A 51,795-nucleotide genomic window follows, 5' to 3' on the forward strand; every position below is an offset into this window, starting at 1 on the left:
TCTCTTACCCGGTGCAGGCCCAGTCGTGCTTCGTCGTCGGGCAGCGGCTCGGCAACCTTGTTCAACGCGATGGAAGGAACGTCGTCGCGTCCCTCCAGCAGCCCCGCGGAAATGTACTCCGCGGCCTGTACATCGGAGAGCAGAGCAAGTCGCTCCGGGAGGTACTCGGGGCGGGAAGTCACGCGCGGTTCTCCTGGTCGAGTCGTTCGATGTCACGGACAGTATCGGCCAGGGCCCTGGGGACCTCGGCACGGCGGGAGGCCGCGTACTGGATGCGCGGTTGCAGGTCCGCCCAACTCCCCTCACCCGTGCGTCGGATGTGGACGTCGCGAAGAGCGTCCTCCACCGATCGCCCGGGAACGATGTCCGGCAGCATTTCGCGGAGCACCTCGCCGCGCCAGTCCGGCGGGAGGAGCGGCGTCCCATCGTCCTCGATCTCCAGGTCGCCGATGGCGGTGTGAAAGACCGCGGTCCACACATCGGTGCCCATCTGGGCCAGCAGTATCTCTCGTACCACGCCCTCCACCTTCGAGCCTTGGCCGTCCAGTAGCGCCACGAGGCCCTCGAAATCCGAATTCAGGCGGACGACGGGCATCCGGCCCGCGGTGTCCAGGATCCAGGGGGCGTCCCGGAAGCTGCGCAACCACTCGGCGCTGCGGGCGAAACTGACCGCGGTCAGGTCGATCTGGCGATGCCGGAGCGGGGCGTCGGCCGTCATGTCGATCAGCCACTCCTTGTCCGTGGAGGCGATGACCCGCCCTTCGACCCCGCCCACGGCCGCCACCACATGCACGATGAGGGACGCACGGTCCAGGTGGTCGTCCCGGTCGAGTTCGATCTCCCCCGACCACTCCCTCCCGCCCACCACGTCGGGCGTCAACCGCGCGACCGTACGCGTGTTGGTGGCCCCCTCCGTCAGAACGGCGACGACCGTGACATCGGACCAGTGGCCCTTTGTCTCGATCTCACGCGCCGGTACGGTCGCGGTCAGGGTGAGCCGTGCGGTCTGCCAGTCGTCGCGCTCGGCCCTGCCGAGTGCCACCACCTGCTCGACGACCGAATATCCCCTGGTGTCCATCTGCTCCCGATGGTCGCCGGGGCCGCTCAGTCGGACGGCCGTGACGCGTGCCGTCACTGGACCGGTCGGCCGCTCGTAGGGATAGGCCCTCACGCGACATCTCCCTTGCTCTCCTGCAGTTCGACGACGAGCCCCGTCAGCGCTGCTCGCACCGGGTGCGTGGACACATCCGTGACGCCTCGAAAACTGGCACGGCGGACCCCCGGCGGGAAATACAGCATGCCGTCGGAGACCTCGCAGTTGCTCACGGCCACGAGTTCGGCCCACTTGACCACGGGACGGGTGCCGGAGCGCACGTCCAGCTTGGCAACGGGGCTCATACGCCAGAGATCTCCCCCCGGCGACACCTTCACCTCAGCGGTGACCTGCCAGGCGCCGGAGACGTCGACGACGGCCTTCAACTCGTCCAGCTTCGGCGGCGCCACCGTCCCCCTGACCTTGGCGGCGGGCCTGCCCGAGAGACTGAACCGCCTATTCGACCTGCTCGTGCCGCTCCGCTTCTTCTCCTGGGGAATCGCCACGAGTCCGCGCACGGCCTTGTTGGTCTCGGTGGTCAACGTCGCGATCCGCCGATGGGCCGAGGGCGAATAGCGCATCCGCAACTCCTCGTTCTGCGCCCACTTGTTGTGCTCCGGTGGCTCGGACGAGCGGAGGAACTCCTCGGCCTCGGCGGCGAACGGCGCGTCGTCCCCCGCCGCGAGTCCCACGAGCAGAACGGCCTGGAACGGGTTGGTCCCCACGGGGATATCGGGCACCGAACTGGTCTTGACCGTCATGCGATTGCCACGCATCGCGGTCACCTGGTTGATCCTGCCGTCCTGGTCGGTGGCCTCGGTGACAAGCAGTACCGCCCGGTGCTCGCCACCCGAACCGGCGAGCCTGTCCCTTTCGGGGACCTTCAATGGCACCTTGGCCACGGCCACTTGGCCCGCTTCCGTGAGACGGTCCACCGTGGTGCCGCTCAGGAAGGCGTGCAGAGCACGCGAGCGCGCGGGCTGATGTACGTGAGGATCGACCCGCTCCTCCGCGAGAACCTCCACACCGTTGCGCAGTGTCCGTACCGACGCCTCCAGCAGTGGCCTCCGGTCCCCGCCCGCTGTCATGGCGGCCCAGAAGTTCCGCCCGAGCGCGTGAACCAGCCTCCGGTGCATGCGCTCCAGGCTGTCGTCGTCGTCCATGTCCCCTTCCTGATCCCGTCCGTCCCCTGCGAGGCCGGCGACATCGTGGGCTCCGACGATCAGGAAGGACGTGCCGGGCTCATCGCTCTCGCGGGTGAGATACAGGTTCTCGACCGTGTCCTCGTCGGCCCACCAGGAGCGGACGACCTCCGCATTGTCGGACTCCGTGTCCGGCAGCCCCAGCCAAGCGGGACCGGCGAACCTCTTTCCTTCCACCTCGCGCCAGGGAAGGTCGAGGCGCCCGATCAACCGCCGGCGCGTGTGTCCCTCGTGCGGTTCGGAGAGCGTGGAATTCATGAGGACGAGCCCCAGACGGCTGGTCGACCAGAGCGTCGCCTTACCGAGCCCGTATGAACCGCCCGCCGCGGCATTCGACTTGTGACTGTCGAGTTGCCGCCGCACGACAGCCGCGAATCGACCGTCCTCATAATCGTCGCCGGTCAGCCCATTGGCGTTGTAATCGTCGACACGCAGAAGAACCAGTCGATCTCGCTCGGTCATCTCTCGCAGACCGGCACTGATGACGCGTCCGACCTTCTGGTCCTGGGCGGCGGCGGCCTCATAGTGGGGGCGCAACCCGTCCCAATGGATCGCGGCACGGAATCGGGCCAGTGCGTCACCGGACAGTTCATGCAGTGTGTAACAGACTTCGACCGGACGGTCACTCCTCCGGTCTCGCTCGTCCAGGCTGTTCTGAGTGGCCTCACGGGCGAGAACCTCCAAATCGGCCTCGAAGGCGAAGGCCGCCGCATTACCGAACTCCCGCCCGCCGTCGTCGTGTCCGGGACGGTGATACCAGACGGCCGGTGTCTCCACCGGCTCCCCTCGATCTTCCGGAACGACCTCGGATTCCGGCCCGGCTTCGCCCTCCAACCCGAAGACCTCCCACACCTGGGTCACATGGTCCGGGCTGGGAACGGAGCGGCCTTGGAGCCAGGTCTCGACAAGCCCTCGGGGCACTTCCAGACGCTGCGCCAGTTCACTTTCGTCCACCCCCTTTTCCCGCATGCGCTCGGCCAACCATCGATCGAACTCAGTGCCGTTCACGGCCACCGTTCCCTCTCTCCCCTCGCAAATGTTCTCCGCGCCTGGTGCGCCGGTGCGGCCGTACGGCGGCGACTCGCCCGCAGCCTCCCGCGCCATCCGTCGAGCGGCGTTCCGCCGACGGCGTTCCGTGTCCTCGTCGTCGGGCTCAAGCCCCATCTGGATCCTCAGATCCTGGAGCGCGCGCTTCTCGATCTGCCGGATGCGCTCCCGTGTGACCCCGATCCGCCTACCGATCTCGTCCAGCGTCCAAGGTGTCCCGTCGATGAATCCGAAGCGCAGCAGAAGAATTTCACGCGTTCTCTTCGTGAACACGCAGGCGTCGAAGGTCTGCATCATCTCCTGACGCTCGAACGCTGCCCGAAGCATTTGCTCCGGACCCGGCACCGGACGGAAGGTGTCGACGACCAGGTCCCCAAGGGTCACGTTCTCGCCGACGGGTCGTTCGAGCGACAAGACTGCACGGCGACTCAGCTCCAAATAGGTCTTCACCTTTTCGGCATTCAGTTTGCAAGCCAGAGCGAGATCATCCACATTGGGGACCCTGCCCTGATCGAGAAATGCCCTCTCCGCTTTCCGTACTTTTTCCACATGGTTCCAGATATGGACCGGAAGACGGATCGCCGCTTCTTCGTTGGCCACGGCCCGAGTGATTCTCTGCCGAACCCACCACGTGGCGTAGGTGGAGAACTTGCATCCCAGGGAAATATCGAACTTCTCCACAGCGCGGATGAGACCTATCCGGCCATGCTGCAGAAGATCCTCGTACATGGGGTTCTCCGGCCAACGCCCCAAACCGTGAAGGATCTTATAAACGAGAAGCTCATTGTGCATGACCATCGCCGTGAAAGCTCTGTAAGCCTCACCGTCTCGTGGAAGCGTCGCCAGATAACCCTCGGGCAAGGACTCCGACGGTCCTGTGCCCTCCCGGAACAGGAGGCAGAGCCCCACCTCCGCCTCAGCGCTCAGCAGGCGACGGTACGGCTTCGCTCTCCTTCGATCGACTTCGAGCACTTCCCGAGCGGCACGACGAGCCACCGCCAGGTCGTGGACGCGCACGGTCCCTCGGAACGATTCCGGGTCCGGCCCGTCTTCTTCCTCCTCCGGGGCATCCAGGTCGTCGAAGTCCTCGTCAAGATCAGCCGGATGGTCAACAGTCACGCTCTGCGACAAGTCCGGCTCGTCCTCGCCGGGTTCGTCCTCCACCTCTGCCGATATCACGGCTTCGTACAGGACAGAGGTCTCCTGCACGTCGAGGCGCGCGGCCTTCGTCACCTGTTCCAGAGACGTGCGACGGTCGACCCCCTCTGCCGTGAATCGACGTGTGAGACGGACGAGCAGGTCCCACCCGGCATCATCCATCGGTCTACCGGCCCCGTCCTCCCGCTCTCCGGTCATCACACCCTCGCCCCCCGGCACCACACGCCGTCCCCCTGTCCCCTAGTCCATCACTCATCGAGCCGTCGCCGCTGGCACTTCCCCACCAGGTTTCGTACCGCGAGATCCATCACCGGTATCTTAAAGAGCCGAGGGTGTGACCATGGGGAGAGTGGATGCGGATCATTCCGAGCGAGATCTCGAACAACGCCAGAAGCCAAGCCGAGCGAAGTGTGTTCGCGGCCCTCAAGGCGATTACGGACCACGAGAGTGTCGCACTGCACTCGGTCCATCTTCCCCGGCACCGCAGGAAACGCGTCGGCGAGATCGACTTCGTCCTCATCATGCCGGACATCCTGCTCTTCATCGAGGTCAAGGGCGGCCAGGTCCAACAGCGCGACGGGAAGTGGTACTACGGCCCGCCCGGCCGCGAAGACGGCCCCAAAGAGAGCCCTTTCGCCCAGGCCAACGGCGGGATGCACGAGTTCGACCGCGAGATCGGTGCGTTGGTCGGTGACCTGAGGGACCACGGTGTCCCCAGTGGCTACTTGGTGATCACCCCGGATGTCGATATCCCGCGCACGACGGAGTTCGAGCCCGAGCAGTATCTGAGCTCCACTGCCTACGACGGCGGACGCGGTCTGGCACAGGGCATCGAGCGAGCGACCCGGTTCTGGTCGACCACGAACCGTTGGGCCAGGACCCCCGTCTCCGCTCCCCTGCGCAAGAAGATGCTCGAAGCCGTCCGCCCGGATTTCGACCTCGTACCCAATCTGCACTCCCGCCTGACGCACCTTGAAGTGACCTTCGAACGCCTCACCAACGAACAACTCGCCAGACTGGACGATCTGGAGACCCATCCTCGTCTGACCTGGACCGGCGGTGCCGGGACTGGAAAAACGTTCCTTGCCGCCGAGGCCGCTCGCCGAAAAGCCGCAGTCGGCAGTGTCCTGTTCACCTGCGCGAGCAGCACACTCGCCACCCACCTGCGCCGAGTCCTCTCCGACCGCGCCATCACAGTCCTGCCCTTCGAGCGGCTGGACGAGGTCGCGCACCGAACCTTCGATCACCTGATCGTCGACGAGGCGCAGGATCTGATGACCCTCGACCATCTCGGCGTCCTGGAGAATCTGGTCTCGGGCGGCCTCGACACAGGCCGATGGATCTTCATGCTCGACCAGAACAACCAGGTCCTGATGCCCGACGCCTACGACCCCGAGGCATGGGATTACCTGATTAAGCTCGGCACGCCCTTCGGCCCCCTGAGCCGCAACTGTCGGAACACGGTGCAGATCGTCAAACAGGTTCGTCGCTACACGGGGGCGGATCCGGGTGTCGCCTCCGCAGGTGAGGGGGAACCGGTCCGCTTCGCCGACGTGCAAGACCCCCGGGAGGAGGCCGCCGCCCTCGACGCCTGTGTGGACAAGTTGGTGCAGGAGGGTGTTTCACTGCGGGACATCACGGTGCTCTCCGCCTCCGGGAAGTGGGAGACGAGTTCGGCCCGTCTCTCCCAGCGGGCCGGCAAGATCGAGCGATTCGTCGACGTGGTCGGGACGGAGCGGACGAAGCATCGGCTCACCTGGGCTTCTGTCGCCGATTTCAAGGGCCATGAGAACCGCGTCGTCTGCCTGATCGACCTGGAACCCGACCATCTCAAGGGCCGCCTCGACACCCTCTACGTCGCCTGGACCAGGGCCCGCGCGCAGCTCTGGGTCGCTTGCGGCCCCGACACCCGCCGCATGCTGAAGGATCTCGGCATTGCCGCCCTGACGCGGGAGGAGGGGCTCCGGTGAACGAATCGGAATCACGACTCTCCGAACACCGGGCCGACTTCGTGGCCTACCTGCGTCGGCAGTTGGTCGGTCCCCCCGTCGACGAGGACGAGACCCTCACCGACCCTCCGGACCGTCGCTACCTGATGGGGACCTTGTATCCGCGTGGCGCCTCGCTGCTGGAGCACTCACAGCAGGACGGCGAACAGGCCTTCGACGAATCGGCGCCAGGGAACGGCGAGGAGGACAGCTTCGCCGACGACCCCGTGGCCGAGGCGAACGCATGGCTCCCGTCGTCGCTCGGCTTCTCCTTCTTCACCAACGCGTCCCACCTTGACGTGACCTGCGGGGCCTCCCGCTATGTGACAATCCGCGAGGGCGGGCGTCGCCGTTGGCAGAGACAGCCACGGCTCTCCACCACGAGAACGGTCACGGCGGACGACACGACCCCGATCCCCGTTCTGGAGGGCCACGGCCGCCTCCATGTGCGATGGCGCACCTTCGGCGGCGGACGTCTCGTCACGTGTGTCCTCGCCAACGCCCATGACGAGGAGGAGAGCACGTACAAGGACCGTGACCTGATGCTCTTCCAGGCCGAGCTTCGGGCGACCACACTCGGCGGACGGGTGCTGGAGTATCCCAGCACCCGTCTCAACAGCCGTGACGAGGAGGAACAGGAACTTCGAGTCCAGTACCGGCACATCGTGACCAGAGCCGTGGGGCACGGATGCGCCGTCGAGTGGGACTCCGATGCCGACGCGGTTACCACCGTACGGGCGCAGGTCATGCCCCAGCAGGTGGTCGAGCACATCAAACCCGACGGCCCCAAGAACCTGCCGGTACTCAACCTCGCGCGTCTGTCCCGGACCGATCTCACGGTGGCGGACCTCCGGGTCGAACTCGACGCCTTCGTCCTGGGGTATCGCGAGTGGTTCGAGACCCAGCGGTCACAGGCCGAGGATGTGCAGCAATGGGCCGCCGAACCCACCGCACGCATCCTCGCCCGCATCGAGACCGCACTCGACCGTATGGCGTCGGGGGTAGCGGCCCTCACCGCGCCGACACCCGCGGGGGAGAAGGCGCGGGAAGCGTTTCGCCTGTCCAACCGGGCCATGGCGCTCCAGATGCTCCACAGCCGCCCGGAACTCGCGGGTAGCCGTCGTCGCAGGAACAGCGAAGTGGTCGAGCTGTCCGAACCGGGCGGCGACTACGCATGGCACCCGTTCCAGCTCGCCTACTTCCTCCTCGTGGTCGAGGGGTTGATGAACCCTGAGCACGAGGATCGCAGGACAGTCGACCTCATCTGGTTCCCCACCGGAGGCGGCAAGACGGAGGCGTACCTCCTCACCGCCTGCTTCGAGATTCTCTGGCGGCGCCTGCGGTTCGGTGCCCTCGGCGGTGGCACCGCCGTGCTGAGCCGGTACACCCTGAGCCTGCTCACCACGCAGCAGTTCCAACGCACGGCGACGGCCGTCTGCGCACTTGAGTACATCAGGAGGGGAGACGACGGGCCGCTGCCCCACCACCTGGGGGAGGAGCACATCACCATCGGGCTCTGGGTGGGCAAGGAGACAACTCCGAACAAGATCTCCGCCGCACAGGACGAACTCGGGGAACTAAAACAGATGAACGAACCCGATGACCGCTTCCTCCTGGAACGTTGTCCCTGGTGCGGTACCGAAATCGTCCCGGAACGATCAGGGCGGGACCAGGACTTCGGCATCCGTGCCGATGGCGTCACCACTTCGTTCTTCTGTCCGCGTGACACCTGTGACTTCCACGAACTGCTCCCGGTGTCCGTCGTGGACGAACAGATCTACCGGAAACCTCCGACGTTCGTGCTCGGCACGGTGGACAAGTTCGCCCGCCTGGCGTGGGAACGGGAGGCCGGGAACCTCTTCGGCAAGGACGGCAAGCGCGCCCCATCCCTGGTGATTCAGGACGAATTGCACCTGCTGGCAGGCCCACTGGGGACAACGGTCGGTCTTTACGAATCGGCCATCCTCGAACTGTGCGCCTGGGGCGGCACCGTGCCGAAAGTCATTGCGTCGACAGCGACGATCCGACGCTCGCAGGACCAGGTACGCAGTCTTTACGGTCGTCCGGCGCAACTCTTTCCCCCAGCGGGGATCAAAGCCGGCAACTCCTACTTCGCCTCGCCCGACAAGGACAAGCCCGGCCGGCTGTACGTGGGCGTGATGGCGCAGGGGCACACCGCTTCGACCTCGACCGTTCATGTGGGCGCCGCCGCGTTGCAGGCCCCGAAGGAGATCTGCGAGGACGACACGCTCCGCGACGCGTACTGGACCGTGGTCGCCTATCACAACAGCTTGCGGGAACTCGGCCGCACCGTCACGATCGCGAGGGACGACATCCCCGCGCGCCTTGAGCATCTGACGAAGGACGACACGCAACGGCGCGAGCTGAACAACGACAAGTCGGTGGTCGAGCTCACCAGCAATATCCCACGCGCCGCTCAGCCTCGGATCCTCGAACGTCTGAGCAAGAGCTTCAAGAGTCACGACAGCATCTCCTTCCTTGCCACGACCAACATGCTCTCCGTGGGCGTCGACGTTCCGAGACTCGGCCTCATGCTCATGAACGGGCAGCCCAAGACGACTTCGGAGTACATCCAGGCCACCAGCCGCGTCGGCCGTCGTCATGTACCGGGGCTGATCGTCACGCTCTTCCGTTCGACCAAACCCCGGGACCGGTCACACTACGAGTCGTTCGGTGTGTACCACCGCTCGCTCTATCGGCATGTCGAACCGACCAGCGTCACACCATGGTCCATGCCCTCGCGTAAACGAGCACTGCACGCCGTACTCACCATCCTGGTGCGACACGGGATCGGTCTGGACGCGGAGGACAAGGCAGGGGACATCGTCCATCACGCATCCGAGGTCGCCCGGATCCGTGACCTCGTGGTGGACCACGTGCGGCGGGCCGATCCGGAAGAGGCCGATGCCGCCGCCGCACACTTGGACTCGCGGATCGAGGAGTGGTGGCAGGAGGCCGAGATCGCGCGTGGTGACGGCAGCCGGCTCCATTACCAGTCCCAGGGACGCATGTACTCCGCGCTTCTCACCGACTTCGGCAAGCAGGGCGGCATGTGGGAGACGGCCCAGTCAATGCGCAACGTCGATCGCGAGTGCCTTGTCGCCGTGAGGGGAGCATGACCGCGGTGAGAAATATTCGGCGGAAGGTCCGCAGGACTCAGACCATCGTCCCCTTCGGTGTCGGCGGGATCCTCGACCTCCGAGGCGAGTCGTTCGTCGCCGGCGACATCAGAGGCTGGTCGACGAAGGCGGAACTGGTGGAGTCGCCTCGGCTCGCAAAGAAATTGAGGGTCGCGCAGTTTCGCTCGGCCCCCGTCATCCCCTCCGGGAAGGCCGCCCACGCGACCCGCGTCGGACCTTCGTATGTACGATTCCCCAAGTGGCTCTTCTGCCCGAAGTGTCGAGAGATGCAGCTCTGGGTCACGAGTCGCGAGATGAGGGACAAACAACCGACGTGCGGGCGATGCGCGGGAAGGTCGACGCTGGCCCCGATGCGTTTCATCCAGGTGTGCAGGGCCGGTCACATGGCCGACATCGACTGGCACGGGTGGGCTCATTCCAGGGGTGAAGGGCATGCACAGCGCCAATGCGAGGTGAAACGGCTCCGGTTCGTGGCCACACCTCAATCCTCCGGGCTCGATGCCCTGCGCGTCGTCTGCTCCGTCTGTCGCGCCGGGCGCAATCTGGCGGGAATCAGCCAGAAGAACATCCTGCAGAAGATGGGCCTCCCGTGCCCGGGAACCCACCCCTGGCAATCCGAGAGCGATGAGGAGGATTCCTGCGGGGAGACACCTCAGGCAGTACAGCGCGGTGCCTCGAACGTCTACTTCCCGATCACGCACTCGGCGCTCGACATCCCCGAACCCGCAGGTCTCACCGAGGACGACGAAGCGACCCGGAACATCGTCAACCACCGCTTCTGGCCGCACTATATCGACGAAGGCGACAGCCCGATTTCTGGGCATTTCAGAGAGGCCATCGCCACGGAGTGCGATGTTCCGGAACAATTCGTGGAAGCGCTGCGACGCCGGCAGACCGAAGAGGCCACGGCGACGGCGTACCCGGATCATTCGGAAGACGACCTGAGCATCGCCGAATGGACAGCCTTCTCCGTACCAGGATCCGTTGCCAACTCGGATACGTTCTCAGTACGTCGGTCCCACCTCGGAATCGATCACGACCACCCTGAGTCGATGCGGAAATTGGCCGCGGACATCTCCGCGGTGGTCGTCGCGGACCGGGTGCGCGAGGTGCGCGCACTCGAAGGGTTCACCCGGTACGAGCCCAGCTCCGGCGACGGTGAAGGGACCGAGGGCGGACGCATCGTGTCGGTCGACACGCGTTCTCGCCCCCAATGGCTGCCTGCCGTGGAGACCTACGGCGAAGGAATCTTCATCGCCGTCGACGAGGCACGCCTGAGCATTTGGGAGCGACTTCCACCGGTGCGGGACTGGACAGAACGCATCGAACGCAACCTGAGCGCCTCATACAAGGCCGACCGCCTCAGAGAGAAATCGGGGCCGACCCTCCTTCCTCGGTTCGTGATGCTGCACACCCTGGCCCATCACTTCATCCGCCAGCTCTCGTACGACAGCGGATACAACGCGGCCTCACTACGAGAACGCGTCTATGCCCGGAGCCACGCCCCGGGAAGCGGGCTGCCGCCCCAAGCCGGGGTGTTCGTCTACACGGCTGCGGGGGATGCGGAAGGGACGCTGGGTGGGCTCGTCCGCCAGGGGCAACCCCCCAACCTCGCCGAGACTCTGATCAGGTTGCTCGAATCTGCTCAATGGTGCTCGCAGGACCCTCTGTGCGCCGACTCGACGGGCAGGTCGCTGGCGAACCTCAACCGCGCCGCCTGCCATGCGTGCACGCTCCTTCCAGAGACCTGCTGCGAGGTCGACAACTCCCTTCTGGACCGGACCCTGTTGATCGGCGACAGCGAGGTCCCAGGATTCTTTCGGGGGGTCATCCAGGCCGCTCTTGAGGAATCCGCCGGCGTCGTCGAGTTGCCATGAGAATTCCCTCCTTGCTGGATCTGAAGGCAGAGCAACAAGCCGCGATCGATCTCCCCTTCCACGGAAACCATGTCGTCACCGGCGCGGCAGGTTCCGGAAAGACCGTAATGGCGGTCTACCGCGCCTGGGCATTGGCTGTGACCGGTCGCGACGTGTCCCTCTTCACGCACTCCAATCCGCTCCATCAGTACCTCGCCCAAGTCGCACCGGACCTCACGGAAGCGATCAAGATCACCACCTACCATCGATGGGTCAGGTGCTTCTGGAGCCGGCACTTCGAAACCGAGCCGCCGAGCACCGACGAGAAGGGATTCAGTTACGACTGGATCGAGATGCAGCGGCACTGCATCATGCGGGGCTTCAAGTCGAGCGCGCACCTGGTGATCGACGAGGGCCAGAAACTCCCCGTCGCTTTCTACCAGTGGTGCCGGATCGTCGGCGTCGGTGTCACCGTCCATGCCGACGAGAATCAGCGGATCGACGACGATCAGAGCACCCTGTCCGAGATATGCCGAGCCCTCGCCGTGGGCGCCGCTCCACTCGTGCTGAGCGAGAACTACCGGAACACACGAGAGATCGCGACTTTGGCGTCGGAGTTCCACACGGATACCAGGGAGAATTCTTCCTCACCGAAACGCGCAGGCCGTACACCGACGGTGGTGAGAGTTCCTTCGCTGAAGCCTCTCCTCAGCGGAGTCGCACACTATTTTCGCGCGCATCCCAAGCGAAGCATCGGAATCATCTGCAGGTCGAATCAATTGCTGCGGGACATCCAGAGCGCACTCACAGAACTCAAGCTCGCCAAGTACACCCAGGCATATGCGTCCGGCGATCGATACCGGGACACCATCGACTTTTCGACACGGCCGATCCGGCTCGTGAGCACCGCCAGCGCGAAGGGCCTCGAGTTCGACAGCGTCTTCGTCCCCGACCTGGACGCATACACGGAGGACCCGACCGGTGCGGAGGCACGCCTTCGCTTCTTCATGCTGTGCACTCGTGCTCGCGAGGACCTCTACTTCGCTTATCGCGGTTCCCAGGAGCCAGCCATCGTTTCAAGCCTCCCGAAGTCGTTGCTGACTCGACACACCAGTTGAGTTTTCCGTGGAACAGGCTGCCGAATCGACAGGCTTTCGGGACGTGCTTGCGTTTCCTCCACGTCAGGCAGCCTCTGCCTCGTAGTGCGTCTGGGCGCGGTCGAGGATCGCGTCCGGGTCGCCGCCGTGGGCTGCCAGCCAGTGGAGGAGATCCGCGATCAGGTGGGTCGCGGATTCTTCTCCCGTGGGTGGGCGGGAGACGTTGAGGCCGCTGAGGGTGCCGGGGAGGTCCTGGTAGGTGTCGAGCACCGTCGATGCTCGACGGGTGCGGAGGCACCGACCTTCCTGGACCAGGGAGAATTCGCACCACACCGCTTTGCCGGTTGCGGTGACCGCCGCGCCCCAGTCCATGGCCATCGCGGCCAGGAGATGCAGGCCCCTGCCGCATTCCTGGCCACAGTTCTGCGGTTGCCGTGTCGGCACCTTCTGGCTGGTGTCGTGCACTTCGATGCGGAGGCGGTCCTCCGCCGGTTCCAGGACGAGCGTGGCCGGGGTGTCGGAGCCCACGTGCTTGATCACGTTCGTCGCGAGTTCCGTGACGGCGAGCTGCGCCTCGTCCGAGAGCGTCGAGGCGTTCCACTCCCTGAGCTGTTCCCTGACGGTTCGCCGCAGCATGTGCAGTTCGATCGGGGCCGCGACAAAGGGCAGGACGTAACGGGTTCGGAGGGGGGTCTCTCCGTAACTGCACATGGGTCGTGCTCCCTTCTGCGGCACGTCAGCGCGCACTCACCGAGTCCGTACGGTTGCACTGCGTAGCCGCTCGATGGCTAGTATCGCATCGAGAAGTCCCGCCGTGTAACTTCTCACGGAACTCTCCCGGGTGAATCTGTCGGTGCACCAACGCCGGATCACAGCCCACCTGTTGGCTTGCGCCGCTGGTGGCCTGAGCGAGATGGAAGGCTGTTCCCATGCCAGCGAGGACTACGACCCGGCGCCGTCAGCTCGGCGCGATGATGCGGAAACTCCGTGCACGGAAAGGCATGACCCTGGAGGAGGCAGGTCGACTCGTCGGCGTGTCCAAGGCCACCGTCAGCCGGTACGAGACTCAGGAGGGGCCGGTGAAGTGGCCCATCGCGGATGCGCTCTGCCGGGAGTACGGCGCCAGCGAGGCTGAGCGCAACGCTGTGGTCAAGCTCGCCAAGGATGCCAAGCAGCAGGGGTGGTGGGCGCCGTTCAGCGATTCCATTCCCGCGGAGATGAACCTGCTGCTGACACTTGAGGACGAGGCCACCAGGGAGGACCACTTCTCCTGTGTCTATGTACCTGGGCTTCTCCAGACGCGGAACTACAACACCGCGGTCCAGCAAGCCAACGAAATGCGCCTCGGAGCTGACGAGATCGAACGGCTCGTCGACATCCGCATGAAGCGCCAGGAGATCCTGAACCGCGCCCAGCCACCGCACCTCTGGGCGATCCTGGACGAGTCGGTGATCCGGCGCGTCGTCGGGTCACCGGAGGTCATGCGCGAGCAGCTCGGCCGACTCCTGGAGGCCAACGAGTCTCCGCACATCACTCTCCAGATCCTTCCGTTCGCGAAGGGAGCCCACACAGCGGCCCTGGGGAGTTTCGTGATCCTGGGCGGCGCCGAGGCATCGCTGGACGTGGTGTACGTCGATCTGCATGTCAGCTCCGTCTTCATGGAGAAAGACGCGGAACTGAACCGATACCGACTTGCGTTCGACTACCTTCGCGCACAAGCGTTGGACATGGCCGCCTCATCGGCCATGATCCGGCTGGTTCGTGAGGAGATGTGATGGTTGCGGTGGTCCGGTCCAGAGAAGATCTTGAGTGGTTCAAGTCTTCCTACAGCGGCGGCAACACCACGGAGTGCGTCGAAGCGGCGCGCCTGCCCGGCTCGACAGCCATACGGGATTCGAAGGACCCCAGTGGTCCTCGGCTCGCCTTCCCTCATGACACCTGGAACGGGTTCGTCAGGGCTCTGAGGCTTCGGCAGCTCTGCTGACAACGGTCACGTAATCCCTCGCGTGGCCACACCCGTGGCCGAGATATCTGTTGGCAACGCCCGTACCAACTGGGAGAGTTGATCTCGCGGCAGTTGAGTCTCGGGGGGCGCGTCAGACATGGGGCACGTGCGACGGCAGATCGCCCTCACTCTCTGTGCGGGCGCGCTCGTGGCACTCGCTGTGGTCCATCCCGTCAGCCAGGAAAACGCTGTCGACGCGACCCAGTTCACCGTCGCCTTCTTCGCCACACTCCTGACCGGCGAAGCCGTGATCTTCGCACTCACCTTCTCGGCTTCCAGCGCCTGGCCCTCGCTCCGCGCCATCGACAGCCATATCGCCTTCCGCGAATGGGTGCTCATCGGCTGGATCGCAGCGATGTTCACCGCGTGCGGCATCCTGGCCGAGAGCGCCGTCAGCACCACCTACGGCGCGCTTCTCTTCATCCTGGCCAATGTCTTCGGCGTCTTCTCCTTCGTCCGGCTCTTCGGACTCGCCAGCGTCGGTGGCCGCAATCAGTTGTTGCGCGAGACGCTCGCCGAAGCACTGGACGGTTTAGGTGCCCACGAGTTACTCGAAGACTCCGTAGTGGTCGCTTACCTGGGAGCCCTCGACCAGGCCATCAGCTCCAACGACCCGACGGCCATACGTAATCTGGTCGGGCAGCTCACCACTACCCAGCGCCCCACGTCCCCGTCGGACGCCCAGCAGGCATGGGCAGCACTGCATGCAGAGGTGCTGCACCGCCTGGCCCGAGCGGCCTTGGTCCGGGGAGCCGACCCTGTCGTAGTGGTCGGCTGTGCCGAGCAGCTCACCGAATCCATGCTGCGGCGGATACCCGGCCACCCCGACCCTGCCGTGGTGCTCGGCGAGTTCAGCAGATATCTGGCGTGGCTGGGAAGCGCCTCCAGACTCATGTCCGTACGTGGCATCGCTTCCGTACGGGCCGCTCGCGAGCTTGTCGCCATGTCTGTGGACTGCCGACTCCGCATTCTTCTCGCTGTCGACCCTGAACCCAAACAGTTCAGCAGGCCGGACGAAGCCGGCTCCGTCATACAAGATCCCGCAGGCGCACTGCTCTGGGCCCGGGACTTCGCGGAGTTTCACGGCGCTCATCAGGCGAACAGCCTCTACAGCGTGTTCCAGATCCTCACCGGGTCCAAGTTCATGGGCAATTACTGGGACGGAGACTCCGTCCTCGGCCGGCTCCGGCTGGACCTCTTCGGGGACAGCGGACGAGTCACCGGTGACGAAGCGGACGCCACTCGCGCACTCTTCGACGATGTCGCCGCATTCGACCGCTTCTGGGCTCTCGTCTCCGTGAGCGCCATCGCCACTCTGCGTGACGTCCGAGTACCGCACCCACCGGAGCTGGTGCGTCCCGAGTTCACTCCGGACTCACAACTGCTCGGCGCCTACCTGCGTTCCTTCGCCTGCCACCGATGGTTCGAAACCGCCGACGCGGCGCACGAAGCGCTGCTCGGGCTGATGAGCCGCGCGGACAGTTCCGACGCGCCCTGGGAGCTGATCCGTAGAAGGACGTCGCTTGCGACGCTGCGGACGCCAACGCCACGGGCCGAGCCGAGAGAACGGCCCGCGGCCATGGTCCTCGCTGTCGCCGGCAAACTCGCACCACTGGAACTGGGCGGATCCGACAGCGAACTCCGCTCATTTCTCGGATCCCTCCCGGCACCCGCGCTGCATGCGGCCCGTGGACTCGCCGACCGCGTTCTACCGAAAGCAGCGGAACAGAGCAATTCGATCGACGCCATCGCTACCGGGTTCGAGATCATGCAGCTTGTCGGTGCGCACACCAGGGAGTGACTGGCTTGGACACGGACAGTACATACTGGCGTCGTCGCACATCGCGTCTGCTGGGCGCGTCAGTTCAGGCTGCTGTCGTCGTCCAATGCGGCTTCGACTGGCTGCGCCCGCCTCTGCTGGAACTCCGTAACGATATCGATGAGGCGCTGCTGACAGCTCACGTTCGGCGCGGCGGTGGCCTCCACATCACCCGACTTCTCCTGCACAATCTTCCGGTCTCGGTGAGCGAGGAGCCTGATTTCGCCGCCGTGGCGGCGACGTTCGCAGAGTGGCAGTTCCGACTCTCCGCGGCTCACACACTGGCTTCTTCTTCCGTGCCACGCATCCATCGCCTGATCATTCGCAGCGATGGGCCCACGGAGCCGCCAACGGATAGGCTCGAACTGCTGGTGAACGGCCGGTGGACCGATGCGGCGCGGGCCCAGACCGTCCTGCGGCTCATCGGCACTCCCGGCAGTACGACGCCCCTGACCGGCTACGACATCGATCTGGCGGGCCCGTTCAGCGACAGCGACCCGTCGGTCCACATGTGAGACGAGGAGATTCGGTTGCCTTACGGCAAGTTGTCACCGGAAGACGGCGCATTCCTGGAACAGGCCATCGCCGTGTCACGGCGTGCGCTGGACGACGAGGGGAAAACCCCGTTCGGTGCACTGGTAGTGATCGACAACGAGATTGTGGGAACAGGAACCAGCTCTGTGGTGGAGCTCCATGACCCCACCGCTCACGCGGAAATGATGGCTCTACGGGCAGCGGGCAGCGCCCGAGGCGACCACATCATGGAAAACGGCGTCATGTATTCGAGCAGTGAGCCATGCCCGATGTGTCTTGTCGCCTGCTACTGGGCGAAGATCACGAGGCTCGTGTACGCAGCGACCAGCCACGATGTCGCTGCCAACGGTTTCGAAGATCTCCAGTTCTACCGACAGTTGTCGCTTCCCAACAAGGATCGGAGCCTCCTCACCGAGGTCCCTGTAGAGGGTGAACCGCAGAAGAGCGCGGCAGGAGCGCTCGCCGAATGGACGAGGACGCTGCCCTTTCCCGTCGTGCCGAAGCTCTGACGAGTGTCATCGGCCGGGTGTCGACGGGCCGCAGCTCGTCTTTCGACAGGCCAGTTGGACCGGGTTCGTGAGCGCGTTGCGGCATCAGCGGCTCGGGGGACGTCTCGGAGCTTGAGCTTCGAGGGCCGGGGTGGGCGGATGCGGGGTGTTGAGCTGGGGCTTTGAGGGTGGTGGTTCGGGTCGGGGCTCAAGCTTCGGGGGTCGAGCCCTGCTTGTAAGGATTGGTTGGTTCTTGTTCCCACCCACCCTCCCTTACCCGGCAGGGTGGTTGTCGCCTGCGGGGGTGCGGTGGTGGCGCGGGTGGGGTGGGGCGCTGCGCCGCGCCGGGCTTGCCAGGGCGAGAGGCCGGGCGGCTTCGAGGGGGTGTGTCAGACCCTCGTTCTAGGGTTCTGCCATGACTCCTCAGATGCGGTACCGGTTACGTTCCTTCCGTGAGGCGGCGCTTGCGAAGGGCATTCCCGCCGATGACGTGGAGCGGTGGGTGGCCACCGGCCGGCCGTGCGCGACGATGATGGTGCGCGGGGACGGGCCGGTCGTGGGGCGGTTCGGCGGGCCGCTCCTGCTTCCCGCCGGCACCGCGGACCCCTTGTCCCCCTTCGTCGCCTCCGTCGATCTCGCGGCGCTGCCCGCCGACGTGACGGACCTCTCCCTGCCTCCCGACGGCCAACTGCTGCTGTTCGCCTTCCCCGCGACCGGCTACGACTACGAATGCATGGGCAGCGTGGTGTACGTCCCCGCGGGTACGGCCGTGGAGGAGCGGGACAGGTTTTCCTGGAACGAGGACGACGAGGACGAATACCGCGAGATGTTCGAGGACTTCCCTCAGGGGCCGATGCGGATGACGACCGATGTGTCGCTGCCTCACCACTACGCGGTCGAGGTCTCCAAGGGGTGCGCACCGCTGCCCGGGCATCCCCGCGCCGAGGAACTGGTCGATGTGTGGGAGAGCATCGAGTCCGGCTCGTACCCCATCGGGAAGGATCTCCAGATCGGTGGATACTCCGATGAGGAGGCCGTCTACACCGACCCGCTCGCGCATGCTGTGGGCTGGGCCGTGAAGTCGGTGGAAGCGGGCCGGTGGGAGGGACCGGTTTCGGCTGACGTCGAGGACTGGGTGCTCCTCGCCGACTGGTACTGCGACGTCAGAGACCATGAAAGCGCCACCGTCCACTGGGTGATCCAGCGCGAGGACCTGGCCGCGCGGCGCTTCGACCGCGTGTTCACCGATGTCTTCTCGAACCCCTGACGCCTGTGCGCGGCGCTACTGCCAGGTCGCCGTGCCGAGGTCGACGCCGTGGGCGCGGGCGGCGGCGTCGATGATGCGGCGGAACCATGTGGCCAGGCCGGCGCGGATGCTGTGGACCGCCGGGCGGACGGCCTCGTTGGGCGGCTGTCCGGAACGTGGGCGGCAGGCCCGCTGATGCCGCCGGGGCCGGCGGGTGCGACCGGTCCGGTCCACCCGCCTCGTGCCCCGCCCCGTCCTCTTTCGCGGCTGCGGCGTCGTGCTGTCGGGGGTTCAGTTCCGCGACTGCGCGGCCGGGTTGTTCTGACGGGCCAGGCGGGAGAGGAGCCTTTCGTACACCGTTGTCGCCGCCGCGACAACGGTCGCCAGCACCGCCAGTGCGAGGACGCCCAGCAGCGCGGGCCACTCGCGCCATGCGTCGCGGCACCGGAAGCTGTCGGACGGCAGCTCGATCAGCGGGCCCCGGCATATGGGCCTGCCGCTGCGCTCGGGACCGTAATCGGCGATCATCAGCCAAACGAACACTCCCCAGATCACCAGGGCCAGGAGCATCCACGCGATCGACCACGCCTCCCTACGGCGTGCCTGCCGACGGTCCTCTTCGGCACGTTCCGGTGCGGCAGTCCCGGAATCGGGTGTGTGCGGCGCCGACGCTTGGGCAGTCATGTTTCCCCTCTTGACCAGCAGTGATCGGAGGGCAGTTCATCACACCGCGCGGGATGGCGGCTCGGTGCCCGACCCGGCTCAGTGCCGGATCAGACCGCCCACCGGGACGGGAGCCGTGTGGCCGGTTGCCGGAAGGGTCTGTGCCAGGGCGAGGCCGATGTCTACCAGCGACGACCGCCGCAGGGACGTGACATCGGGAACCGGAGTCCAGACCGACTCGGCGGTCTCGCCGTTCGGCTCGGGCCGGAGCCTGCCGCCGGTGAGACGGACCCGGTAGAAGACACCGACATTCTGGTGCTCGACTCCCGCCCGCGCGGAGGCCGCAGGGATCACCCGTGAGTCCACTCCCAGCAGGCGATCCACCACCGCGTCGCAGCCGGTCTCCTCGGCGACCTCCCGGATCACCGCGTCGAACGGATCCTCCGCGTGCTCGACCCTGCCGCCCGGAAGGGTCCAGTTGCTCTCGCCCTTCGGCGGTACGTGACGGGCGGGCAGGACCCTCCCGTCCTCGATGCACACGGCGTACGCCGCCAGTCGGAAGCTCATTCCCCGGACCTTATTCCGGCGACCCGACGGGCGGCATGGATGCCGGGACTCCGCTCGGCATACGTACGCGGCCTGATCACGTACGCCCTATTCGCGCGCGGCGCGCGGCCCTGTACTGGGACACCAGTATCTTCAAGACGGCGGGCATCGATGCCTCCGCTCCCCCATCGACCAGGTTGCCGCCCTTGTTCCGGATCGCGGACAACTTCAGGTTCTGCATCTGCCACAGTGCGGTGACAAAGGGACGCATCTCGGGCTCGACGAGCTGCGGAAGCCTGCCTGCGGCGTGCAGTTGATCCTGCGCCAGGTCCGCCTGCTCGTGCACGAGCCCCGTGAGCGAGCGTCGCACGGCGTCATGCGCACCCGGGGAAATGTCGGCGACGGTGAGCTGGTGGCGCGCCAGATCCTGGTACGGAATGCCGATCACGCCGTCGGCCGCGTCCTCGGCCAGGTCGTCCAGGTAGTCGACGCGCTGCATGGCCTCGATCAGTGCGCGGCAGGCGGCCTCGAAGGATGCCTGACGCCCGCCGGTGCGCGTGGGGGCGACGAAGGCGGCCATGAGCATGAAGGCGGGCAGTGAGTAGCCGTCCACGTATGTCTGCAGGTCCTGCTCTGTCGCGTGGCCGGTGTAGTCGACCTCAAGGTGCGATCCATCGAGGAAAGTCTCGACGCGTCGGCGCAGGCCGGGGTGACGTCGGACGGCGTCGGCGAGCGTCCGGAGCGTAGCGTTTTCACTGGGCTCGGGGCCGTCGACGGCGGTGAAAGCGGCTGCGGTCCATTCCGCCAGGGCGAGTTTGCGGGCGCTGACGGCGCCGGTGTCAATCCGCTCGTCGGTTGAGTGCATGAAGGCGACTGCGGCGATGACCGGGGGGTGCAGTGCCGTGGGCAGCAGGAGGCGGACAGCCAAGTACTCCTTCTTCGCGAACTCCTTCACGAGAGCGCGTTGTCGGGTGTAGTCGTCGCACAGGTCGAGCCGGTGTATGCCGGCTGCGCGCAGGGTGTTCTTCCAGGTGGGCATGGAGGAGATTCCTTAGGTGGTGCGGGTTGCGAGCGTGCGCGCGGTGCGCAGCCGAATGCGAGGCGGAGTCAGGGCGCGGGGGCGGTACGCCGGTTGATGCCGGCGATCCGGCACGCTTCCCGGCTGCTCACGCCTTGATCCATGAGCCGGAAGTATTCCTCCCGCGCACGCTCCGGGTGGGTGGGGCGAGGTGCGCCGCGTTCTGTATCGCGGCGGCCGGGCGGGCTCGACGCGCCGCGCACGGGCGACGGGGGTTGACTTCCTGCGATCGGGTTGCCACTCAGGGTGAGCAGCGTCTAGCGTGCCCCCTGGACGTAAAACAGCCTCCGCCTGGTGTTCGTAGCACCGGACGGAGGCCTGACCGACGAGACCGAAACAGGCGATCCCCTTGGCTGATGCGCAGTTTAGTGACGCGGCGAAGCGCGTGCACACCGCTTCCCACCCGATGGCCAGTGCCGGGTACGGCAAGCGTTCGGTTGCCGGGCAACCGGGGCGCTCCTCCGATGACTTCGCCCTGCTGCCGGGGCGTGAGGCCGCCGTCGCCGGGTTCATCGACCGGCTGCCCGACGGGGCCGATATCTCGGTGAAGGCGCTGGCCAAGGTGATGGAGTACGGGCAGTGCGCCTTACGCACCGCCCTGAACTTCCTTGAGCGGGCCGGGCATCTCTTCCGGCGGCGGGAGTTGGTGGTCGGGCCTGCCGGGGGGCGGTGGGTCACTCGTACGTGGTTCTCCCGGGCCGCCCGGGACGGTGGTTCCTGGACGGCGCAGCTCTCCGGTGACGCCTCGGAGTCGGGGCCGGGTGGGATCGAGGCTCCGGGCACGGTGGTTACGGCTCCGGGCGCGGTGGTTACGGCTCCGGGCGCGGCGGCCCCGGGCGCAGCCCCAGGCGCGGGCGCGGCCGTCGCGGCGGCCCCGGTTACGGCGGCCCCAGGCGCGGGCGCGGCCGTCGTGAGCCGTCCCGCGCGGTTGCCGGAGCGGTCGCGGGGGTATTCCGTGCTCGCCTCCGTCGGGCGGCGGTGCCCCGCCCTGTCGTTGTCCGCCGCCGACTGTGCGGCGTTGGAGCCGCTGGTCGCCGAGTGGTTCGTACGGGGTGCCGGTGAGGAGGATGTGGTGCGCGCCCTCACCGACGGGCTGCCCACGCCCGTACACCATCCGGCCGGGCTCGTACGGTCCCGGCTGGTCGCCAAGCTGCCGCCCGAACTCGCCGACCCGCCGCCCGTGTCGGGGCCGCCGGTGACCGTCGTGGAGTGCGGCACCTGCCGGGCACCGGCGCGGGCGGAGGCCCTGCGTGACGGGGAGTGCCGGGTCTGCCGGGGTGAGGCCGCGCCCGTACGTCTTCCCGCCGCCCTGCCGCCCGAGCGGGTCCGGGCGCGCGCCGCCGAGGTGCGGAGCGCGGCGGCGGCGGGCGGGTAGGCGCGTCAGCTCGGGGGGCGGTGCGTCAGTTGGACCGGCTGTGGGGACGCGGGCCTGGCCAGGGCCGCCCGGAGTGCGGCCAGGAGCTGCGCGGGGTCGTCCCTCAGCTGGGCCGGGTCACCGAGAGCACGGTCAGTCCGTACCGGGTCATGAGGTTGCGCCGGGCCATCGTGCGCTCCCGGTCGGCCGGGCCCAGATGCCATTGCCGCGAGTCGATTTCGAGTACGACGGCCGCGTACGGCCAGTAGGCGTCGGGGCGGGCGAGGAAGGTGCCGTCCGGTAGGTACAGGTCCTGGTTCCACAGCGGATCCGCGATGAGCGCCTCGCGCAGGACGCGGCGGGCCTCGGCCTCCGCCACCGAACGGATCCCCGCGGTCAGACCCTCCAGCGCCGCCGCGACCCGGGGGTCCCGGTGGCGCTGGCCGGCGCGCAGTGCCGTCGTGAGCTCCTGGAGGGTGCAGCGGTCCCGCTGGACCACCTCGGCCGGCAGGGCCGTCACCGCCGCCTGGCCGGTCAGGAACGGGACCGTGTCGACGACCGCCCTGGGCAGCGTCGCGCACGGCAGGCGGCGGACCGGCAGGGAGCGGCAGGGCCGCCCCGGGCGGTGGACGCGGACGTAGGAGCGGCTGCGGGGGCTGCGGGGGCTGCGGCCCGGCGGTACGAGTACGTCGACCGCCCGCGGCCGCACCGGCGGGCCCTCGGCCCGGACCCCGTACTGCGCGAGCGCCGCCGGGCCCGTGAGCAGCGCGCCCTCACCCGCGTACAGGAGTGCGGCGCGCAGGAGTTGGCGTGGGCTCGGGGCGCCGGTCCGGAGCAGGACCACCCGGGGGAGCAGCCGCTGCCACGGCCCGCCGGGGGCGCAGCGGCGCGAGATGGTGGAGGTGGCCCAGCCCAGGCCGGCGAGCTGGGACGAGGTGGCGAGGCCGTCCTGGGCCTCGATGAGTGGAGCGGTGTGGGTACGCATGGTCCTGGGCTGCCCAGCGACATGTGGCGATTACACTCCGTGACCCAGGTCGGCGAGAACACGCCATCCGGGTCTTCCACTCTGTTCCGTTTCCTCCGGATGGTGGGACTCCCGGTACGTACGCCACCGCCCGGCCCCGGGGCGCCGCCCTCAGCCCCGGGCCGCCACGCGAGCCCCGGGGCGCCACTCGGGCCCCGGGCGCCGTACGGACCGGGCGCCGTACGGACCGGGCCGCCACGCGGGCCCCGGGTGCCCTCGGCCCCGGCGGGGTACGGGCGGCGCGGGGCCGGCGTGGGGGCGTTCAGCGTGGCGGGTCGTCCGTGGCGTCCGGCCATACCTGGATGTGGTCCTGTTCCAGCTCCAGCAGCACCCGCTGCTCCATGCCCAGCGCCGCCGTGTACTCCGTGGGCAACTGGAGCCGCCCGGCCCGGTCCAGCATCGCGTACTCCCGGGCCACCACCGACTCCTGGCCCTGCGCGTCGATCTCCGTACGGCGCAGGACCTCGGAGGAGGTGCGGCCGTCGCGGATCGCGACCGTACGGCGGACCTCGTTCTCCACCGCCTGGTCGTGCGTGACGATCACGATCGTCGTCCCCAGCTCCTCGTTGGCCCGGCGGAACGCCGCGAAGACCTCCTCGCCCGTCGCCGAGTCCAGCTCGCCGGTCGGTTCGTCGGCGAGGAGTACGGAGGGGGAGTTGGCGAGGGCGACGGCGATCGCGACGCGCTGCTGCTGGCCCCCGGAGAGCTGGTGCGGGCGGCGGTCGGCGCAGTCGGGGACGCCGAGCATCGCCAGCAGTTCCCCGGTCCGCTCGGCCCTCGCCCGCACCGTCCTCGTGGCGCGCGGGGCGCCGCGTCCGCGCAGTTGCATGGGCAGGGCGATGTTCTGGGCGGCCGTCAGGTACGGGAGGAGGTTGCGGGCCGTCTGCTGCCAGACGAAGCCGACCACCTCACGGCGGTAGTCCAGCCGGACCTTCGCGTTCATGGTGAGCAGATCGCGGCCCGCGACCCTGGCCGCGCCGGCCGTGGGGACGTCGAGGCCCGCGAGGACGTTCATCAGCGTCGACTTGCCGCTGCCGGACGCGCCGACCAGCGCCATCAGCTCGCCCTCCCGGACCGTGAGGTCGAGCCCCTGGAGGGCCTGCACCTCCACCCCGTCCGTGGTGAAGACCCGGACCAGCCGGTCGCAGGTGATCAGCGCGTCGTGCCCGTACGAGGGGCGGTCGCGGTCTGCCGTCGCCTGCTGTTCCAGGTCGGTGAGGGTGGGGGGCGTGGCCGGTCCCGTCATCGTGTGTCTCCCGCTCTCAGCTCCGTGATCGATCCGCGTCTGCCCGCCCACCAGGCCTGGCCGGCGGCCACCGCCCCCGCGAGGAGCAGCACCCCGCACGCCGGGAGCACCAGGGACCAGCCGTCCGTACTCAGCGACACGCCGCCCGCCGACGACCCGGCTCCCAGGGCGAGTTGGGCCAGGTCGATGCCGGGGGCCAGCAGCCGGATCGTGGCCCAGCCGACGAGGACGCCGCCCCCGGCGGCGAGCAGCGCCTGCGGCAGGGCCTCCAGGCCCAGCAGCAGACGGCCCTGGCGGCCGGTGAGGCCCATCGTGCGCAACCGGGCCAGCAGGGCGGTCCGTTCCCGCGTGGCGTGCAGGAGGGAGAGGAGGAGGGCGATGACCGCGTAGGCCGCGCCGGCCAGGACGGCGACGGTGTAGATCCGCTCGGCGCCCGCCTGGAGCGGCGACGGGGTGAACGCCGCCCGTTCCTCGCTCAGCAGGGTCACGTCGGTGGTCTTCGCCGCTGCTCCCGGTATCGCCGCGCTCAGCTCTTCTCCGTTCAGCCGCTCCCCCGTGACCAGCAGCGTCGTCGGTTCCGGCGCCGCCAGGGCCGCCCGGTCCACCAGCAGGAATTCGGAGCGGGGAGCGGCCGGGGTGTGGGGGCGGACCGTGGTGATCCGTACGGTGATCCCGCCCGCCGACGACACGATCCGGAGCGGCCCGGCGCCCAGCCGTTCGGCGGTCGCGGGGGACGCCACCGCGTTCAGCACCCCGCCCGGACCCCGCGCCGTCAACTCCCCCGCCGGGAAGGCCCCGAGGCCCTGGTGCCGGGCCAGCCGGGCGTACGCGCCGGGCTCGACGCCGATCAGGGTGACGGGCTTCCGCAGCTCGGACGCGGCCTCGGAACCGGACTCGGAACCGGACTCGGACTCGGAACCGGGCCCGGGGCCGGTCCCCGAACCGGTGCCGGTCCCGGGCGCCTGGGCCGGTTCCGCCGCCGTGTCGATCCGTACCGGCGTCACGTCCCGTACGCCGTCCACCCGCCGCAGCGACCGTTCGGCGCCCGCCGGCAGCGGTACGGCGTCGCCCTGCGCGGAGATCCGGGCGTCCGCGCCGACCGCCAGCAGCGCGGCCCGGTCGCGGGCGTCCGTGATGCCCGCCAGGACGGAACCGCCGAACGCCGCCGTCGTCAGCGCGATGAGCAGCGCCAGCAGCGGCGCCGCCGTCGCCGTGGCGGACGAGCGGCCCGCGCGCGCCAGGGCCAGGAAACCGACGATCCCGCGCAGCCGCGCCGCCGGCCGGGCCGCGTAGCGCAGGGGCAGCGGGTACAGCCGTACGAGGACGAGCGCGGCGATCAGCGCCACCAGGACGGGGGCCGCGCTCACCAGCAGGTCGCCCGCCCCGTCGGAGGAACCGGAGGAACCGCTGGACGAGCCGGAGGAGTCGAAGGAGCCGGAGGACGCCGACGTGCCCCGGCGGCGCAGCGCCGCCACCGAGGCGACGGCCAGGACGAGCAGGGTCAGTTCGGCGACGGTACGGCGGCGGCTCGGCCGCGCCGCCGCGAGGTCGTCGCGCTCCCCGTACGCGCGCGCCCCGCGCAGCGGCAGGACGGCCCGCAGCGGCATCGTCACGCAGGCGATCAGCGCGACGGCGGACGCCCCGCACACCGCGGGCAGCGGACGCACCCCGTTCCCGTCGATCACGACCGTCGCCAGCAGCAGGGCCGCCCCCGTTGCGGGCAGCGCGATCACGGCGGTCTCGGCGAGCAGCCGGCCGCCGATGCCGGGCAGGGAGCCGCCGCGCGAGCGCAGCAGGGCGAGTTCGGTGGCGCGGCCCGCGGCGATCAGACCGCCGGCCATCGCCAGGACGACGGCGGCGACGGCGCCCATCCCGAAGGCCGCGACGGTGACGATCCGCGCGATCGCCCCGCGCGTCGCGAGATGGCTGCCGGCGATCGCGCCGAGGCGGGTCTCCACGTCCGCGTTGCCGCCCGCGATCTCCCGCATCCGCAGCAGGCCGGGGCCGTCTTCGAGGGAAGCGGTCCGCCGTACCAGCTCCGGGGCGTCCGCCGCGGTCAACTCCCCGAGGGCGGGGGCGAAACGCCAGTACTTGTGCGCCTCCGTCCGCGTGCCGAGGAGCGCGGGCGCCGCCTCGGGCGCCAGCAGGAGCCCCGCCTCCCAGCGGATCTGCGGTGGCTTGGACGGGATGACGGTCAGGCCCGGGGTGCGCAGGAGCGGTTCGGCGGACCAGTAACCGCCCCGCGGGGCGCGGGGTTCGACCACGCCCGTGATCCGTACGGTGAGCGCCGTGCTCCCGGAGGAGTCGCTCAGGGCGAGTACGGTGCCGACGCGCAGCCGCAGTTCGCGGGCGGTCGCCGTGGTCACGGCCGCCTCCACCTCCGTCGTCCGCGCGTCGGCCCCCGCGCCGCCCGCGGCCGGCAGCCGTCCGCTCCGTACGGTGGCGTGCGCGGCCAGCTCCGACTGCGTGGCCAGGGTGAAGCGGGGCGGAATCCCGTCGGGGCGCGGAAGCCAACGGTCCGTACCGATCAGGCCCTCGCCGGTGCGTACCCCGTACGCCGACTGGGCGAGGTCCGCCCGCAGCGGGCCCGGCAGCCTCGCCGACGCCTCCCGGAACACGGCTTCGAGCGCCTCGGGACGCATCGCCGCCACCCGGGCGGACTCCGGCAGCTCCAGGCCCGCCTGGGGAGCGGTCAGCTGGACGACCGTGTCGGTCACGGGGGCCGAGGCGATCTCACGGCGCAGCCCCGCGCTCTCGTACGCGTCGACGGCCCTCGGGAACGCGGCGGCGAGGAAGGCCGTGAGCAGGACGAGCACCCCGAAGGCGGCTGCCGCCCCGGGGGCGGTACGCAGCCGCGTCCTCACCCAGGGTGCGACGGCGCGCGCGGTTCCTGTCGTGGTGGCCGGTCCGGGCGTGGGCGTCATGTCAGTGGTCCCCCTGGTGGCGGAGCGCGACCGCGGGGTCGGCGCCGCGCCGGACGGCGAGGGCCGCGGTGATCAGCAGGGGCACGGCCAGGGCGCCCGCGAGGAACAGGGCCGCCTGGGGCAGCGGGAGTTCCACGAGCACCTGGGGCACGGGCCGGCCGGCGTGGGGGGTCAGCACCGTGAGCGGTACGAGCGCCCGCGCCAGCAGCGCCCCGAGTGCCGTACCGACGGCCAGACCGATACCGATCAGCGCCCCCTGTTCCGTCACGACCAGCCGGGCGAGGCTCCGGCGGGGCGCGCCGAGAGCGCGCAGGACGGCGAGTTCGGCGGTCCGCTCGCGCAGGGACCCGGCGGCGGCGACCGCGAACCCCACGGCGGCGAGCGCCGCTGCCGCCAGCGCGACGGCGACCAGCGCGGCGCGCGGCCCTTCGCCGAGCGGGTCTCCGAGCAGTCCGGCCGCCGTCTCGTCGCGTACGAGGACCCGGCCGGGGGCCGTGCCGTCCGAACGGTCGCGCAGCGCGGACGCGACCTGCGCGGCGGCCCCGGGGGCGGTGCTCAGCCACCACTCGTTGGGGGCGAGGGAACGGTCGGTGCGGGCGGCGAGGACAGCGTTCACGGCCCGCAGGTCGATGAGGAGGGCGCCGGCGCTCCGCGTGTCCTGTGCCGTGCTCGCCGCCGCGTCCCCGCCGGCGTCCAGGTCCTCGGCCGCCCCCGGCGCCCCCGTCGTCGGCAGCTCCCGTACCGTCTTCACGATCGTCACCCGCACCTGCTCCCCCGCCAGCGTCAGATCGACGCTGTCCCCGCGCGCGGCCCCGGTGACCCGCAGGAAGCCGTCGGTGGCGACGGCCGCGATCCGCTCCGGGGCGGCGGCGCCCACGACATCGAGCCGGACGGCGAAGGAGCCGACGTCGCCGCGCTCCGCCCACCCGGTCGGGTACGAGACGGTCAGCGGCGCCGCCGCTCCCGGGGCGGGCGGGGCGATTTCCAGGGTTTTCGGCGCGCTCTCCGCCGACCCCTCCGTCACCGTGGCGCTGCCGCGCCAGCGCGTCCCGTCCGGTACGGGGACGGGGACCGGACGCGCGTCGGCCCCGGCTCCCGTGGCGCGCAACCGCTCGACGGTCAGCCGGTGTTGCCCGGAACCCCGCTCCGGGGCCGCCCCGCCGAGCCGCAGCCCGGTCACCCGGAGCGGCCCGGCGGGGACGCCGCCGGTGCCCGCCGCCGTCAGGTCGAGAGCGAGGGTGGCGCGGTGGAGCCGGCCGTCGGCGGGTACGGTCCCGGCGCTGAGCCGGTACGGGATGCCGTAGCGGTCCTCGACCACCACCAGGAGGGCGGGGGCGGGCCCCGACGGCGCGGCCTTCCCGGGCGTGATCCTTACGTCGAGGGTGAGCCGCCGGGCGTCGTCGGGCAGCGCGATCCCGGTACGGTCCCGGGGCTCCGGCGGCGACGCCGTGTTTGCCCGTACCGGCCCGTCCGCCGCCTCGTCCCCGGCCCCGGCCCCGGCTCCCGCCTCGTCCGCCGCGCTGTCCAGCAGGGTTCGCGCGGGCTCGTCGGCCAGGTCGGGGCGCAGCAGCAGCCGCTCCTCGGCGTGGGCCGTGTCCAGCGCGAGCACGGTCGCCGTCCGGCCGCCGGAAAGACCGGCGTCCGTACGGTGGGCGGGGGCGGCCTGCCGTACGCCCGGCAGCGCGGCGTAGAGACCGGCCTGCCCCGGGTCGGCGGGCCTGCCGTCCAGGACCCGTACCGAGGCGCCCGTGGCGAAGTCCGCCTGGTCGCGCTGGGACCGGTCCCACGACGCGCTCTGGCCGAGGGCGAGCAGGCCGGTCGCCACGGCGAGGACCAGCAGCAGTACGGGCCCGGCGCCGCGCAGCGACCGGCGGGCGAGGCGGTGGGCCGCCAGCGCGCCGGGCAGGCCACGGCCGCGCGCGGCGCGGCGCTCGGCGAGCAGCGCCAGGGGCGGCAGCAGTCGCAGCGTGAGCACCGTACCGGCGAGCAGCGCCAGCGCGGGCGCCGCGACCAGCAGCGGATCGACACCGAGGCTGCCTGCGCGGTCGCCGCCGGGCACCCCGGCGAGCGCGCCCGCGCCGGTCCTGCGGTCCAACTGCCAGTAGGCCAGGGCCGCGAGGAGCAGCAGGGCGATGTCGGCGCCCGCGCGTACGGGCGCGGGCAGGGCGGCGGCCCGGCCCCGCGCCCCGGCCGACTCGCCCGCCCCCGCCTTCCCGGCCAGGGCGGGCAGGACGACCAGCGCGGCGCAGCAGAGCGCGACCGCCGCCGAGACGGACCACACCGGCCAGGCCGGGAGGTCACCGAGGCGCGCCCCCGCGCCCGGCCCGTCGCCGCCCGGCGCGGACCCGTGTGCGGAGCCGCGCGCGAGGAGTCCGGTCAGCGGGGCCGCCAGGAACGGGGCGCAGAGGGCCGCCGGGAGGGCCAGCAGCAGCGCCTCCGTCGCGGCGAGCGCGGCGAGCCGGCCGCGCGAGGCGCCACGCGCCCGCAACAGGCCCGTCTCGCCCGCGCGTTCGGTGGCGAGCGAGCGGGCCACCAGCAGCAGCGTGTACCCGGCCAGGAGGAGCAGTTGCAGCGCGACGATCACCAGCGTGGACCGGGAGACCAGCAGCGCCCGCTCGGTCCTGTCCAGCAGGGACGGCAGCGAGGTGGTGACGGTCGCGCCGCCCCCGAGCGCCGGATCCGCGCGCAGCCGCTCGGGCACCTCGGTGGACGCGGTGCGCAGGGCGTCGATCCGGCCGGTGGTGACGCCCCGGTAGTCGGCCGCGGCCAGCCAGCCGGTGGCCAGGGAGGAGACGCGGCCGGTGGCGAGGACGGACGCGTCGGTGAGCAGCGGGCCGTAGGTGGTGAAGTCGACCTCGCGGACGCCGCGTCCGCCGAGTGCGTCCAGCCGCCAGTACGGCTCGGTGGGGTCGGTGGCCCGGTACACGCCGGTGATCCGGACGGTCAGCCGGTCGTCGGTCAGCCGGTCGGTGAGCGCGATCTCCGCGCCCGGCGCCAGCTCCAGCCGCCGGGCGGCCTCTTCGGGCACGGCCACGGGCACGGACGCCGGGACAGACGCGGACGCGGCGGTTCCGTTCGCCGTGGGCGGTCCCGGCAGTTCGCCCGCCACCCGTGTGATCCGGGAGCGGTCCAGAGCGGCGAGATGGGTCAGGTCCGGACGGGTCCCGTCGAGCGGCGCCGTGGACGCCCGGAGCGACGCGGGCAGCGCGTACGGTCCCGAGCGCTCCAGCTTCCGTACGGTCACGGGCAGCCCGTCGAACGCCTCCCGAGCGCCCCGGGCCACGGCCTCCTGGGCCGTACCCCGCCCCTCCACCGGAATGTCCGCGCGCACGACGAGGGCGGCGGAAGCGGCGTCCCGGCCGCGCAGCGTCTCGCGCAGCGCCGTATCCCCGACGGAGCCCGAGAACGCGGTGAGGGAGGCCAGGACACAGGTGGTCAGCACCACCGCGAGCAGCGCGGCGGCCAGCAGCAGCCGATGCCCCGCCACACGCAGAAGAACGAACCCCGTCACGCATCCCCCGACAACCCGCACGCCCGTCCGGCCCGATCGGCCGCGGCTCTCTTCCCAGGTCTCCCTCGTTGATCCACGTCCACCCAAACACAGAACGGGCTCATGTCCTACCCCGTGCCCGCACATACTCTGGCCGGGCCGACCATGCAGAGGCGACGACGTTCGGGGGATGCGCCCATGACGGAACACACCAGCACGCGCCGGACCACCGGGGGGCCGGCCACCGCCGAGCCGGACGGCGGCTCCGGCGGGCCGGACGGCGGGTCCCGCGGGCCGATGGTCAGCGCCGAGGACCTGCACCGTTCGTACGGCACGGGCCCCACCGCCGTCCACGCGCTGCGCGGCACCTCGCTCGACATCGCACGGGGCGAACTGGTCGCCCTCAAAGGACGGTCAGGGGCCGGGAAGACCACCCTGCTCAACCTGGTCGGCGGCCTGGACGTGCCGGACCGGGGCCGGATCGTCGTCGACGGCGCCGACCTCTCGCACCTCGGCGAGGACGGGCTCCTGGAACTCCGGCGCGACCGCGTCGGATTCGTCTTCCAGTCCTTCGGCCTGATCCCCCTCCTCACCGCCGCCGAGAACGTGGGGGTGCCGCTGCGGCTGCGCGGGGCCGATCCGCGCGAGCGCGAGGAGCGGGTGGCGCTGCTGCTGGCCCTCGTCGGCCTGACCGACCACGCGGCGCAGCGCCCCGGTGAACTCTCCGGCGGCCAGCAGCAGCGCGTCGCCCTCGCCCGCGCGCTCGCCAACCGGCCCGCCCTGCTGATCGCGGACGAACCGACCGCCCAACTGGACGCCCACACCGGGCTCATGGTGATGGAGCTGCTGCGTACGGTCGTACGGAGCGAGGGCGTGACGGCCCTCGTCGCCACGCACGACCCGCAGTTGCTCGACCTGGCGGACCGGGTGGTGGAGCTGAGCGACGGCCGGATCGCCGAAGGCTGACGGGAGCGCGGGGACGGTGCCGGGAGGGCGGTACGAACCCGGCCCCGGACCCGGTCGCGAACCCGGCCCAGGTCCCGTCGCGGCCCCGGCCCGGACCCGGAAGAAAAGTTTTTTCAGAACGGTTGAACACCCGGGGACCCGGCCCCGTACTTAACGGCAACTCCCCCATGGTGGCTGGGCGCGTGAACGGACGACAGGGTCCGGTACACGCGCCCAGCACTTTTTTACAGCCGGGCCGAGGCCGGGTCGCTCACGCGCCCAGCGCGTGCGACACCGTGTAGATCAGCAGGCCGGCCAGCGCGCCGACCACCGTCCCGTTGATCCGGATGAACTGAAGGTCCCGGCCGATGTTCGCCTCGATCTTCTTCGACGTGTCGGCGGCGTCCCAGCTCGCGACGGTGTCCGAGATCAGCGAGGTGATCTCGCCCCGGTACGTGGAGACGACGTACGCCGCCGCGTCCTCGATCCATCCGTCGAGCTTCCCCTGGAGCCGGTCGTCCGTCACCAGCCTGCCGCCCAGCGAGAGCAGCGAGGCGCGGGCCCGCAGACGCAGCTCGCTGCGGTCGTCCTCGGCCGCCGAGATGATCATCCCGCGTACGGAGGACCAGGCCGAGGCGATGATGTCCTGCACCTCGGGGCGTGCCAGCAGCTCCGACTTCAGCCGCTCGACGCGCGCCCTGGTCTCCGTGTCGGACTGGAGGTCGGCGGCGAAGTCCCGCAGGAAGCGGTCGATCGCGCCCCGCGCCGGATGCGTCGGCATGTCGCGCATCTCGGTGACGAAGCGCACCAGCTCCTTGTAGACGCGGTCCCCGATCCTGCGGTCCACGAACCGTGGCGTCCACCCCGGCGCCCCGCCCTGGACCGCGTCCATGACCGAGTCGCCGTGGACCGTCAGCCAGTCGTGCGCCCGCGCGCAGATCAGGTCGACGGCCCGGTGGTGCGCGCCGTCCGCGACAATCTTGTCCAGTGTCTTTCCTATGCCCGGCGCGATCTCCGCCGCGTCCGCGCGCCGGGTGATCGCCTCGCCGACCACGGCCTGGACGTCCGAGTCGCGCAGGACGGTGAGGGCGCCGCGCAGCGCCGTGGACAGCTCGGCGGTGACGCGGTCGGCGTGGTCCGGCTGGGCCAGCCAGGTGCCGAGCCGGCCGCCGACGCCGAGGGCGCGCAGCCGGGTGCGTACGACACCGGCGGAGAGGAAGTTCTCCCCGACGAAGGAGCCCAGCGACGCGCCGAGCTGGTCCTTCTTGTTCGGGATGATCGCGGTGTGCGGGATGGGCAGGCCGAGGGGGTGCCGGAAGAGCGCGGTCACCGCGAACCAGTCGGCCAGCGCGCCGACCATGCCGGCCTCGGCCGCGGCGGCGACGTATCCGGCCCAGGGGCCCGCGCCGGAGTTCTTCGCCCAGGTGGCGAGGACGAAGACGAGGGCGACGAAGAGGAGCAGGCCGGTGGCGGTGGTCTTCATACGGCGCACGCCGCGCCGCTTCTCCTCGTCGGCGGCCGTGTAGGAGAAACCGGGCAGCCCCGAGCGGCGACCCGCCGCCCCGGCGGCCCCTCCGGCCCCGGACGCGTCCGGGGGCCCGGATGCGCCGGAGGTCCCCGACGCGCTGGAGGTCCCCGGCGTCAACACCTTGCCCGGGTCCGATTCATCCGGATCCGTACGTTCCATCCGCTCCACCCGTCCGCGCACACTTCATGGCTGACCCACTCGTACACATTGTCCCTTCCTCTCGTACTCCCGGGGCGCGCGTCGAGTTCCCGGCGCGATGCCGGATGATTGTTCTGTACAGAGGGGCGAGGGGATACGGGGCCATGAACAGACATCGCGGATTTGCCCTGCTCGGGGGGCTTATAGGGGTGGTGGCGCTGGTGTGCGCCGCCATATTCGGCGGATTCGGACTGCTGACCGACGGCTCGGACAGCGGCGCCGTCCCCGGCGCCGACGGCGCGAGGGGCGCAGCCGCCACGAGCGGTACGGGCGGCACGAGCGGTACCAGCGGTACGGGAGCGGCGCGCGGCCAGAACCCGCCTCCCGGCCGGGCCGCGCCCGCCTCCGCCGACGCCTGGACCGGAACATGGGCCACCGCCCCGGCCGGCGTCGAGAAGGACGCGCCGAACGGCCACCCCGGGCGTTCCATCCGTAACGTCGTGCACACCAGCATCGGCGGCACCAGCGCCCGGGTCACCCTCTCCAACCTCTACAGCCCCCGGCCCCTCGTGATCGGCCACGCCTCCGTCGCGGTCGGCGCGGGCGGCCCGCGCGCGGCCGGCGGAACGCTGCGGCAGCTCTCCTTCGACGGGCGCGCGGCCGTGACCGTACCGGCCGGCGGGCAGATCATCAGCGACCCGGTGGCGCTGCGCGTGCCGTACGACGGTGATCTGCTGGTCACGCTCTACACGCCGGTCGCCGGCGGGCCCGTCACGTACCACCCGTACGCGCTCCAGACCTCGTACCTCGCCGACGGCGACCGTACGCAGGACGCCTCCGGCGCCCCGTACACCGAGCCGAGCAGGGTCTGGCGCTATCTGACCGCCGTCGACGTCCAGAACCGCGAGTCGCGGGGCGCGGTGGTCGCCTTCGGCGACTCGATCACCGACGGCGTGGGCTCACGCACCGACACGAACGGCCGCTGGCCCGACATCCTCGCCGACCGGTTGCGCGACCGGCACGTCGGTGTCCTCAACGAGGGCATCGGCGGCAACACGGTCCTCCAGGACTCCGTACAGGACCGCAAGGGCGCGAGCGGCATCTCCCGCTTCCAGCGCGACGTCCTCGACCGCGCGGGGGCACGGACCGTCGTCATCGACCTCGGCATCAACGACATCCTGCGCGGCCAGGAACGCGATCCGGCCAGGATCACCGCCGGGCTCAGGGAGCTGACCCGGCAGGCCCACACGCGCGGGCTGCGCGTCATCGGCTCGACACTGACGCCGTTCGGCGCGCACCGCGGCTACAACCCGGTCACCGAGTCCGTACGGGAGAGGGTCAACGCGGAGATCCGGGCGGGCGGGGTCTTCGACGACGTCGTGGACTTCGACCGGGTGGTGCGCGACCCGTACGCCCCCGACCGGATCAGGCCGCTGTACGACGCGGGCGACGGCCTCCACCCGAGCAACGCCGGATACCGGGCGATGGGCCGCGCGCTCAGCCTGGAACTGCTGGAGGCCAGGGCACCCGCCAATCTGTAGCGGAGACACGGACGGACCGAGGGGGGACGGACCGGGGGGACGGAACCTTCCCCGCGCCCCATGGCGGACGCCGCCGGACTACGGGCGTCCGCGCCTGACTCCGGCTCTCCCGGATCTCACTCCAGCTCTCCCCGGTCCGGCTTCTTCTCCAGCCGGTCCGTCTTCCGGTCCGTCTTCTTCTCCAGCCGCTGGCGCTTGCGCTCCTCCTTGAGCCTGCGCTTCTCCGACTCGCGGACCTTCCGCTCCACCCCGACCCCGCCCATCAGCGCGAACCCGGTGACGACCACGCGCGGCGAGCCGGGGCTCACCGCCACCTCGTCGTGCTCCGCCTCACCGAAGCCGCCCATCAGGCCGAAACCCCTGACCTCGACGTCCAGGCCCGGCGGGACGGTGACATGGACACCGCCCATGATCGTGAAGCAGCGGATCACCACATCGCGGTCCTCGAACCGCGCCTCACGCAGATCGATCTCACCGCCCGCCTGGAAGACGACCGCCGTGAACTTCCGGCCCACCGTCCACGTCCCCCTGCGGCCGAAGCCGCCCCAGAACGCGAACGCCCCCTTGGACGTGGCCGGTTCGCGGCCGACCCGGTCGGCCCAGACACCCGGGGCGGCGTCCCGGTCGGCGGCGCGCACCACGTCCGTCGTCGTCCCCGGCACGGGCAGATCCCGTACCAGCGGCACCAACTCGCCGTGCGTACGCGCCTCGTAGGCCACGCCCAGGCGCTCGTCGAACTCCTCCATCGTGAGCCGCCCCTCGGCCATCGCCTCCCGCAGCCGCTCCGCCACCTGCTCACGCTCGGCGTCGGAGGCACGCGTCTCAGGCCGTTCACTCGTCATAGGAGCAGAGTAGCCACCACCTGAGGCCCACGTCACACAGCTGATCGGTCCGCGTACATCTTGGCGATCACCGACTCGATGTCCGGCTCCCGCACCGAGAGGTCCACCAGCGGATACTCCGCCGCGATCCGCGCCACCAGCGGCGCCGCCGACTCCGCCGCCGGGAACGCCAGCCACTGCCTCGGCCCCTCCACCTTCACCACCCGCGCCCCCGCCGCCACCGCGTCGATCGGCGGCAGCTCACGCTCCAGGTCCACGACGAGCGTCCGCTCGCTCTCCCCCACCTCGTGCAGCCCGGCCAGCGCCCCGTCGTACAGCAGCCGCCCGTGGTCGATGACCATCACCCGCCGGCAGAGCTGCTCGATGTCGGTCAGGTCGTGGGTCGTCAGCAGCACCGTCGTCCCGCGCTCCTCGTTCAGATCGCGCAGGAACTGCCGCACCTTCGCCTTGGAGACGACATCGAGCCCGATCGTCGGCTCGTCCAGATACAGCACCTCCGGATCGTGCAGCAGCGCCGCCGCGATGTCGCCGCGCATCCGCTGGCCGAGCGAGAGCTGCCGTACGGGCACGTCCAGCAGCTCCCCCAGGTCCAGCAGTTCCACGCACCGCTCCAGGTTGGTACGGAACCGCGCGTCGGGGACCCGGTACATCCGGTGCATCAGCCGGTACGAGTCGATCAGCGGCAGGTCCCACCAGAGCGTGGTGCGCTGCCCGAAGACGACCCCGATGCGGTGCGCCAGCCGCGTACGCTCGCGCGACGGGTCGATGCCCGCGACCCGCAGCCGGCCGCCGCTCGGGGTGAGGATGCCCGTGAGCATCTTGATGGTGGTGGACTTCCCGGCACCGTTCGGTCCGATGTAGCCGACCATCTCGCCGCGCCGCACCCGGAAGGTGATCCCGTCGACCGCCCGCACCTGGTGCTTCTCGCGGCGCAGCAGACCCGTTCTGCGGCGGACGTCGAAGACCTTCTCCACACCTTCCAGTTCGATGAAACCCGGTGCGTCGTCGCCACCCGTCACCATCCGTACTCCCTCTTCTCCGTTGTCCCCGTCGTCGTCATGAACACGCCTCTCCCCAGCCGGACGCACCCGGATCAGCTCCCCGTGCTGCGGTACGCCCGCAGCCCCACGCGCCACGCCAGCCCCGCCAGCGCGCAGCAGCCGCACGCCACCACCGGCGGCAGGAACGCCACCGCGTCCGGCAGCCCCAGCGGGTCCTCCCGGCCCAGCACGTACAGCGCCGGAATCCAGTTGACGAAGGCCAGCGGCACCACGAACGTCACCCCGCGCACCAGGTCCTGCGCGAAGACCGTCGGCGGATACTGGAGCAACGTCGTCCCGCCGTACGTGAACGAGCTCTGCACCTCGGCGGCGTCCTGCGCCCAGAACTGGAACGCCGCGCCCGCCACGAACACGGAAGCGAAGATCGCCGCACCGCTGACCAGCATCAACGGCACCATCGCCACCCGTGCGACCGTCCAGTCGATGTCCAGCACGAGCAGCGCGTACCCCAGCACCAGCAGCCCCTGCACGACCCGGCCGAGCCGGCGCAGCGCGAACCGGTCGGCCGCCACCTGCGCCAGTACGGGGACGGGCCGCACCAGCAGCGTGTCGAGCGTCCCGTCCCGCACCCGGCGGCCCAGCCGGTCCATCGAGCCGAGGAGCAGATAGGCGAGGCCGAAGGCCGTGCCCGCCGTCCCGTACAGGAAGGCCACCTCGGGCAGCGAGTAGCCGCCCAGGGCGTCGACGTGCGTGAACATCACCAGGATCGCCACGAAGTCGAAGGCCGTCACGGCGAAGTTGGCGAGCGCCGTCATCACGAAGGACGCGCGGTACGTCATCGTGGCGCGCGTCCACATGGCCACGATCAGGCCGTACGCCCGCAGCCCGTCCCACAGCGCCGCCGCGCGCGAGGCCCGCGGAATCCACAGCTCCGCCCCTCCTGCCTCCGCGTCCGGTACGCCCCGCACATCCGGTGCGTCCGCCACGGATCCCTCCGCGAACGTCTCGTCAGCCACCCTGGACCACCACCCTCCTCGTCGCCACGGTCTGCAGCAGCCGCCCGGCCACCAGCAGCCCCGCCGCCCAGCACGCCTGGAACGCGTACGCCCCCACCAGGTCCCACCCGGTACGCCGGCCGAGGAAGACGTCCGCCGGGATCTGGAGCAGCGAGGACCAGGGCAGCGCCCGCGCGATCTCCCCCAGCGCCCCCGGGAAGAGGGTGAGCGGCAGCAGCAGCCCGGAGAAGAACGTCCCCGCCAGGAACGAGATCTGCGCCACGCCCGCCCCGTCCATCAGCCAGAACGCGGAGAGCGCCACGAGATAGCGCAGCGCGAAGCTGACGACCACCCCGAGCGCCACCGCCAGCAGGAAGGCCACCCAGACCAGCGGCGAGCCCGGCATCGCCAGGTCGAACACGAGCGAGCCGGCCGCCATCGGCGCGATGCCACGCCCCAGCAGATGGAAGAGCGCACGGCCCAGATCCCCGGCCAGCCACCAGAGCTGGAGGTCGGCGGGGCGGTAGAGGTCGACGGCGATGTCGCCGGTACGGATGCGCTCGATCAGCTCGTCCTCGAAGCCGCCGCCCATCATGGAGCAGGTCATCAGCAGCGCCTGGCCGAGCCATACGAAGGTGACGGCCTGGGAGAGGTCGTAACCGCCGAGCTGCGGCCGTTCGTCCCAGAGGGCGGTGTAGGTGTACGCGATGATGAAGCCGAACACGGTGTTGGTGAACGTCCCGGCCACCGTGGCCACCCGGTACGTCGCGTGACGCCGGAACCCTCCCGCGGCCACGGCTAAGTAGAGCCGCACGAAGGCCCCTTTCTCTCTCTTCGCTTGCCGGCCGGACGCCGGCCGGACGCCGGGGCGTGTGCCGACCGGGCGCCGGCCGGACGCCGGCCGGATGTCAGTGGGCCGCCGGCCGGACAACGGCCGGCGGCTGAGCGCGCCCGAGCCACCGGCCGCAGGCACCAAAGCGCACGACCCTAGGGCCTCTCGTTTGGATCTTGCCGGGCTCGCGCGCCCGCGGTGACATCAGCCGCTGACGCGGCGGGCCGCGCCTCGCGGCGTTGTCGTCACTCATCCCCAAGGTCTCGGCTTCGCTCGACCAGGGGAGACCCCATCCGCTCCCGCGTCGCCTCCCTCCTCCGCCTTGCGATCCACGGCACCAGACCCCGCTCCCTGCCGCGGCCAGATCCAAACGAAAGACCCTAGTGCGGTCCGACCGGGCGGCGCGACCGAATATCCGGCGCCGCCGCGCCCGGCGCCGCGCCGACCGTCCCGCCGGTAGGCGTTCTGGCCGTGTTTCATAGGGATACGCAGCGTTTCTCCTGCCTGCGTGACGAATGGCCTGATACGACACCGTTATGCCGGAGAGTCATCCTCCGGCCACGGCCGAGGAGTCTCCACGCATGAACGACGAGCCACAGCGGCCCGGCTGGGCCCCGCGAGACCCCTCGGCACCCACCCCGCCGGGCGACGACAGCGGCACCGACGTCCCCACCGGCGCCCCCACCGACACGCAGGCGGAGACGCGGTCGGAGACCCGGGCGGGAAAACGCGCCGAGCGGAAGGCCAAGCGGCGCCGCAGGACCGGCCCGCGCAAACTCCTCCCGACCTGGCGCATGACGCTCAGCGGGCTCCTGTTCTGCGCGCTCGCCCTCATCGGCGGCTTCGCCCTCGGCTACAAGCTCGTCGACATCCCGGCCGCCAACGCCGCGGCCACCGCCCAGTCGAACGTGTACCTGTACGCGGACGGCACGCACATCGCCCGCGACGGCGACATCAACCGCGAGAACGTCCAGCTCGCCCAGGTGCCCAGGGCCGTACAACGGACCGTGCTCGCCGCCGAGGACCGCGGCTTCTACAACGAACCCGCCGTCGACCCGCAGGGCATGATCCGCGCCGCCTGGAACACCGCCATGGGCAAGGGCACCCAGGGCGGCTCCACCATCACGCAGCAGTACGTCAAGAACTACTACCTCGGCCAGGAACAGACGGTCAGCCGCAAGGCCAAGGAGTTCTTCATCGCGATCAAGCTCAACCGCGAGCAGACGAAGGAACAGATCCTCCAGGGCTACCTGAACACCAGCTTCTTCGGCCGGAACGCGTACGGCATCCAGGCCGCCGCGCAGGCCTACTACAGCAAGGACGTCGACGAGATCACCACCGCGGAGGGCGCCTACCTGGCGTCACTCCTCAACGCGCCCAGCGAGTTCGACGTCGTCCTCCACCCGGCGAACAAGCCCGCCGCCGTCGCCCGCTGGAACTACGTCCTCGACGGCATGGTCAAGGAGAAGTGGCTCGACCCCCGCGCCCGCGACACACTGAAGTTCCCCACGCCCGGCCCCATCAGGTCCGCGGCCGTCGGCCTCTCAGGACAGCGCGGCTACGTCGTCCAGGCCGTCGGCGACTACCTCGCCGGCCACCGGATCATCGACGCGAACACCCTGGCCACCGGCGGCTACCGGATCACCACCACCCTGGAGCGCAAGAAGCAGAACGCCCTGGTCAAAGCCGTCGACCACCAGATCACCTCGCAGCTCGACAGCGCACGCGCCGCCGACCGCAACGTGCGTGTCGGCGGCGCCTCCATCAACCCGGGAACCGGCCACGTGGTCGCCATGTACGGCGGCGTCGACTACACCGAGCAGTACGTCAACAACGCGACCCGCCGCGACTACCAGGTCGGCTCCACGTTCAAGCCGTTCGTCTTCGCCTCCGCCGTCCAGAACGGCTCCCAGACCCAGGACGGCCGCCCCATCACCCCCAACACCGTCTACGACGGCGACACCGGACGCATGGTCGAGGGCCGCGACGGGCCCACCGGCTACTCCCCCGACAACGAGGACGACACCGACTACGGCCCCATCACCGTCAGGGTCGCCACCGACAAGTCCGTCAACGCGGTCTACGCGCAACTGGCCCAGGACGTCGGCCCCGCCACCGTCAAGGACACCGCCGTCGCCCTCGGCATCCCCGCCGACACCCCCGACCTCACCGCCTCCCCCTCCATCGCCCTCGGCCCGGCCACCGCGAGCGTCCTCGACCTGACCCAGGCGTACGCGACCCTCGCCCACCACGGCGAGCGCACCCCGTACACCCTGGTCGCCAAGATCACCAAGAACGGCACGGACATCGCCCTGCCCGCGCGGCCCACCACACGGGCCGTCAGCCGCGAGGCCGCCGACACCACCACCGCCATGCTGCGCGGCGTCGTCGACGGCGGGACCGGCACCGCCGCCCAGACGGCGGGCCGCCCGGCCGCGGGCAAGACCGGCACGGCGGAGGAGGACCGGGCGGCCTGGTTCGCCGGATACACGCCGAACCTGGCCACGGTCGTCGCCGTCATGGGCGCCGACCCCAAGACCGCCCGGCAGAAGCCGCTGTACGGGGCGCTCGGACAGGCCCGGATCAACGGCGGGGGCGCGCCCGCCCAGATCTGGGGCGAGTACACCGCGAGCGCGCTGCGGACCACGCCCGTACAGAACTTCGACCTCCAGGTGGAACCAGGCTCGTCCGAGACGGCGCCCCCGGACGAGCAGGAGTCGCGGGAACCCGGCAGGGCGGGCAGCGCCTCACCGCGGCCCAGCACCCAGGGGCATACTCAGGGGCCGTCACAGGGACAGACCCAGGGTCCGTCACAGGGCCGAACGGGTGGCGCCACCACCGGGGGCACCACCTCGGGCCGGAGCAGACCCCCGGGCCAGGGCGGGCCGCAGGGCGGGGCGGACGGAACCGGCGGCGGTACGGCAACCACGGGCGGCGCGACGACGACCGGCTCCACCACCGGCGAGGGGCCACCGGCCGGCGGCGCCCCGGACACCACGGGCGGGGACGGAGCGGGCGGTACGGGAGACACCGGGGCCGCCGACGGCCCGAACACGACGGGCGGCCCGGCGGGACAGGGGCCGCCGCCCGCCCAGGACCAGGGCCCCGGCAACCTCTAGCCGTATCCAGTGGCCACACGTATCCAGTGGTCACACGTGTTCACCGGCCACACGTGTTCACCAGCCACACGTGTTCACCACGTGTCCACGCCTCCACGTGGCCGGCTCCCCGGGATCAGTGCCCGGAGGTCGCCTTCAGCCCCACCACGGCCACCACCAGCAGCACGACGAAGAAGATCCGGGCGGCGGACGCCGGCTCCCCCAGCACCACCATGCCGAGCACCGCCGCACCCGCCGCGCCGATACCGACCCACACGCCGTACGCCGTCCCGATCGGCAGCGTCCTGGCCGCCTGCGACAGCAGCACCATGCTCACCACGATCCCGGCACCGGTGAACACGCTCGGCCACAGCCGCGTAAACCCTTCGGTGTACTTCATCCCGATCGACCAGGCGACCTCGACCAGACCCGCGACGACCAACAGAACCCACGCCATGACGGCACCTCCGGCACAGAAAGCACGGACAACAGGTGCGTCGTCTTTCGGTTGACCCGGTACGGCGCGTCTCGTCGGGTCCCCCCAACGTAGCAAACACGCCAGGCGGGCCCGTACAGGGCGGCTGAAGAGCGGTTACAGATAAAGCCCGGTCGAGTCCTGGGACCCCTCGAACCGGTCGGCGGCGACCGCGTGCAGATCGCGCTCCCGCATCAGGACGTACGCCACCCCGCGCACCTCGACCTCGGCACGGTCCTCGGGGTCGTACAGCACCCGGTCCCCCGGCGTCACCGTACGGACGTTCTGCCCCACGGCGACCACCTCGGCCCAGGCCAGCCGCCGGCCGACCTCCGCCGTCGCCGGGATGAGGATGCCGCCGGACGAGCGCCGCTCGCCCTCCGGGATGTCGGTCCTGACCAGCACGCGGTCGTGCAGCATCCGGATGGGCAGCTTGTCGTGTTGGCTGGGGGAGTTCTCGCTCACGACCCCGAACCTACCTGCCCGCGGCGCTCCCGTACGCCAGAGGGGTGACACGGGCGACGACACGTGCGACACGGACCCGCGGCGGGAACCACCGCGGTCCCCGCCCCGGGAACGGTCACCTCTTGCGGCGCTTCGCCGGCCCGGACGTCCTGGCCGGCCTGCCCGCCATCACGAGCAGCCCCACGACGCCCACCGCGAGCAGCGCCACCGGCACCACCCGCTCCAGCCGGGGCCCGCCGTCGTCAGCGACGAACGACGCGCGTACGCCCGCCACCGTCCTGTTCACGGCGACGAACGCCCGTCCTGCCGTCTGGTCCACCGTGGAAGCCACTCTGGCCTTCGCGTCGCCGACGATCGTCCTCGGGTGCACCCGCACCCCGATCTCGTCCAACGTCTCGGCGAGCTGCCCGCGCCTGCGGACGATGTCCGCCTCGATCTGCGCCGGGGTCCTGGAATCCGACACCGCGCTGCCTCCGTCGTCGTGTCCGGTAGTCCTTGAGCGACAGTCTGTCAGCTCCACCCCGGCCCCACCCGACGGCACCCCCGATTACGGCCCGGTGGTTACGCTCAGGCCCGTACCGCCCCGCCCGACCTCGGAGGAGAACCATGAGCGAGCGACTGACCCCCGGCGACACCGCCCCCGCCTTCACCCTGCCCGACGCGGACGGCAAGGACGTCTCGCTCTCCGACCACCAGGGCCGCAAGGTCATCGTCTACTTCTACCCCGCCGCGCTCACCCCCGGCTGCACCAAGCAGGCGTGCGACTTCACCGACAACCTCGACCTGCTCGCCGGGGCCGGATACGACGTCATCGGCGTCTCACCGGACCGGCCGGAGAAGCTGGCGAAGTTCCGCGAGCAGGAGAACCTGAAGGTCACGCTGGTCGGCGACCCGACCAAGGAGACCCTGGAGCGGTACGGCGCCTTCGGCGAGAAGAAGATGTACGGCAAGACCGTGACGGGCGTGATCCGCTCCACGCTCGTCGTCGACGAACACGGCAAGGTCGAGCACGCGTTCTACAACGTACGGGCGACGGGCCACGTGGCGAAGATCATCAAGGACCTCGGCATCTGACCGGCGAGCCCGGAACGGCCACCGCCGGAGAACGGGCCACCGGCGGAACACTGTGACCGAAGTCCCACTTCCGTGGGGCTTCGGTTTGCATCCGGCGCCAGCGTGCAGAAGGTTCCCCTGGACTGCATTCACTCCAGGGAATCCGAGGAAAGGACCCGCGCCATGGCCGGCCAGGAGCACGAAGAGGCGGCCGACCCCGCAGCGGTCAAACGCCACCCCGCACTCTTCCGCACCATCCAGCGGCGGAAGAACCCCAAACTACGCCGGTCCGACATCACCGTCACCGACGAACAAGCGGTCAAGCGCGCCGTGAAAGCCGCCTCCCTGGGTAACGCCATGGAATGGTTCGACTTCGGTATCTACAGCTACCTCGCCGTCACCATCGGCCATGTCTTCTTCCCCTCGGGGAATTCCACGGTCGAACTTCTCTCCTCCTTCGCGACTTTCGCCGTCGCCTTCCTCGTACGCCCACTCGGGGGAATGTTCTTCGGCCCCCTGGGTGACAGGCTCGGCCGCAAGAAAATCCTGGCGCTGACCATGATGCTGATGGCGGTCGGCACCTTCGCCATCGGCCTGATCCCCTCGTACGCCACGATCGGCTTCTGGGCCCCGGCACTGCTGATCCTCTTCCGGCTGGTCCAGGGCTTCTCCACGGGCGGCGAGTACGGCGGCGCGTCCACCTTCATCGCCGAGTACGCCCCCGACAAGCGCCGCGGCTACTTCGGCAGCTTCCTCGAATTCGGCACCCTCGCCGGGTACGTCGGCGCCGCGGGCCTGGTCACCGCGCTCACCGCGATCCTCGGCTCCGACACGATGGCGGACTGGGGCTGGCGCGTACCGTTCCTCATCGGCGGCCCGCTCGGACTCGTCGGCCTCTACCTGCGGCTGCGCCTCGACGAAACGCCCGCCTTCCAGAAGCTGCAGGCGCAGAGCGCGCACGCCTCCGAGGCTGCGGACACGGTGGAGACGACGGCAAAGGGTGACCTCGCGGACATCTTCCGCCGGTACTGGCCGTCGCTGATCCTCTGCATCGCGCTCGTCGGCGCGTACAACATCACGGACTACATGCTGCTGTCGTACATGCCGACCTACCTCTCGGACCAGCTCGGCTACAGCGAGACGCACGGCCTGCTGATCCTGCTCGGCGTGATGGTCGTCCTGATGATGATCATCAGCCAGGTCGGCAAACTCAGCGACCGCTACGGCCGCAAGCCGCTGCTGATGACCGGCATGCTCGGCTTCTTCTTCCTCTCCCTGCCGGCCTTCCTGCTCATCAAGCAGGGCAGCATCCCCGCGATCGTGGCCGGCATGCTGATGCTCGGCCTCTCCCTGGTCTGCCTCCTGGGCACCATGTCGGCAGCGCTCCCGGCACTCTTCCCGACCCACGTCAGGTACGGCTCACTGTCGGTCGGCTACAACCTCTCCGCCTCCCTCTTCGGCGGCACGACCCCCCTGGTGATCACCGGCCTGATCAGCCTGACGGGCGACGACCTGATGCCCGCGTACTACGCGATGGCGGCGGCACTGGTGGGCGTGATCGCGGTGGCCTGCATGAAGGAAACGGCCCAGAAGCCGCTGACCGGCTCGCCCCCGTCGGTCGAGACACCGGAGGAAGCGGTGGAACTGGTCCAGTCCCAGACCCCGGAACCCAAGTTCTGACCCCTCCACCACCTCGCTCGGATATCGGACGGCTGCGCCGGATGGCGTAACCGTCCGATATCCGGTTCGTTACTCAGTGCGACGCCGCGAACGCGCGGCCGGACCGAGGAGGAGCCGTGCCCGAGCCTTACGACCGGGACCATCTGGCCACAGCCGTCTCCGATGCGCAGACCTGGGCGGATCTGATGCGCCGCCTCGGGCTCAGATCAAGTGGCGGGCAGCGCCGCGTCCTTCAGCAGAAAGTTGCCGACCTCGGCATCGACACCAGTCACTTCAAGCAACGGAGTCCGTGGCGGAAGTACCCGGACGAGGTCATCGCCGCCGCTGCCGCGACATCCACGACACTGCGTGAGGTCGTTGCCAAGCTGGGCGTGCCACCCGCCACAGGCACGCTGTCGCACATCGCCCGCCGCATCGAGGCGGCGGGCATCGACATCAGCCACTTCCCGGGGATGAATCTCACCCCGACCGAACTGCCGTTCACCACCCCCGAACTGGCGGACGCCGCCGCCTCCGCCGACAGCATCCGTGGCGTAGCCCGCATTCTCGGAGTACCCGACGACAGCCGGTCGCGCGCGGCACTCGGCCGCATGCTCAAGGAGCGGGGCATCGACACCGTTCATTTCCGTAACGCGCGCCTCGCGATCCCAGAGACAGCGCTGCGCAACGCGATACCTGGCGCCTCCAGTTACGCGGGCGTCATGCGCGCCCTCGGACTCCAGGTGAACGACACAAATCACCGCCGTGTTCGGCGGAAGGCGGCCCAACTGGGCCTTGACACCAGTCACTTCAAGCGGCGCGCCTGGGGAAAGGCGCAACCGCGCGCACCGAAACCCGTGGCCGACGACACACTCGTCGTCCTGCCGCAAGGCTCCCCTCGCACCAACCGCCCCCGACTGCACCGGGCACTGCAGGAGATCGGTATCCCCTACCGCTGCGCGTCCTGCGGGAACACCGGCGAATGGCTGGGCCGGCCGATCACACTCCAGATCGACCACATCAGCGGCGACTGGCTGGACAACCGCGCCGAGAACCTGCGTTACCTGTGCCCGAACTGCCACGCGCTGACGGACACGTGGTGCCGTAGCCGCCGGAAGAAGCACGAGCTCAGGGGCTAGATCCTCTCCAGCTCTCCTGAAAGCCGCCCGGCCGGTACGATGGCTTACGGCTAGCGGCGGTGGCGCAGTGGTGACGCGGCAGACTTAGGATCTGTGGCCTGTGAAAGGGCTTGAGGGTTCGAATCCCTTCCGCCGCACAGCAGTCGGCCTGCGTATCGAAGGATTGATACGCAGGCCGATTCTGTCGTTCGGCTCAGCCCAGCAGCTCCCGTACGACCGGGACCAGGGACCGGAACGCCTTGCCGCGGTGGCTGATCGCGTTCTTCTCCGCCGCCGTCAGTTCCGCGCACGTCCTCGTGTCGCCCTCCGGCTGGAGGACCGGGTCGTAGCCGAAGCCGCCCGTGCCCGCCGGGGTGGGGCGGAGGGTGCCCAGGAGGCGGCCTTCCACCACGCGTTCCGTGCCGTCCGGGAGGGCCAGGGCCGCCGCGCAGGCGAAGTGGGCGGTGCGGTGGGGTGGGGCGATGTCGGCGAGCTGGGCGAGGAGGAGGTTCAGGTTGGCCTCGTCGTCGCCGTGGGTGCCCGCCCAGCGGGCGGAGAAGATGCCGGGGGCGCCGCCCAGGACGTCGACGCAGAGGCCGGAGTCGTCGGCCACGGCCGGGAGGCCGGTGGCGGTGGCGAGGGCGTGGGCCTTGAGGAGGGCGTTCTCGGCGAAGGTGACGCCGGTTTCCTTGACGTCGGGGATGTCGGGGTAGGCCTCCGCCCCGACCAGTTCGTGCGGCAGGCCGGCGTCCGCGAGGATGGCCTTGAGTTCGGTGATTTTCCCGGCGTTGCGGGTGGCGAGGATCAGGCGGGTCATGCCCACCAGTATCCGTACCGTACGGACGCGCCGGACGGGCGCCCGTACGGTACGGGGGCGTCAGGCCGTGCGGGCGAGGGCTTCGTTCTGGAGGGCCGCGAGGTCGACGCAGCCGGCCGTCGCGAGGTCCAGGAGGGCGTTCAGCTCCTTGCGGTCGAAGGGCTCGGCCTCGGCCGTGCCCTGGACCTCGACGAAGCGGCCGTCGCCGGTGCAGACGACGTTCATGTCGGTCTCGGCGCGGACGTCCTCCTCGTAACAGAGGTCGAGGAGGGGCGCGCCGTCGACGATGCCGACGCTGACGGCGGCGACGGTGCCGGTGAGGGGGCGGCGGCCGGCCTTGACGATCTTCTTGCCCTGGGCCCAGGTGATGGCGTCGGCAAGGGCGACGTACGCGCCGGTGATGGCGGCGGTGCGGGTGCCGCCGTCGGCCTGGAGGACGTCGCAGTCGAGGACGATGGTGTTCTCGCCGAGCGCCTTGTAGTCGATGACGGCGCGCAGGGAGCGGCCGATGAGGCGGCTGATCTCGTGCGTGCGTCCGCCGATCTTGCCGCGTACGGATTCGCGGTCGCCGCGGGTGTTGGTGGCGCGGGGCAGCATGGAGTATTCGGCGGTGACCCAGCCTTCGCCGCTGCCCTTGCGCCAGCGGGGGACGCCTTCGCTGACGGAGGCGGTGCAGAAGACCCTGGTGTCACCGAAGGAGATGAGGACGGAGCCCTCGGCGTGCTTGCTCCATCCGCGTTCGATGGTGACGGGGCGGAGCTGTTCGGGGGTGCGGCCGTCGATTCGAGACATGGCCGTGAGCCTATCGGGACGTGGGGAGGGGCCTGATCCGGCGGTGGTGACCGTGGTCGGATTCAGGCCCCTCCTTGTCCGCGGGCGATTCCGCTCGCGATTCTTCGTCGTCCGTCGTCCGTCGTCCGTCGTCCGTCGTCCGTCGTGCTTCCGCGTCGCGATTCCGGCGTCGCGCTTCCGCGTCGTGCTTTACATCATGTCTTCGATGTCGGCGGCGATGGGGTCGGCGTCCGTACCGATGACCACCTGGACCGCGGTGCCCATCTTGACCACGCCATGGGCTCCGGCCGCCTTGAGGGCGACCTCGTCGACGAGGTCGGGGTTGACGACTTCGGTGCGGAGGCGGGTGATGCAGCCCTCGATCTCCTCGATGTTGTCGAGCCCGCCGAGTCCGGCGACGATCTTCTCAGCCTTGGTGGCCATGTCTTTACTCCCTGACGTTCGAACACAGACCGTTTTGTCACCGTAACGCACGGTTGGCTCATCTTCACGGGCGAGCGGTCACGCCGTACCGAATGATGGCGGGGAGAAGCCTAACTCAACTGGTCTACACCAGTCATGGAGGGATGGGAGAGGAATGGGGGAACGCCGATGAGCGCCGACGGCGCCGCCGTGCCGCAGCGGTCGGCGGGGCGGCCGAGGAGCCCGTGGAACGGTCTGTTCCAGGGGCTTCAGAAGGTCGGCCGGAGCCTCCAGCTCCCGGTGGCCGTACTGCCCGCCGCCGGCCTGCTGGTCAGTCTGGGCAATCTCTTCTCGGCGTATCTGCACGGGCCGTTCTGGGACAGGACGGCGAAGGTGTTCACCCAGGGCGGTACGGCGATCCTCGACGCGGCGTTCGGGCTGCCACTGCTCTTCTGCATCGGTGTGGCGATCGGTTTCGCGAAGAAGGCGGACGGGTCGACGGCGCTCGCCGCGGTCGTGGGCTTTCTCGTCTATCACAACGTGCTGGCCGCGTTCCCGGTCGACGGCACGGTGACGAAGACGGTGCCGGAAGGGGTGCCGCAGAACCCGGGGGTGCTCGGGGGCATCCTGATCGGGCTGCTGACGGCGGTGGTCTGGCAGCGGTTCCACCGGACGCGGCTGGTGGACTGGCTGGGGTTCTTCAACGGGCGGCGGCTGGTGCCGATCCTGATGGCGTTCATCTGCGTGGTGCTCGGCGTGGCCTTCGGGCTGCTGTGGCAGCCGGTGGGTGACGCGCTGACGGCGTTCGCCAAGCAGCTCATCGGGCTGGGCGCCTGGGGTGCGGGGATCTTCGGGGTGGCGAACCGGCTGCTCATCCCGATCGGTATGCATCAGTTCCTGAATACGTTCTTCTGGTTCCAGGCGGGTTCGTTCACGAAGCCGGACGGCACGGTCGTCCAGGGCGATCTGACCCGGTTCTTCGCCGGGGATCCGTCGGCGGGGCAGTTCATGTCGGGGTTCTTCCCGATCATGATGTTCGGGCTGCCGGCGGCGGCCCTGGCCATCACGCACTGCGCGCGCCCCGAGCACCGTAAGCGGATCGCGGGGCTGATGCTCTCCGTCGCGCTGACGTCGTTCGTCACGGGGGTGACCGAGCCGCTGGAGTTCTCGTTCATGTTCGCGGCGCCGTTGCTGTACGGGGCGCACGCGCTGCTGACGGGCGCTTCGATGGCGATCACCTGGGCGCTGGGGGTGCACGCGGGGTTCAGTTTCTCGGCCGGGCTGATCGACTATGTCGTGAACTGGCACCTGGACACCAAGCCCTGGCTGATCATTCCGATCGGTCTGTGCTTCGCGGTGGTCTACTACGTGGTCTTCCGGGTCGCGATCACCGTGTTCGACATCCCGACGCCGGGGCGGGAGCCCGAGGAGCTGGAGTCGGCGATCGAGGAGCAGAACACCAAGTAGCCGGAGCGGCGGGCCCGGGTCAGCCTGAGCGGCGATCGGGTAATCCGAGTAACCCAGGTCACATTTTTCGCCGAATTACGGCGGTTCCTTATCCGTTCCTCACCGTGTACAACTGGTCTAAACCATTGAGTGGTGTAGACCACGCGGCCGTCTGCCGCGTTCCCCCTGGAGGAAGTTGATGTCCACGGCCAGCGCCGCCCCCGCGGCGGAGAACAAGCCCGCTGCGGCAAAGCCGAAAAAGGGCAGCGGCCTGATGTCCGTGATGCAGCGTATCGGGCGCAGCCTGATGCTGCCCGTCGCGGTCCTGCCCGCCGGGGCGCTGCTCGTACGGCTCGGCAACGGGGACATGCTCGGCCGTGACTCGTTCCCCGCGTTCGTCACGAAGATCGCGGGCTTCATGGCCGCGGGCGGCAACGCGATCCTGGACAACATGCCGCTGCTGTTCGCCGTCGGCATCGCGATCGGTTTCGCGAAGAAGGCGGACGGCTCGACCGCGCTCGCCGCCGTCACGGGCTATCTGGTCTTCAAGAACGTGCTGGCCACCTTCACCGACGCGAACCTGCCCAAGGTCGCGCAGGTGGTGGACGGCAAGATCGTGATGACGGACGCGCCCGTCGACGCGAAGGTCCTCGGCGGTGTGGTCATGGGCGTCGTGGTGGCCCTGCTGTACCAGAAGTTCTACCGGACGAAGCTGCCGGACTGGGCGGGCTTCTTCGGCGGCCGTCGCCTCGTACCGATCCTCTCCGCGTTCGCCGGGCTCGGGATCGGCATCGTCTTCGGCTACATATGGCCGGTTCTGGGTGCCGGGCTGCACAACCTCGGTGAGTGGCTGGTGGGTTCCGGCGCGGTCGGCGCGGGCATCTTCGGTGTCGCCAACCGTGCGCTGATCCCGGTCGGCATGCACCATCTCCTCAACTCGTTCCCGTGGTTCCAGGCCGGTACGTTCGACGGCAAGAGCGGCGACATCAACCGGTTCCTGGCGGGCGACCCGACGGCCGGTCAGTTCATGACGGGCTTCTTCCCCATCATGATGTTCGCGCTCCCGGCGGCCTGTCTGGCCATCACGCACTGCGCGCGCCCCGAGCGCCGCAAGGCTGTCGGCGGCATGATGCTCTCGCTCGCGCTGACCGCGTTCGTGACGGGTGTGACGGAGCCGATCGAGTTCACGTTCATGTTCATCGCGCCGGTGCTGTACGCGATCCACGCCGTGCTGACCGGTGTGTCGATGGCGCTGACCTGGGCCCTGGGCATGAAGGACGGGTTCGGCTTCTCGGCGGGCGCGGTCGACTACTTCCTCAACCTGGGGATCGCGACCAACCCGTGGGGGCTCGCGCTGGTCGGGCTCTGTTTCGCGGCGCTCTACTACGCGATCTTCCGCTTCGCGATCATCCGGTTCAACATCCCGACGCCGGGGCGGGAGTCGGACGAGGAGCTGGCCGAACTCCGCAAGGCCGAGGCCAAGTAGGCCGTAGGCCGCTCTCCCGGCGTTCTCCGCCACCCCAGGCCCCGTGGGCCCGGCCGATGTCAGGACCCGCCCGGGCCCCCCGCGCCGGCCAGCGCGTAGGGCGGCCCACACCCGGCGCGTATAAAAAAAAAAAACGCCCACCC

General features: G+C 69.9%; 41 protein-coding genes, 1 tRNA gene, 1 pseudogene and 1 riboswitch (1 of these 44 cut by a window edge). Of the genes and pseudogenes, 20 read left to right on the forward strand and 23 right to left on the reverse strand.

The genetic code is table 11. The features are described from left to right. The 3 genes in view from ACFXPL_RS00995 to ACFXPL_RS01005 are tightly spaced (each overlapping or abutting the next) and all read right to left on the reverse strand, a layout consistent with a single transcriptional unit that may run on beyond the window. Nucleotides 1-182, reverse strand: partial view of a DUF6339 family protein gene (locus ACFXPL_RS00995; protein ID WP_384910343.1) — the 5' end (the start) only. 706 nt of this gene lie to the left of the window's left edge; only the first 182 of its 888 coding nucleotides appear in the window; its start codon is at nt 180-182; its stop codon lies beyond the left edge, outside the window. Further along, nucleotides 179-1,171 carry a hypothetical protein gene (locus ACFXPL_RS01000; protein ID WP_384910346.1) on the reverse strand — a complete coding sequence of 331 codons (993 nt, stop codon included), beginning with the start codon at nt 1,169-1,171 and terminating at the stop codon, nt 179-181. Before ACFXPL_RS01000 ends, ACFXPL_RS00995 begins: the two co-directional genes overlap by 4 nt. Then, nucleotides 1,168-4,662, reverse strand: coding sequence for a sigma-70 family RNA polymerase sigma factor (locus ACFXPL_RS01005; RefSeq protein WP_384910349.1), 3,495 nt, complete (start codon nt 4,660-4,662; stop codon nt 1,168-1,170). Before ACFXPL_RS01005 ends, ACFXPL_RS01000 begins: the two co-directional genes overlap by 4 nt. A 191-nt stretch (nt 4,663-4,853) precedes the next feature. Between ACFXPL_RS01005 and ACFXPL_RS01010 the strand changes: the two genes are divergently transcribed. The 4 genes from ACFXPL_RS01010 to ACFXPL_RS01025 all read left to right on the forward strand — a co-directional run bounded on the left by ACFXPL_RS01010 (nt 4,854) and on the right by ACFXPL_RS01025 (nt 12,623). Then, nucleotides 4,854-6,470, forward strand: coding sequence for an NERD domain-containing protein (locus ACFXPL_RS01010; RefSeq protein WP_384910351.1), 1,617 nt, complete (start codon nt 4,854-4,856; stop codon nt 6,468-6,470). A 464-nt stretch (nt 6,471-6,934) separates the two neighbouring features. After that, a complete protein-coding gene (locus ACFXPL_RS01015; protein WP_384910354.1) occupies nt 6,935-9,628 on the forward strand; it encodes a helicase-related protein in 2,694 nt (897 codons plus the stop codon). Further along, a complete protein-coding gene (gene drmB / locus ACFXPL_RS01020; protein ID WP_384910357.1) occupies nt 9,625-11,526 on the forward strand; it encodes a DrmB family protein in 1,902 nt (633 codons plus the stop codon). Before ACFXPL_RS01015 ends, drmB begins: the two co-directional genes overlap by 4 nt. 11 nt (nt 11,527-11,537) lie before the next feature. Next, the gene (locus ACFXPL_RS01025) at nt 11,538-12,623 is read left to right on the forward strand and encodes a hypothetical protein (RefSeq protein WP_384910360.1); all 1,086 of its coding nucleotides are present in this window, start codon (nt 11,538-11,540) and stop codon (nt 12,621-12,623) included. A gap of 63 nt (nt 12,624-12,686) precedes the next feature. Here the strand turns inward: ACFXPL_RS01025 and ACFXPL_RS01030 are convergent, their stop codons facing one another. Then, nucleotides 12,687-13,313, reverse strand: coding sequence for an ATP-binding protein (locus tag ACFXPL_RS01030; RefSeq protein ID WP_384910363.1), 627 nt, complete (start codon nt 13,311-13,313; stop codon nt 12,687-12,689). Nucleotides 13,314-13,531: 218 nt separating this feature from the next. Between ACFXPL_RS01030 and ACFXPL_RS01035 the strand changes: the two genes are divergently transcribed. The 6 genes from ACFXPL_RS01035 to ACFXPL_RS01060 all read left to right on the forward strand — a co-directional run bounded on the left by ACFXPL_RS01035 (nt 13,532) and on the right by ACFXPL_RS01060 (nt 18,715). Then, a complete protein-coding gene (locus ACFXPL_RS01035) occupies nt 13,532-14,377 on the forward strand; it encodes a helix-turn-helix domain-containing protein (RefSeq protein ID WP_384910366.1) in 846 nt (281 codons plus the stop codon). Continuing rightward, nucleotides 14,377-14,586, forward strand: a complete 210-nt coding sequence (locus tag ACFXPL_RS01040) for a DUF397 domain-containing protein (protein WP_384910369.1) — start codon at nt 14,377-14,379, stop codon at nt 14,584-14,586. Before ACFXPL_RS01035 ends, ACFXPL_RS01040 begins: the two co-directional genes overlap by 1 nt. 127 nt (nt 14,587-14,713) lie before the next feature. Continuing rightward, on the forward strand, nt 14,714-16,408 hold the full coding sequence (locus ACFXPL_RS01045; RefSeq protein WP_384910371.1) for a hypothetical protein: 1,695 nt from the start codon (nt 14,714-14,716) through the stop codon (nt 16,406-16,408). Between the two features lie 5 nt (nt 16,409-16,413). Beyond that, entirely contained in the window at nt 16,414-16,941 is a 528-nt protein-coding gene (locus ACFXPL_RS01050; protein ID WP_384910373.1) for a hypothetical protein, read from the forward strand. Between the two features lie 15 nt (nt 16,942-16,956). Continuing rightward, on the forward strand, nt 16,957-17,469 hold the full coding sequence (locus tag ACFXPL_RS01055; RefSeq protein ID WP_384910376.1) for a nucleoside deaminase: 513 nt from the start codon (nt 16,957-16,959) through the stop codon (nt 17,467-17,469). Nucleotides 17,470-17,863: 394 nt separating this feature from the next. Beyond that, nucleotides 17,864-18,715 (forward strand): DUF1963 domain-containing protein, encoded by an 852-nt coding sequence (locus ACFXPL_RS01060; protein WP_384910378.1) that lies wholly within the window; start codon nt 17,864-17,866, stop codon nt 18,713-18,715. Between the two features lie 15 nt (nt 18,716-18,730). Here the strand turns inward: ACFXPL_RS01060 and ACFXPL_RS01065 are convergent. The 4 genes and pseudogenes from ACFXPL_RS01065 to ACFXPL_RS01080 all read right to left on the reverse strand — a co-directional run. Then, nucleotides 18,731-18,826: pseudogene (locus ACFXPL_RS01065) on the reverse strand (MerR family transcriptional regulator); the annotation flags it as partial. 159 nt (nt 18,827-18,985) lie between these two features. Next, nucleotides 18,986-19,222 carry a hypothetical protein gene (locus ACFXPL_RS01070; protein WP_384910381.1) on the reverse strand — a complete coding sequence of 79 codons (237 nt, stop codon included), beginning with the start codon at nt 19,220-19,222 and terminating at the stop codon, nt 18,986-18,988. A gap of 234 nt (nt 19,223-19,456) precedes the next feature. Beyond that, nucleotides 19,457-19,924, reverse strand: a complete 468-nt coding sequence (locus tag ACFXPL_RS01075) for an NUDIX hydrolase (RefSeq protein ID WP_384910384.1) — start codon at nt 19,922-19,924, stop codon at nt 19,457-19,459. Nucleotides 19,925-20,000: 76 nt separating this feature from the next. Beyond that, nucleotides 20,001-20,942: a phytoene/squalene synthase family protein gene (locus ACFXPL_RS01080; RefSeq protein ID WP_384910387.1), complete on the reverse strand. Its 942-nt coding sequence runs from the start codon at nt 20,940-20,942 to the stop codon at nt 20,001-20,003. 388 nt (nt 20,943-21,330) lie between these two features. Between ACFXPL_RS01080 and ACFXPL_RS01085 the strand changes: the two genes are divergently transcribed. Beyond that, the gene (locus ACFXPL_RS01085) at nt 21,331-22,356 is read left to right on the forward strand and encodes a hypothetical protein (RefSeq protein WP_384910390.1); all 1,026 of its coding nucleotides are present in this window, start codon (nt 21,331-21,333) and stop codon (nt 22,354-22,356) included. Nucleotides 22,357-22,459: 103 nt separating this feature from the next. Here ACFXPL_RS01085 and ACFXPL_RS01090 read toward each other — a convergent pair whose 3' ends face one another. The 4 genes from ACFXPL_RS01090 to ACFXPL_RS01105 all read right to left on the reverse strand — a co-directional run bounded on the left by ACFXPL_RS01090 (nt 22,460) and on the right by ACFXPL_RS01105 (nt 31,040). After that, the gene (locus ACFXPL_RS01090) at nt 22,460-23,320 is read right to left on the reverse strand and encodes a hypothetical protein (protein WP_384910394.1); all 861 of its coding nucleotides are present in this window, start codon (nt 23,318-23,320) and stop codon (nt 22,460-22,462) included. A gap of 301 nt (nt 23,321-23,621) precedes the next feature. Further along, nucleotides 23,622-24,605 (reverse strand): ABC transporter ATP-binding protein, encoded by a 984-nt coding sequence (locus ACFXPL_RS01095; RefSeq protein ID WP_384910397.1) that lies wholly within the window; start codon nt 24,603-24,605, stop codon nt 23,622-23,624. Continuing rightward, complete coding sequence (locus ACFXPL_RS01100) at nt 24,602-27,529, reverse strand: ABC transporter permease (protein ID WP_384910401.1); 2,928 nt, start codon at nt 27,527-27,529, stop codon at nt 24,602-24,604. Before ACFXPL_RS01100 ends, ACFXPL_RS01095 begins: the two co-directional genes overlap by 4 nt. A gap of 1 nt (nt 27,530) precedes the next feature. Then, the gene (locus ACFXPL_RS01105; RefSeq protein ID WP_384910404.1) at nt 27,531-31,040 is read right to left on the reverse strand and encodes an FtsX-like permease family protein; all 3,510 of its coding nucleotides are present in this window, start codon (nt 31,038-31,040) and stop codon (nt 27,531-27,533) included. Between the two features lie 177 nt (nt 31,041-31,217). On the opposite strand from ACFXPL_RS01105, the gene ACFXPL_RS01110 reads away from it, so the two are divergent. Further along, nucleotides 31,218-31,985 carry an ABC transporter ATP-binding protein gene (locus ACFXPL_RS01110; RefSeq protein ID WP_384910407.1) on the forward strand — a complete coding sequence of 256 codons (768 nt, stop codon included), beginning with the start codon at nt 31,218-31,220 and terminating at the stop codon, nt 31,983-31,985. A gap of 250 nt (nt 31,986-32,235) precedes the next feature. Here the strand turns inward: ACFXPL_RS01110 and ACFXPL_RS01115 are convergent, their stop codons facing one another. After that, the gene (locus ACFXPL_RS01115; protein ID WP_384910410.1) at nt 32,236-33,651 is read right to left on the reverse strand and encodes a DUF445 domain-containing protein; all 1,416 of its coding nucleotides are present in this window, start codon (nt 33,649-33,651) and stop codon (nt 32,236-32,238) included. A 143-nt stretch (nt 33,652-33,794) separates the two neighbouring features. On the opposite strand from ACFXPL_RS01115, the gene ACFXPL_RS01120 reads away from it, so the two are divergent. Then, nucleotides 33,795-35,171 carry a GDSL-type esterase/lipase family protein gene (locus ACFXPL_RS01120; protein WP_384910413.1) on the forward strand — a complete coding sequence of 459 codons (1,377 nt, stop codon included), beginning with the start codon at nt 33,795-33,797 and terminating at the stop codon, nt 35,169-35,171. Nucleotides 35,172-35,287: 116 nt separating this feature from the next. Here ACFXPL_RS01120 and ACFXPL_RS01125 read toward each other — a convergent pair whose 3' ends face one another. From ACFXPL_RS01125 to ACFXPL_RS01140, 4 genes are all read right to left on the reverse strand, one after another. Next, the gene (locus ACFXPL_RS01125; protein WP_384910416.1) at nt 35,288-36,013 is read right to left on the reverse strand and encodes a DUF1707 domain-containing protein; all 726 of its coding nucleotides are present in this window, start codon (nt 36,011-36,013) and stop codon (nt 35,288-35,290) included. Nucleotides 36,014-36,045: 32 nt separating this feature from the next. Continuing rightward, complete coding sequence (locus tag ACFXPL_RS01130; protein WP_384910419.1) at nt 36,046-37,035, reverse strand: ATP-binding cassette domain-containing protein; 990 nt, start codon at nt 37,033-37,035, stop codon at nt 36,046-36,048. Nucleotides 37,036-37,106: 71 nt separating this feature from the next. Continuing rightward, nucleotides 37,107-37,943: an ABC transporter permease gene (locus ACFXPL_RS01135; RefSeq protein WP_384910647.1), complete on the reverse strand. Its 837-nt coding sequence runs from the start codon at nt 37,941-37,943 to the stop codon at nt 37,107-37,109. 79 nt (nt 37,944-38,022) lie between these two features. Further along, nucleotides 38,023-38,823 carry an ABC transporter permease gene (locus ACFXPL_RS01140; RefSeq protein WP_384910422.1) on the reverse strand — a complete coding sequence of 267 codons (801 nt, stop codon included), beginning with the start codon at nt 38,821-38,823 and terminating at the stop codon, nt 38,023-38,025. A gap of 599 nt (nt 38,824-39,422) precedes the next feature. On the opposite strand from ACFXPL_RS01140, the gene ACFXPL_RS01145 reads away from it, so the two are divergent. After that, nucleotides 39,423-41,960 (forward strand): transglycosylase domain-containing protein, encoded by a 2,538-nt coding sequence (locus ACFXPL_RS01145; protein WP_384910425.1) that lies wholly within the window; start codon nt 39,423-39,425, stop codon nt 41,958-41,960. A gap of 115 nt (nt 41,961-42,075) precedes the next feature. On the opposite strand, the gene ACFXPL_RS01150 is transcribed toward ACFXPL_RS01145, so the two are convergent. The 3 genes from ACFXPL_RS01150 to ACFXPL_RS01160 form a co-directional block, all read right to left on the reverse strand. Then, a complete protein-coding gene (locus ACFXPL_RS01150; RefSeq protein ID WP_384910428.1) occupies nt 42,076-42,396 on the reverse strand; it encodes a DMT family transporter in 321 nt (106 codons plus the stop codon). Between the two features lie 34 nt (nt 42,397-42,430). Next, nucleotides 42,431-42,494: riboswitch (guanidine-III (ykkC-III) riboswitch) on the reverse strand. A gap of 37 nt (nt 42,495-42,531) precedes the next feature. Next, the gene (locus ACFXPL_RS01155; protein WP_329827408.1) at nt 42,532-42,834 is read right to left on the reverse strand and encodes a co-chaperone GroES; all 303 of its coding nucleotides are present in this window, start codon (nt 42,832-42,834) and stop codon (nt 42,532-42,534) included. 160 nt (nt 42,835-42,994) lie between these two features. Beyond that, nucleotides 42,995-43,342 carry a DUF3618 domain-containing protein gene (locus tag ACFXPL_RS01160; RefSeq protein ID WP_384910430.1) on the reverse strand — a complete coding sequence of 116 codons (348 nt, stop codon included), beginning with the start codon at nt 43,340-43,342 and terminating at the stop codon, nt 42,995-42,997. Between the two features lie 143 nt (nt 43,343-43,485). Here ACFXPL_RS01160 and bcp point away from each other — a divergent pair, with 143 nt between their 5' ends. From bcp to ACFXPL_RS01180, 4 genes are all read left to right on the forward strand, one after another. Continuing rightward, entirely contained in the window at nt 43,486-43,953 is a 468-nt protein-coding gene (gene bcp / locus ACFXPL_RS01165) for a thioredoxin-dependent thiol peroxidase (RefSeq protein WP_384910433.1), read from the forward strand. Nucleotides 43,954-44,115: 162 nt separating this feature from the next. Beyond that, nucleotides 44,116-45,612, forward strand: coding sequence for a glycine betaine/L-proline transporter ProP (gene proP / locus ACFXPL_RS01170; RefSeq protein ID WP_384910437.1), 1,497 nt, complete (start codon nt 44,116-44,118; stop codon nt 45,610-45,612). Nucleotides 45,613-45,728: 116 nt separating this feature from the next. Continuing rightward, nucleotides 45,729-46,730, forward strand: a complete 1,002-nt coding sequence (locus ACFXPL_RS01175; RefSeq protein ID WP_384910440.1) for an HNH endonuclease — start codon at nt 45,729-45,731, stop codon at nt 46,728-46,730. A gap of 53 nt (nt 46,731-46,783) precedes the next feature. Further along, nucleotides 46,784-46,867 (forward strand) — tRNA-Leu (locus tag ACFXPL_RS01180). 56 nt (nt 46,868-46,923) lie between these two features. Here the strand turns inward: ACFXPL_RS01180 and rdgB are convergent. From rdgB to ACFXPL_RS01195, 3 genes are all read right to left on the reverse strand, one after another. Further along, nucleotides 46,924-47,526 (reverse strand): RdgB/HAM1 family non-canonical purine NTP pyrophosphatase, encoded by a 603-nt coding sequence (rdgB, locus tag ACFXPL_RS01185; protein ID WP_384910443.1) that lies wholly within the window; start codon nt 47,524-47,526, stop codon nt 46,924-46,926. 60 nt (nt 47,527-47,586) lie between these two features. Beyond that, nucleotides 47,587-48,318: a ribonuclease PH gene (rph, locus tag ACFXPL_RS01190; RefSeq protein WP_384910446.1), complete on the reverse strand. Its 732-nt coding sequence runs from the start codon at nt 48,316-48,318 to the stop codon at nt 47,587-47,589. A 189-nt stretch (nt 48,319-48,507) separates the two neighbouring features. Beyond that, nucleotides 48,508-48,741, reverse strand: coding sequence for a glucose PTS transporter subunit EIIB (locus ACFXPL_RS01195; RefSeq protein WP_384910449.1), 234 nt, complete (start codon nt 48,739-48,741; stop codon nt 48,508-48,510). Between the two features lie 168 nt (nt 48,742-48,909). Between ACFXPL_RS01195 and ACFXPL_RS01200 the strand changes: the two genes are divergently transcribed. Continuing rightward, nucleotides 48,910-50,187 carry a PTS transporter subunit EIIC gene (locus ACFXPL_RS01200; RefSeq protein ID WP_384910451.1) on the forward strand — a complete coding sequence of 426 codons (1,278 nt, stop codon included), beginning with the start codon at nt 48,910-48,912 and terminating at the stop codon, nt 50,185-50,187. Nucleotides 50,188-50,365: 178 nt separating this feature from the next. Then, a complete protein-coding gene (locus ACFXPL_RS01205) occupies nt 50,366-51,652 on the forward strand; it encodes a PTS transporter subunit EIIC (protein WP_384910454.1) in 1,287 nt (428 codons plus the stop codon). Nucleotides 51,653-51,795: the final 143 nt, after the last annotated feature.

Origin of the sequence: Streptomyces sp. NPDC059092 (genome assembly GCF_042756365.1) — a bacterium.
Classification (GTDB): Bacteria; Actinomycetota; Actinomycetes; order Streptomycetales; family Streptomycetaceae; genus Streptomyces.

Excerpts from the sequence above, each read along its gene's own strand:
- ACFXPL_RS01195 (WP_384910449.1), bottom strand. The coding sequence starts at position 48,741 with ATGGCCACCAAGGCTGAGAAGATCGTCGCCGGACTCGGCGGGCTCGAC.
- ACFXPL_RS01115 (WP_384910410.1), bottom strand. The coding sequence starts at position 33,651 with ATGGAACGTACGGATCCGGATGAATCGGACCCGGGCAAGGTGTTGACG.
- ACFXPL_RS01205 (WP_384910454.1), top strand. The coding sequence starts at position 50,366 with ATGTCCACGGCCAGCGCCGCCCCCGCGGCGGAGAACAAGCCCGCTGCG.
- bcp (WP_384910433.1), top strand. The coding sequence starts at position 43,486 with ATGAGCGAGCGACTGACCCCCGGCGACACCGCCCCCGCCTTCACCCTG.
- rph (WP_384910446.1), bottom strand. The coding sequence starts at position 48,318 with ATGTCTCGAATCGACGGCCGCACCCCCGAACAGCTCCGCCCCGTCACC.
- ACFXPL_RS01145 (WP_384910425.1), top strand. The coding sequence starts at position 39,423 with ATGAACGACGAGCCACAGCGGCCCGGCTGGGCCCCGCGAGACCCCTCG.
- ACFXPL_RS01030 (WP_384910363.1), bottom strand. The coding sequence starts at position 13,313 with ATGTGCAGTTACGGAGAGACCCCCCTCCGAACCCGTTACGTCCTGCCC.
- ACFXPL_RS01200 (WP_384910451.1), top strand. The coding sequence starts at position 48,910 with ATGAGCGCCGACGGCGCCGCCGTGCCGCAGCGGTCGGCGGGGCGGCCG.
- ACFXPL_RS01090 (WP_384910394.1), bottom strand. The coding sequence starts at position 23,320 with ATGCGTACCCACACCGCTCCACTCATCGAGGCCCAGGACGGCCTCGCC.
- ACFXPL_RS01035 (WP_384910366.1), top strand. The coding sequence starts at position 13,532 with ATGCCAGCGAGGACTACGACCCGGCGCCGTCAGCTCGGCGCGATGATG.
- ACFXPL_RS01075 (WP_384910384.1), bottom strand. The coding sequence starts at position 19,924 with ATGAGCTTCCGACTGGCGGCGTACGCCGTGTGCATCGAGGACGGGAGG.
- ACFXPL_RS01010 (WP_384910351.1), top strand. The coding sequence starts at position 4,854 with ATGCGGATCATTCCGAGCGAGATCTCGAACAACGCCAGAAGCCAAGCC.
- ACFXPL_RS01080 (WP_384910387.1), bottom strand. The coding sequence starts at position 20,942 with ATGCCCACCTGGAAGAACACCCTGCGCGCAGCCGGCATACACCGGCTC.
- ACFXPL_RS01120 (WP_384910413.1), top strand. The coding sequence starts at position 33,795 with ATGAACAGACATCGCGGATTTGCCCTGCTCGGGGGGCTTATAGGGGTG.
- ACFXPL_RS01150 (WP_384910428.1), bottom strand. The coding sequence starts at position 42,396 with ATGGCGTGGGTTCTGTTGGTCGTCGCGGGTCTGGTCGAGGTCGCCTGG.
- ACFXPL_RS01110 (WP_384910407.1), top strand. The coding sequence starts at position 31,218 with ATGACGGAACACACCAGCACGCGCCGGACCACCGGGGGGCCGGCCACC.
- ACFXPL_RS01125 (WP_384910416.1), bottom strand. The coding sequence starts at position 36,013 with ATGACGAGTGAACGGCCTGAGACGCGTGCCTCCGACGCCGAGCGTGAG.
- rdgB (WP_384910443.1), bottom strand. The coding sequence starts at position 47,526 with ATGACCCGCCTGATCCTCGCCACCCGCAACGCCGGGAAAATCACCGAA.
- ACFXPL_RS01040 (WP_384910369.1), top strand. The coding sequence starts at position 14,377 with ATGGTTGCGGTGGTCCGGTCCAGAGAAGATCTTGAGTGGTTCAAGTCT.
- ACFXPL_RS01070 (WP_384910381.1), bottom strand. The coding sequence starts at position 19,222 with ATGATCGCCGATTACGGTCCCGAGCGCAGCGGCAGGCCCATATGCCGG.
- ACFXPL_RS01100 (WP_384910401.1), bottom strand. The coding sequence starts at position 27,529 with ATGACGCCCACGCCCGGACCGGCCACCACGACAGGAACCGCGCGCGCC.
- ACFXPL_RS01155 (WP_329827408.1), bottom strand. The coding sequence starts at position 42,834 with ATGCTGCACGACCGCGTGCTGGTCAGGACCGACATCCCGGAGGGCGAG.
- proP (WP_384910437.1), top strand. The coding sequence starts at position 44,116 with ATGGCCGGCCAGGAGCACGAAGAGGCGGCCGACCCCGCAGCGGTCAAA.
- ACFXPL_RS01005 (WP_384910349.1), bottom strand. The coding sequence starts at position 4,662 with ATGGATGATGCCGGGTGGGACCTGCTCGTCCGTCTCACACGTCGATTC.
- ACFXPL_RS01060 (WP_384910378.1), top strand. The coding sequence starts at position 17,864 with ATGACTCCTCAGATGCGGTACCGGTTACGTTCCTTCCGTGAGGCGGCG.
- drmB (WP_384910357.1), top strand. The coding sequence starts at position 9,625 with ATGACCGCGGTGAGAAATATTCGGCGGAAGGTCCGCAGGACTCAGACC.
- ACFXPL_RS01095 (WP_384910397.1), bottom strand. The coding sequence starts at position 24,605 with ATGACGGGACCGGCCACGCCCCCCACCCTCACCGACCTGGAACAGCAG.
- ACFXPL_RS01130 (WP_384910419.1), bottom strand. The coding sequence starts at position 37,035 with ATGGTGACGGGTGGCGACGACGCACCGGGTTTCATCGAACTGGAAGGT.